54 protein-coding genes (1 of these 54 running past the window's edge) are annotated in these 57,671 nt (G+C 42.2%); 28 read left to right on the forward strand and 26 right to left on the reverse strand.

Annotated elements, in window-relative coordinates; all coding sequences use genetic code 11:
• A partial coding sequence (locus VB693_RS05580; RefSeq protein ID WP_323265393.1) for an aminopeptidase P N-terminal domain-containing protein occupies positions 1-1,315 on the reverse strand: 1,315 nt, incomplete at its 3' end.
• Between the two features lie 676 nt (positions 1,316-1,991).
• Here VB693_RS05580 and VB693_RS05585 point away from each other — a divergent pair.
• The 7 genes from VB693_RS05585 to VB693_RS05615 all read left to right on the forward strand — a co-directional run bounded on the left by VB693_RS05585 (position 1,992) and on the right by VB693_RS05615 (position 7,874).
• Complete coding sequence (locus tag VB693_RS05585) at positions 1,992-3,251, forward strand: VCBS repeat-containing protein (protein ID WP_323265394.1); 1,260 nt, start codon at positions 1,992-1,994, stop codon at positions 3,249-3,251.
• A gap of 150 nt (positions 3,252-3,401) precedes the next feature.
• Complete coding sequence (locus VB693_RS05590; protein ID WP_323265395.1) at positions 3,402-3,890, forward strand: hypothetical protein; 489 nt, start codon at positions 3,402-3,404, stop codon at positions 3,888-3,890.
• A 28-nt stretch (positions 3,891-3,918) separates the two neighbouring features.
• A complete protein-coding gene (locus VB693_RS05595) occupies positions 3,919-4,305 on the forward strand; it encodes a DUF423 domain-containing protein (protein ID WP_190699667.1) in 387 nt (128 codons plus the stop codon).
• A 1,181-nt stretch (positions 4,306-5,486) separates the two neighbouring features.
• A complete protein-coding gene (gene ndhL / locus VB693_RS05600) occupies positions 5,487-5,714 on the forward strand; it encodes an NAD(P)H-quinone oxidoreductase subunit L (RefSeq protein WP_323265488.1) in 228 nt (75 codons plus the stop codon).
• 24 nt (positions 5,715-5,738) lie between these two features.
• Entirely contained in the window at positions 5,739-6,044 is a 306-nt protein-coding gene (locus VB693_RS05605; RefSeq protein WP_323265396.1) for a DUF3007 family protein, read from the forward strand.
• Between the two features lie 134 nt (positions 6,045-6,178).
• On the forward strand, positions 6,179-6,979 hold the full coding sequence (gene trpA / locus VB693_RS05610; RefSeq protein WP_323265397.1) for a tryptophan synthase subunit alpha: 801 nt from the start codon (positions 6,179-6,181) through the stop codon (positions 6,977-6,979).
• A gap of 244 nt (positions 6,980-7,223) precedes the next feature.
• Positions 7,224-7,874 (forward strand): heterocyst differentiation related protein, encoded by a 651-nt coding sequence (locus VB693_RS05615; RefSeq protein WP_323265398.1) that lies wholly within the window; start codon positions 7,224-7,226, stop codon positions 7,872-7,874.
• Positions 7,875-8,024: 150 nt separating this feature from the next.
• Here VB693_RS05615 and VB693_RS05620 read toward each other — a convergent pair whose 3' ends face one another.
• Positions 8,025-9,947, reverse strand: coding sequence for a serine/threonine protein kinase (locus VB693_RS05620; RefSeq protein ID WP_323265399.1), 1,923 nt, complete (start codon positions 9,945-9,947; stop codon positions 8,025-8,027).
• A 167-nt stretch (positions 9,948-10,114) separates the two neighbouring features.
• Between VB693_RS05620 and VB693_RS05625 the strand changes: the two genes are divergently transcribed.
• Both VB693_RS05625 and VB693_RS05630 read left to right on the forward strand, forming a co-directional pair.
• Positions 10,115-10,600, forward strand: coding sequence for a hypothetical protein (locus VB693_RS05625; protein WP_323265400.1), 486 nt, complete (start codon positions 10,115-10,117; stop codon positions 10,598-10,600).
• 58 nt (positions 10,601-10,658) lie between these two features.
• Entirely contained in the window at positions 10,659-11,090 is a 432-nt protein-coding gene (locus tag VB693_RS05630; RefSeq protein WP_323265401.1) for a hypothetical protein, read from the forward strand.
• A 33-nt stretch (positions 11,091-11,123) separates the two neighbouring features.
• Here the strand turns inward: VB693_RS05630 and VB693_RS05635 are convergent, their stop codons facing one another.
• Entirely contained in the window at positions 11,124-11,345 is a 222-nt protein-coding gene (locus tag VB693_RS05635; RefSeq protein WP_323265402.1) for a type II toxin-antitoxin system HicA family toxin, read from the reverse strand.
• The gene (locus tag VB693_RS05640; protein ID WP_323265403.1) at positions 11,335-11,541 is read right to left on the reverse strand and encodes a type II toxin-antitoxin system HicB family antitoxin; all 207 of its coding nucleotides are present in this window, start codon (positions 11,539-11,541) and stop codon (positions 11,335-11,337) included. The genes VB693_RS05635 and VB693_RS05640 overlap by 11 nt, the downstream gene beginning before the upstream one ends.
• Before the next feature lie 131 nt (positions 11,542-11,672).
• Here VB693_RS05640 and VB693_RS05645 point away from each other — a divergent pair, with 131 nt between their 5' ends.
• On the forward strand, positions 11,673-12,656 hold the full coding sequence (locus VB693_RS05645) for a folate-binding protein (protein ID WP_323265404.1): 984 nt from the start codon (positions 11,673-11,675) through the stop codon (positions 12,654-12,656).
• 136 nt (positions 12,657-12,792) lie between these two features.
• A complete protein-coding gene (gene mutL, locus VB693_RS05650; protein ID WP_323265405.1) occupies positions 12,793-14,574 on the forward strand; it encodes a DNA mismatch repair endonuclease MutL in 1,782 nt (593 codons plus the stop codon).
• Between the two features lie 72 nt (positions 14,575-14,646).
• On the opposite strand, the gene VB693_RS05655 is transcribed toward mutL, so the two are convergent.
• The 4 genes from VB693_RS05655 to VB693_RS05670 form a co-directional block, all read right to left on the reverse strand.
• Positions 14,647-15,084 carry a DUF3592 domain-containing protein gene (locus VB693_RS05655; RefSeq protein ID WP_323265406.1) on the reverse strand — a complete coding sequence of 146 codons (438 nt, stop codon included), beginning with the start codon at positions 15,082-15,084 and terminating at the stop codon, positions 14,647-14,649.
• Between the two features lie 230 nt (positions 15,085-15,314).
• On the reverse strand, positions 15,315-16,010 hold the full coding sequence (locus VB693_RS05660; RefSeq protein WP_323265489.1) for a DevA family ABC transporter ATP-binding protein: 696 nt from the start codon (positions 16,008-16,010) through the stop codon (positions 15,315-15,317).
• Between the two features lie 100 nt (positions 16,011-16,110).
• Complete coding sequence (devC, locus tag VB693_RS05665) at positions 16,111-17,277, reverse strand: ABC transporter permease DevC (RefSeq protein ID WP_323265490.1); 1,167 nt, start codon at positions 17,275-17,277, stop codon at positions 16,111-16,113.
• 67 nt (positions 17,278-17,344) lie between these two features.
• Positions 17,345-18,541 (reverse strand): ABC exporter membrane fusion protein, encoded by a 1,197-nt coding sequence (locus VB693_RS05670; RefSeq protein ID WP_323265491.1) that lies wholly within the window; start codon positions 18,539-18,541, stop codon positions 17,345-17,347.
• Between the two features lie 432 nt (positions 18,542-18,973).
• Here VB693_RS05670 and VB693_RS05675 point away from each other — a divergent pair, with 432 nt between their 5' ends.
• Both VB693_RS05675 and VB693_RS05680 read left to right on the forward strand, forming a co-directional pair.
• Positions 18,974-19,591, forward strand: a complete 618-nt coding sequence (locus VB693_RS05675; protein WP_323265407.1) for a TetR/AcrR family transcriptional regulator — start codon at positions 18,974-18,976, stop codon at positions 19,589-19,591.
• Between the two features lie 281 nt (positions 19,592-19,872).
• Positions 19,873-20,487, forward strand: a complete 615-nt coding sequence (locus VB693_RS05680) for a DUF2996 domain-containing protein (protein WP_323265408.1) — start codon at positions 19,873-19,875, stop codon at positions 20,485-20,487.
• Here VB693_RS05680 and VB693_RS05685 read toward each other — a convergent pair.
• Positions 20,484-20,975: a TM2 domain-containing protein gene (locus tag VB693_RS05685; RefSeq protein WP_323265492.1), complete on the reverse strand. Its 492-nt coding sequence runs from the start codon at positions 20,973-20,975 to the stop codon at positions 20,484-20,486. The genes VB693_RS05680 and VB693_RS05685 overlap by 4 nt on opposite strands.
• 777 nt (positions 20,976-21,752) lie before the next feature.
• Here VB693_RS05685 and acsF point away from each other — a divergent pair.
• A complete protein-coding gene (gene acsF / locus VB693_RS05690; protein WP_323265409.1) occupies positions 21,753-22,829 on the forward strand; it encodes a magnesium-protoporphyrin IX monomethyl ester (oxidative) cyclase in 1,077 nt (358 codons plus the stop codon).
• A 134-nt stretch (positions 22,830-22,963) separates the two neighbouring features.
• Positions 22,964-24,364: a collagen-like protein gene (locus VB693_RS05695; RefSeq protein WP_323265410.1), complete on the forward strand. Its 1,401-nt coding sequence runs from the start codon at positions 22,964-22,966 to the stop codon at positions 24,362-24,364.
• Positions 24,365-24,404: 40 nt separating this feature from the next.
• Here VB693_RS05695 and VB693_RS05700 read toward each other — a convergent pair whose 3' ends face one another.
• Positions 24,405-25,715 carry a sodium:proton antiporter gene (locus tag VB693_RS05700; protein WP_323265411.1) on the reverse strand — a complete coding sequence of 437 codons (1,311 nt, stop codon included), beginning with the start codon at positions 25,713-25,715 and terminating at the stop codon, positions 24,405-24,407.
• A 153-nt stretch (positions 25,716-25,868) separates the two neighbouring features.
• Between VB693_RS05700 and VB693_RS05705 the strand changes: the two genes are divergently transcribed.
• Positions 25,869-27,236 (forward strand): cytochrome P450, encoded by a 1,368-nt coding sequence (locus VB693_RS05705; RefSeq protein WP_323265412.1) that lies wholly within the window; start codon positions 25,869-25,871, stop codon positions 27,234-27,236.
• An 84-nt stretch (positions 27,237-27,320) separates the two neighbouring features.
• On the opposite strand, the gene VB693_RS05710 is transcribed toward VB693_RS05705, so the two are convergent.
• From VB693_RS05710 to rimI, 4 genes are all read right to left on the reverse strand, one after another.
• On the reverse strand, positions 27,321-28,775 hold the full coding sequence (locus tag VB693_RS05710; protein ID WP_323265413.1) for an NAD(P)/FAD-dependent oxidoreductase: 1,455 nt from the start codon (positions 28,773-28,775) through the stop codon (positions 27,321-27,323).
• Between the two features lie 97 nt (positions 28,776-28,872).
• Positions 28,873-30,018, reverse strand: coding sequence for a threonine-phosphate decarboxylase CobD (cobD, locus tag VB693_RS05715; RefSeq protein WP_323265414.1), 1,146 nt, complete (start codon positions 30,016-30,018; stop codon positions 28,873-28,875).
• A gap of 20 nt (positions 30,019-30,038) precedes the next feature.
• Positions 30,039-30,329 carry an HU family DNA-binding protein gene (locus tag VB693_RS05720; protein ID WP_190699735.1) on the reverse strand — a complete coding sequence of 97 codons (291 nt, stop codon included), beginning with the start codon at positions 30,327-30,329 and terminating at the stop codon, positions 30,039-30,041.
• 408 nt (positions 30,330-30,737) lie between these two features.
• Positions 30,738-31,283, reverse strand: coding sequence for a ribosomal protein S18-alanine N-acetyltransferase (gene rimI, locus VB693_RS05725; protein WP_323265493.1), 546 nt, complete (start codon positions 31,281-31,283; stop codon positions 30,738-30,740).
• Between the two features lie 94 nt (positions 31,284-31,377).
• On the opposite strand from rimI, the gene lysA reads away from it, so the two are divergent.
• From lysA to VB693_RS05740, 3 genes are all read left to right on the forward strand, one after another.
• Complete coding sequence (gene lysA / locus VB693_RS05730; protein WP_323265415.1) at positions 31,378-32,781, forward strand: diaminopimelate decarboxylase; 1,404 nt, start codon at positions 31,378-31,380, stop codon at positions 32,779-32,781.
• Positions 32,782-33,021: 240 nt separating this feature from the next.
• Entirely contained in the window at positions 33,022-33,945 is a 924-nt protein-coding gene (gene cdaA, locus VB693_RS05735) for a diadenylate cyclase CdaA (protein ID WP_190699741.1), read from the forward strand.
• Entirely contained in the window at positions 33,942-34,691 is a 750-nt protein-coding gene (locus tag VB693_RS05740; protein ID WP_190699744.1) for an isoprenyl transferase, read from the forward strand. The genes cdaA and VB693_RS05740 overlap by 4 nt, the downstream gene beginning before the upstream one ends.
• Before the next feature lie 142 nt (positions 34,692-34,833).
• Here VB693_RS05740 and VB693_RS05745 read toward each other — a convergent pair whose 3' ends face one another.
• Together VB693_RS05745 and VB693_RS05750 are read right to left on the reverse strand one after the other, a co-directional pair.
• Entirely contained in the window at positions 34,834-35,106 is a 273-nt protein-coding gene (locus tag VB693_RS05745; RefSeq protein ID WP_323265416.1) for a DUF3143 domain-containing protein, read from the reverse strand.
• Between the two features lie 37 nt (positions 35,107-35,143).
• Entirely contained in the window at positions 35,144-35,686 is a 543-nt protein-coding gene (locus tag VB693_RS05750; RefSeq protein ID WP_323265494.1) for a J domain-containing protein, read from the reverse strand.
• 199 nt (positions 35,687-35,885) lie between these two features.
• On the opposite strand from VB693_RS05750, the gene VB693_RS05755 reads away from it, so the two are divergent.
• Complete coding sequence (locus tag VB693_RS05755; protein ID WP_323265417.1) at positions 35,886-36,755, forward strand: Rpn family recombination-promoting nuclease/putative transposase; 870 nt, start codon at positions 35,886-35,888, stop codon at positions 36,753-36,755.
• 35 nt (positions 36,756-36,790) lie between these two features.
• Here VB693_RS05755 and VB693_RS05760 read toward each other — a convergent pair whose 3' ends face one another.
• Together VB693_RS05760 and dnaK are read right to left on the reverse strand one after the other, a co-directional pair.
• A complete protein-coding gene (locus VB693_RS05760) occupies positions 36,791-37,783 on the reverse strand; it encodes a J domain-containing protein (RefSeq protein WP_323265495.1) in 993 nt (330 codons plus the stop codon).
• 196 nt (positions 37,784-37,979) lie between these two features.
• Positions 37,980-40,049: a molecular chaperone DnaK gene (dnaK, locus tag VB693_RS05765; protein ID WP_190699757.1), complete on the reverse strand. Its 2,070-nt coding sequence runs from the start codon at positions 40,047-40,049 to the stop codon at positions 37,980-37,982.
• Positions 40,050-40,367: 318 nt separating this feature from the next.
• Here dnaK and VB693_RS05770 point away from each other — a divergent pair, with 318 nt between their 5' ends.
• Entirely contained in the window at positions 40,368-41,216 is an 849-nt protein-coding gene (locus VB693_RS05770; protein WP_323265418.1) for a M28 family peptidase, read from the forward strand.
• Positions 41,217-41,235: 19 nt separating this feature from the next.
• On the opposite strand, the gene VB693_RS05775 is transcribed toward VB693_RS05770, so the two are convergent.
• From VB693_RS05775 to VB693_RS05800, 6 genes are all read right to left on the reverse strand, one after another.
• Positions 41,236-42,165 (reverse strand): bestrophin family protein, encoded by a 930-nt coding sequence (locus VB693_RS05775; protein ID WP_323265419.1) that lies wholly within the window; start codon positions 42,163-42,165, stop codon positions 41,236-41,238.
• Positions 42,166-42,458: 293 nt separating this feature from the next.
• Positions 42,459-43,721, reverse strand: coding sequence for a glutamate carboxypeptidase (locus tag VB693_RS05780; protein ID WP_323265420.1), 1,263 nt, complete (start codon positions 43,719-43,721; stop codon positions 42,459-42,461).
• A 148-nt stretch (positions 43,722-43,869) separates the two neighbouring features.
• Positions 43,870-44,697: a type I methionyl aminopeptidase gene (gene map, locus VB693_RS05785; protein WP_323265421.1), complete on the reverse strand. Its 828-nt coding sequence runs from the start codon at positions 44,695-44,697 to the stop codon at positions 43,870-43,872.
• Between the two features lie 132 nt (positions 44,698-44,829).
• Positions 44,830-45,312: a plastocyanin/azurin family copper-binding protein gene (locus VB693_RS05790; RefSeq protein WP_416233370.1), complete on the reverse strand. Its 483-nt coding sequence runs from the start codon at positions 45,310-45,312 to the stop codon at positions 44,830-44,832.
• A gap of 64 nt (positions 45,313-45,376) precedes the next feature.
• The gene (locus tag VB693_RS05795; protein WP_323265422.1) at positions 45,377-48,274 is read right to left on the reverse strand and encodes a pitrilysin family protein; all 2,898 of its coding nucleotides are present in this window, start codon (positions 48,272-48,274) and stop codon (positions 45,377-45,379) included.
• Between the two features lie 133 nt (positions 48,275-48,407).
• Positions 48,408-48,827: a VOC family protein gene (locus VB693_RS05800; RefSeq protein WP_323265423.1), complete on the reverse strand. Its 420-nt coding sequence runs from the start codon at positions 48,825-48,827 to the stop codon at positions 48,408-48,410.
• An 86-nt stretch (positions 48,828-48,913) separates the two neighbouring features.
• Here VB693_RS05800 and VB693_RS05805 point away from each other — a divergent pair, with 86 nt between their 5' ends.
• Positions 48,914-49,237 (forward strand): NIPSNAP family protein, encoded by a 324-nt coding sequence (locus tag VB693_RS05805; protein ID WP_323265424.1) that lies wholly within the window; start codon positions 48,914-48,916, stop codon positions 49,235-49,237.
• Between the two features lie 123 nt (positions 49,238-49,360).
• On the opposite strand, the gene VB693_RS05810 is transcribed toward VB693_RS05805, so the two are convergent.
• Positions 49,361-49,873: a TIGR02652 family protein gene (locus tag VB693_RS05810; RefSeq protein ID WP_190699780.1), complete on the reverse strand. Its 513-nt coding sequence runs from the start codon at positions 49,871-49,873 to the stop codon at positions 49,361-49,363.
• 238 nt (positions 49,874-50,111) lie between these two features.
• Between VB693_RS05810 and VB693_RS05815 the strand changes: the two genes are divergently transcribed.
• From VB693_RS05815 to VB693_RS05835, 5 genes are all read left to right on the forward strand, one after another.
• On the forward strand, positions 50,112-50,636 hold the full coding sequence (locus VB693_RS05815) for a gamma carbonic anhydrase family protein (protein ID WP_323265425.1): 525 nt from the start codon (positions 50,112-50,114) through the stop codon (positions 50,634-50,636).
• Between the two features lie 182 nt (positions 50,637-50,818).
• Positions 50,819-50,947, forward strand: a complete 129-nt coding sequence (locus tag VB693_RS05820) for a photosystem II protein Y (protein ID WP_190699786.1) — start codon at positions 50,819-50,821, stop codon at positions 50,945-50,947.
• Between the two features lie 181 nt (positions 50,948-51,128).
• Positions 51,129-52,376 carry a folylpolyglutamate synthase/dihydrofolate synthase family protein gene (locus VB693_RS05825; protein WP_323265426.1) on the forward strand — a complete coding sequence of 416 codons (1,248 nt, stop codon included), beginning with the start codon at positions 51,129-51,131 and terminating at the stop codon, positions 52,374-52,376.
• Between the two features lie 646 nt (positions 52,377-53,022).
• A complete protein-coding gene (locus VB693_RS05830) occupies positions 53,023-54,198 on the forward strand; it encodes an FIST signal transduction protein (protein ID WP_323265427.1) in 1,176 nt (391 codons plus the stop codon).
• A gap of 6 nt (positions 54,199-54,204) precedes the next feature.
• Positions 54,205-55,287: a sensor histidine kinase gene (locus VB693_RS05835; protein WP_323265428.1), complete on the forward strand. Its 1,083-nt coding sequence runs from the start codon at positions 54,205-54,207 to the stop codon at positions 55,285-55,287.
• 376 nt (positions 55,288-55,663) lie between these two features.
• Here VB693_RS05835 and VB693_RS05840 read toward each other — a convergent pair whose 3' ends face one another.
• Positions 55,664-56,962 carry a sugar ABC transporter substrate-binding protein gene (locus VB693_RS05840; protein ID WP_323265497.1) on the reverse strand — a complete coding sequence of 433 codons (1,299 nt, stop codon included), beginning with the start codon at positions 56,960-56,962 and terminating at the stop codon, positions 55,664-55,666.
• 224 nt (positions 56,963-57,186) lie between these two features.
• Here VB693_RS05840 and VB693_RS05845 point away from each other — a divergent pair, with 224 nt between their 5' ends.
• A protein-coding gene (locus VB693_RS05845; protein ID WP_323265429.1) for a type IV pilus biogenesis protein PilM crosses the window boundary here: on the forward strand, positions 57,187-57,671 show its 5' end (the start). 625 nt of this gene lie beyond the right edge of the window; only the first 485 of its 1,110 coding nucleotides appear in the window; it begins with the start codon at positions 57,187-57,189; the stop codon falls past the right edge of the window.

Consider the following 57,671-nt stretch of genomic DNA (forward strand, 5'->3'; position numbering starts at 1 on the left):
AACTAATTCTTTCTACTTCATCCACAGCTTTAGGAACACCAGCCGTTAACACCTCATGTCCTGTAGGTGTAACTAACACATCATCCTCAATGCGAATCCCAATACCCAGCCAACGCCGATCAGTTTCTGGTTGGTCTTCTGCAAGTTTCGTATCTGGGACAATATAAAGTCCAGGTTCAACCGTCAACACTTGGCCGGGTTGCAAAATCTGCGGTTTATCTTCACCATGTTGGTACACACCCACATCATGGACATCCAAACCTAACCAATGGCTGGTGCGGTGCATATAGTATGGCTTGTATTTCTCTTCCTCAATCAGTTTATCAACCTCGCCTTTGAGAATACCCAGTTCCACCAACCCTTCAGTCAAAACACGCACGGCGGTATCATGAACTAAGTTGAAAGCATTACCTGGTTTTACTTGAGAGATCGCTTGTTTTTGCGCTTCTAAGACCAGTTCATACAATATCTTCTGCTCTGATGTAAACTTACCACCTACCGGAAACGTCCGCGTAATATCCGAATTGTAATAACCATAAGCACAACCAGCATCAATCAGTAGCAAATCTTGCTCCTGCATCTGGCAATTATTTTCAATGTAGTGTAGTACGCAAGCATTCACACCAGAAGCCACAATAGAAGGATAAGCCGGCCCCATTCCTCCCCGCAAGCGAAAGATGCGTTCCATCTCCGCTTGGATTTCATACTCATAACGTCCGGGTTTAGCAATAGCGATCGCGTGATTGTGCGCTTCAACTGCAATTGCAGCTGCTTGACGCATCATTTCTAATTCAGCTTCGCTTTTAACTAACCTCATGCCGTGCAGGACTGTGCTAGTATCCTCGATGGCGATTGGCCCTGTACCCCGCTTGGGATAACTCCGCAGTAAACTTTGGTAATGTCCGAGGATTTTATCGTTAAAACTGCGATCGCGTCCTAAATGATAATAAATGCGATCGGCTTTTTCTAAATACTGGGGTAATTTTTCATCGAGTTCCGTGATGGGATAAGCCTCATCTGCTCCATAAATTTCTTTAGCTGCATCTACCCCACAGCGATAACCAGTCCAAACTTCCTTTTCTCTTTCCTTGGGTTGGACAAACAACACAAAGCGATGTTCTTGATGATGGGGTGCTAACACAGCTACCGCTTCCGGTTCGTTAAAGCCAGTCAGGTAGAAAAAATCACTGTCTTGACGATAGTTATATTCGACATCGTTGTGCATTACCGCCATTGGCGCACTGCGAAAAATAGCTGTACCACTACCAATTTTTGCCATTAACTGCTCACGACGCTGCCGATATTCTAATTGCATAGCTAAATCTATTGCTGAATTTATAGTATAGTTTTACACTTTTAGCAACTATAGGTTATGGTTGCTAGTCTAAGTTATTCTAGCCAATCTTGATTTCACCTTCAGCACTGAAATTAAGCCAAGGCGCAAAGAAATGTACATTTATACAAATGATTCAGTTTAGTTAAGGGTAGTTGGGATTTGTATAATTCCCATTTCTTGAAAAAGGCGGAGTTATAAATTATCAATAATTTTATTTTTTAGCTGTATTCATATTATACAAAATAATCTGGCTTTTTACCCAATTTATAGATTTTTGCATATCTGTTAGCGTAAAACATTTAATTCTAAAAAACATAGTATAAAACACTAATTAAAAACCTTGTTATGTAAGAATTTGATAATCAAACATCAAATATATTCGGCTTGGTTTTTCTGTTGTAATAACTTGCCAAATATTCACCATTGTTTTTAAATGATGACATGAAACAGTATTTTTTATCATCAAACCATGAAGAATAAAAATCAAAGCCAATTGCAAGTCATCTACCTATCAAGATGTGAGCAAAGGATGATTTTTATCAAAAACAAATGTTTATCAAAGAAAATGTTTTTTATAGAAAATGTTATTTGAAGACAGAATTGACTGCCAAGAAAGAGTTAAAACTTTGATAGCAACCAGTCATAAAAATATACTATGTCTAGCGCACCAGAATTCAACAACAAAGTGGCTAATGCGTTTGATATATCCTTGCAAAAATCACAGAGCTTGATAAATCCTTCGCAAGGTCTGTCAGATTTTAATATCACATTACCAACCAATAATAGTTCCTCTCCTGAACCATCACCATTAGACTTTCTTCCCCAATCTCCCTTTACTACTGTTAACCCAAACCCTAATCCTTACCTAACTAGTGCCGCCATCACTCCTGACTTCAATGGTGATGGTAAAGCAGATAAAGTTTGGGTGAACACTCAAACAGGTGAAATTGTCGTCCGTCTAATGGATGGTGCAACAACTGTACAAGAAGCTTCTCTAGGTCAATATGACCTAACCACCTGGAGTTATAAAATTGCTGACTTCAACAGTGATGGTAAGACAGACTTCTTGTTGCGTAATAACGCCACAGGTGAAAATGCTGTTGCACTGATGGATGGTACTAGAGTTGCTAACTTTGTTTATCTAGAGAAAGTTGATGCAGGCTGGGAAGCTAAAATTGGTGATTTCAACGGCGATCGCAAAACTGATATTTACTGGCATAATGCCACCACTGGCCAAAACGCTATTTGGACTATGGATGGTACAACAGTCACTAGTGCCAACGTTCTAGATACAACAGATGTGGGTTGGAATCCTACTATTGTTGATTTTGACGGTAACGGTAAGAGTGATATCTTCTGGCGCAATACTGCGACTGGAGAAAATAATGCTTGGTTCATGGATGGCGCACAATCCACCAAATATGATCTCCAAGCACAAGATTCATCCTGGTCTTACACCCTTGGCGATTTCAACGGAGACTTCAAAACTGACATTCTCTGGCGCAACACCAGCACCGGTGAGAATAAAGTTTGGACAATGAATGTTCTTCCTGGTGTCGGTCCTCTTGTCACTGAAGGCACTCTCAATACACTTGACTCATCATGGAAAGCCAGCATTGGTGATTTCAATGGTGATGGCAAGACAGACATCTTCTGGAACAATGAGACAACCGGCGAGAACACAGCTTGGTTGATGGATGGTACTAATAAGAGCAGTGAAGCTTTCTTGCCCAAAGTTTCCGAAACTGGTGCAGTATATCAGCCATTCCTCGGCGATCACAATGGCGATGGCAAGACAGACATCTACTGGCGTGATCAAGCATCCGGTCAAGACGTACTTTGGGTCATGGATGGCACTACAGCTACCGCAACACCTGTAGCCAATTCATTGACTCCAGAATGGTACACCGGCTGATACTCAATTAGGGAATAGGAAATAGGGAATAGTATCTATTCTATTCCCCCCTGTCACCTGTCACCTTTCACCTGTCCCCTACCCTCTATTCCCTATTTCCCCACTAGTGAGGTTAAAATCACAGACAAGGTTTAAATCTGAAGTGGAATTATGAAAACTGCGGAAAAGCTGGCTGCTGGTTGGCTATTAACACTCGGATTCACATTTTTGACTGCCTCTGTCTCTGCGGTAGTGGAAAGAAATACTATGCTTAAACCCATTTCCACAGGGGAAAATGAGGAGTTGGTGCGGGAATATATCAATAGAGATGCTCTGTCTCTATTAAATGCTACTGCTACCCAAGGAATAATTTTTGGCTTTCCCACCATGATTTTAGGTTCATGGCTGGGTTGGGGATTGTACCTGCAAAGCAAAAATCAAAAAAAAGCCCTTCAGCAGCAATTAAGCGATCGCTTACAATCTACTTTTTATCAGATGATTCAAAATAGTGATGGACGCATCACTGTTTTAGGCTTTGCTATGCAGTCACAACTACCTGCAACAGTAGCCAGACAATATTTAGATGAAAAAGCTAAAGAATTCAGCGCAAATTTTAAAGTTAGTGATGAAGGGTCAGTATCATATCATTTTGATGTCTAATCCCTAATTAACTTGACAAATAAGTCTAATGATGCAGATTTTTTTGAGCGTAGCTGCCATTTTAGGCGGTTTGTCAGTGGTGGCTGGTGCTTTCGCTTCCCATGCACTGCGGGAAAGAATTAGTGAGCGATCGCTGGAAATTTTTGATGTCGGCGCGCGTTACCAAATGTATCATGCTCTAGCCTTATTGCTAGTAGCCGTCTTAATTAGCCGTACACCATCGCCGCCAACCACTTTGATAGCTAGTGGCTGGCTTTTTATCGTCGGTATCGCCATTTTTTCTGGCAGTTTGTACGCCCTCAGCTTAACTGGGATAAAAATTTTAGGTGCAATTACACCCTTGGGTGGCGTAGCTTTTATTCTAGGTTGGGGTGCTTTAGCGATCGCCGCTTGGAATTTAAAAATTGGCGTGTGAACCACCAAAAATTCAGGGTGCGTTAGCCTACGGCATAACACACCCTACTGGTGAATTTTGTTTTATGGGGGTGGAGGGACTTGAACCCACACGACCGTTTAAGGTCAACGGATTTTCATTCTCCCGCAGCTTTCGCTACTGCCATTTGGCTTTGAGAATTGGACTCTCTCTTTACCCTCGTCTTAACGTTAGGGTAGCTCCCGTCGAGTCTCTGCACCTTCCGACTAGTTAAGAGTTGAAACTTAAGACATACGAGTAAATATTTACTCGTAACCCAGCACTCATTACTCACTACTGTTTCGGCTTGGCTCAGGATTGCCTTGTCTGTCACCAGATTTAGGTTTCCCTGAGTTTGAGAGCATCCACTTCAAGGATTTCTCCTTCAAGGCTCAATTTAATTTAAGTCCGTAGCGTCTACCATTCCGCCACACCCCCCCATTTAGTTGGGAGATAAATATGTTTCAGAGGTAGCAAATACCTCCTCATCTATTCCAGCATTAAATGTGTTTTTTGTCCAACCAGATAGAAATTTTTATCTTTTTAGAGCCATTTTATCTTTTTAGCTTCGAGTTGCTGATGCTACCTTGCGGCTAATTAGATTTAGCATTTCTAATCTTATTTAACAAGCTTACCACTGTTTTACTGCCTTTGCCATTGTAGCATTATTTCAGCATTTTGATCAGCAATAATCAGGAATTTTTTGAAGGTTCATTAAAAAGCCCAATAGTTATGGTTTCTTTCGGCTTAGTATTCAGCCTATGATGGAAATGCAGATGCACCAAACAAAGAGTTTGTCAGTAACCCAGCCCTAAAGGGACTGGGCTTGTAAGAGAAATCAAGCAAGCCGTACTGACCAGACCACCCTGAGCATATTCGTTCGCGAATAGCGTCTCTAAGAGAAGGGTAGCCGTTATTTGAGTCACGACACCTGGGAATGCGTAGCTAGTTCCCCGCTCTGTCGCTGTGAGTTAAACAGTTTTAAGGTCACTGGAACAGTGCTTTCAGCCTAACAAGCTCTTCTAACAGGTCTAAGCTAACATTACTGGAACAGCAAGGCGATTCTCGGCATACAGGGAAGGTGGTAAATACTGTTCCTCTATTTACTACACCCCCTAAGGGGACTGCGACTCTCAGTCGCTCGTACTCTTTCCCTCTCAGCTTTTAAAAGCTGAGTTTCCCACATCCCGCGAGGTCTTATGATTGTACCCCTGCTATATCTGGCTCTAGCCGGAGCTTATTTGTTAGTTGTCCCCGTTGCTTTGATGATCTACATGAAGCAACGCTGGTATGTGGTTAGCTCAATAGAGCGTACCTTTATGTATTTCCTGGTGTTCCTCTTCTTCCCAGGACTTTTGGTTTTGTCGCCGTTTGTGAATCTGCGCCCTAAACCCCGAAAAATTGAAGTTTAACAAGATTGGTAGGTCATAACTCTCATGCGACGGATTGATGCGATTGGAATTGGCTTTGGCATATTCACGGCTGGCGGATTGGTATATTTGGGTTTACAGCTAGTGGGTATTGATAATCAACTAGCGGGGATATGGAGTCAAGCCTTGCTAGTCGTTGGGTTGATTGGCTGGGTAGCCAGCTATGCCTTCCGCGCTGGGGGGAAAAAAATGACCTACCATCAACAACGAGAGCAGTATGAGGAAGCCTTTTTCCAGAAACGACTCGATGAACTCTCTCCCGAAGAATTAGCGAAAATTCAAGCGGAGATTGAACAAGAGAGTGCTGAGTAATGAGTAATAAGTTATGAGTTATGAAGTGGGGTAAGTCAATACTCAACACTCAACACTCAGCACTCACTACGTTTTCCGGTGGTCAGTTGTTTGTTACTATTGACTACTGACCACTGAGAACTGACGACTAATTAATGACCGTTATTGCCGATCGCTTTCAAACCCTCAAGCGGAATCAAGAGTGCGCTCTGATTCCGTTTATTACTGCCGGTGATCCAGATTTAGCCACCACCGCCGCAGCGTTAAAGATTTTAGATTCCAGTGGGGCTGATTTTATTGAATTGGGTGTTCCCTATTCTGATCCTCTCGCCGATGGGCCAGTGATTCAAGCTGCCGCTACCCGCGCTTTGCAAAAGGGGACAAAATTAGAAGCTGTCCTAGAAATGTTGCAAGCCACTACCCCTAGTTTGCAAGCACCGATTATTTTATTTACCTACTACAACCCCATCCTACACAGGGGAATTGACAAGTTTTTAGAGCAGATAGCGGCGGCTGGGGTGGCTGGGTTGGTAGTGCCTGATTTACCCCTAGAAGAAGCAGCAGGACTGTTGAAACCAGCGAGTGAACGGGGGATTGATTTAACCTTGTTAATCGCGCCTACTAGCTCTGTAGACCGAATAGAGGCAATTTCTCAAGCTTCCCAAGGGTTTATCTATTTGGTGAGTGTCACAGGGGTAACGGGGATGCGATCGCAAATGGAAATCCGCGCATCTGATTTATTACCAGAAATTCGGCGTTTTACCGATAAACCCATTGGTGTCGGCTTTGGTATTTCTCAACCCGAACAAGCAACCCAGGTCAAAGCCTGGGGAGCAGATGCAATCATTGTGGGTAGTGCTTTTGTCCAGCGTTTAGCCGAAGGTACACCAGAACAGGGACTAAGTGCGATCGCCCAATTTTGTCAAAATCTTAAAGCAGCCATCAAAACATCTTAATGAGCAAGATAAACTAGATTAAAAAGTATAACAAGGCAGTTTTTTTACCCTAATCTGGTGGACAATTCAACATTTATGGTTTTGAATATTAACATTGGCATACTAGGCTGTAAAAAAACCAAATGATACAGTAGCTTATGATTTGGGTATTATGTGAAATTAAGTAGGCTTATAAAGATTATGAGTGTGAGAGTGAGTCAGTCAAAAGTTTTTATAGTTACATCGCAGTTGAGGTTAAAAGGCGATGAGTGAGAGTATGGCATTTATTGGCGGTGTCGCTGTAGCTGGACTGGCCGCTCTTTTATTACTCAGGGGGACAAGTGCTTCACAGGCTAACTTTGCTCTTAGCCCCCAAATCCCAGGTACTATAGTAGCACCCCAACCACCTATTCAACCCCCAACCTATTACCCACCCTATGGGCAAGCACAATACCCCAATCAGCCACCTGTTGCTCCTAGTACAGAACAGCGAGTAGAACTTGAACGGCTAAAAATGGATTTTGAACGCCTAAAAAGCGACAACGAACGACTGAGAGCAGACCTGCAAAACCAACAGTCCCAATTCCAAAACTACAACAACCAACAACTACAACAAGCGCAGCAAAATAGCCAAAGGGTGGCAACAGCAGCGTTCCAAGCTGAATCCCCTTGGTGGTCTTCACCCATCGTTTGGGCGGCTGGGGGTGCGACTCTTACCATTGGTGGTGGTGTTGTAGTCGCTGGCGTATTATCTTTATTCACACCACGCGCACGTCCCACTAGGACAGTACAAGTAATTCACCCCTACCAAGGCAATACACAGCCTTTAGTCCCCGTGCGTCGTGCCGAATTTCTACCCCCAGGTGGGATGGATGCTAGGCGCGTAGAAGCCCATGAATATGATGAAATGATTTAGGACGACAGAGAGGCTGAAGGGACAAGGAGGAATTTCTATCTGTCTTCCACAAGTCCCCAGCTTTTCAATGAGTGGATTTTAGATTATTCAATCCAAAATCTAAAATCTAAAATCTAAAATCTAAAATCTAAAATTTCTAGTCCCCAGTCCCTAATACCCATTCTGAGGCAGCTCTTCAGGGCTGATAATCTCTGATGTAGCGGGTTCTTCAGTCTGTAACGATTCAGACTGAGACTGATTTTGACTATCTTGATTATTGCTTGGGGGAACTACTTGTTTCGCTACGTTTTCGGCTGCTTGTTTCAACAGTGGCTCTATTTTATTTCGCCAGTATTTAATATTAGGTAGTTTTTCAGGATGTTTTTGGTAGTCTAAAACTGTATCCCATTGACCATTATCTATTGCCTGATTGATATCTTTAAATAGTGCGTCCGCTTTTTCCCAATCTTGTTGCCATTGCTTAATCATGGCTGTTGTCTCTTTAATGCCAGCAGAGGCATTAGCAGGAATGGATCTGAGTGTAGCGATCGCCCCTATTAAATCACCTGATTCATACTTTTGTCTAGCCTTGGCAACAATCTTGGTGCTATCTTCTTGAGACGGTGCTGGAGTAGAACGGAGAAAACCTTCTGGTTTTGGTGATGGGGTAGTTACTATATTAGATTTTGGTTTGGCTTGGGGAACAGGTATAGCAGCAATTAATGTATTATCGTTGACTGTTTTAATGGCAATGCCTTTGTCACGTAGGCAAGAAGTCCATTCTTGATTATTAATAATTACATCTGAGTGCGCCCATGCTGAACGACCGGAATTAAGTTTTACTTCAACCCAACCCCGTTTGCTGCGTGTCCCAGTCACTTCAAATTTGCTATTTTCACCAATTGTTTTTAAAACATTATCAGAGTTAATTGAACTCGGTTCAGAACGAATATTAGAATTACCAGCCACCACCGCTAGACATTTATCCGTAGCAGCCAAATCATTACCCAAAAAATTACCTGCTAAATTTCTGACATTTGGATACACATTGGCTACCACAGCCGCCGCACCACCAGCCAATAACAAGCCAATTAATAAAGGCCAAGGGTCAGATTTGGGGGAGTCTTGGCGAGACGGTTTAGCCTTAACGGGGTTGGCTGGCGCAACAGCTACAGTTTGCTGTCGAGATAACCGAGATGCGGCTACATTCGGCTGATAATTAGAGCTATTGATGGATTTTTGGGCTGAAGAAGACACAGCTACAGCCACAGGATTAACTGCATTTTGACAAGCTTCTAGTGCTTCTGTTGCCGTCTGATAGCGGTCTTTGAAGTGATAACGCACCATCTTCGTTAACACTTCTGCTAGGCGGTAGTTAACGTTAACTAAATGCTGCCAGAGGATTTCCCCTGTATTGGGGTCATCTTGTAACTCGGCGGCTGGTAGTCCTGTTAAGGCTTGAAGGGCAATAATCCCCAGAGAATACATATCACTATTGGGACGGGGTTTACCTTGCCCTTGTTCTGTCGGCATATAACCAGGAGTACCAATAGCGACGGTAGCAGTGGGTTGTCCACCAACTGTTACCATCTGTGTACGTAATTGCTTAACTGCGCCGAAGTCTACTAAAACTAACTTATTATCTGAAGTGCGACGAATGATATTATCCGGCTTGATATCACGGTGAATCACTCCTTGGTGGTGAACAAACTCCAGAATCCTTAAAGCATCCTGCAACAGTTGAATAACTTGGCTTTCACTCCAACGCTTACCAGGGATGAGTTCTTCCGTGAGGGTATGTCCTTCGATATATTCTTGAACTAAATAAAATTCTTGATTTTCGTCAAAATAAGCCAATAAACGGGGTATCTGGTCATGATTACCCAGCCTTTCTAAAGTTTCAGCCTCACTGTTGAAGAGACGCTTGGCAGTTTCAAAAATTCTAGGGTCAGAACTGGAGGGTTTGAGGTGCTTAACAACGCATATCGGATTACCAGGCCTGCGGGTATCTTGGGCTATATAGGTTTGACCAAATCCCCCTATAGCTAAGACGCGAACGACTTGGTAACGATGGTCTAGTAACTTGCCTATCATAAAATCCCTCCCCACAGTTATCACCTAGAATTTCCCGATGGTAATTAATATCTCCAAATTTTTGGCAGTGAAATCCGCTATCTTGATAAAAGATTTGAACTTAATACGCAATCCTTTTAATAAACACAGACTGTAAATTTTTCTTTTAGTGCCTTTATTAATTACCGATGCCACCTAGAATAACAGACCAAGCCACATGGCAGCAGGCCGAACTCCTCATGCAACCGGCTTTTATTCGCGTTGTTGACAATCTTCGCAAGCAGTTGGATGAATCGACTTGGAAAGGAACTTACCAAGATGTGCTGATTTGGCCGGCTAACACCACTGATGAGACAAAAGCTTTGGTAACTCAGCTGCTGCAAGAAATGGAATCTGCAACTTTAGAACAGGCAGATGCCATTAGAGAAAGACTTGCAAGGTTGCCGATGCCCCATCCAGGATATCACTTGTGTTTGCAACGTCAAGACCAAAATGTCAGTATTGATTTGTGGGAATTATGTTATCAAGTGTGTTTTATTAATTACACTCCAGAGAGTGACAATGTTGATATTGATACTAGTTTAATTGATGAATTTGGTGAAGTTGATTGGCAAATTTTAGAAGTAAAAACTAAGGAGTTAGTTGAGCAGGCGTTTGCAAATTTACCTAGGTAATTAAGTGCTGATTGTATAATTTTTGCCTGTCTCGCCTAATCCAATGAAAGAAAACTATATGAACAAGCCTGATGAAGAATTGGAACTACATTTAAAACCCCGTGAAACGGAAACAGTATCAATAAAGATACCAAAGGAAACATTGGAATCTCTCAAAAAAGTTGCAGCTAATCGAGATATGTCAATTGAGGGATTACTCAAATTTTACATTGGGAAGAGTTTGCGGCAAGATTTATCTAAATTATTTTCTGAACGCGTGCTTGAATCAACGGCTCAATTTTTAACACGACATATTCACTCGGAAGATGAAATTAAGCTGAAAGAAATCCTAAAAAAAGCGATTGTTGAAGTTATTCAAGAACAGAAAGAAGTTATGTCTGATTTAATGGCAGAGATTATGGAAGATATAGCTTTAGCAACAGCTATTAAAGAAGGTGAAAATACAGAAATTGTTAGTCGTGAAGTTATTTTCAAAACTCTGTCAAGCTAGTAATTATTACAATCATCAAAAGAGCGATCGCATTTACAAATTTTCAAACTCTTCAACACTTATCCCAGCTTGACGTAAAATACTGCCCAATGTACCAATAGTGATTTCTCGATGACGAGGCACTATAGCAGTACGAGTTCCTTCATCGATAGATTTGATAAACTTGACGTGACTACCTTTTTGACTAACTTCCTCAAAGCCAGCAGCTTTTAATTTACGCTTCACTTCACGATAAGGTAATGGTTTAAGCGACACCTATTTCCACCTGAATAGTTTTAATTTGAGGAGTAATAGTAGCAACTGGTGGCTCAAAATGCAGCGATACAGCTTCCTCCAGATTAGACAAGGCCTCAGTTTCAGTTTCGCCCTGGCTAGCAATATCAATCTCTAAGCACTGTGCTACAAACCAGTCACCTTCTTGCCATATACTTGCAGTAAAAGTTTGTTTCATAAGTTTTGATCCTCTGCACTTTTTCTTTGATTATATGCCTTGAGAAATTCAAAGACGCATTGAACCTACAAACATGAATTTGCTAATATTACCAATGCGAAAACATTGAAACAGGGCAACTATTGACTACCATGCCAACATCTGCACTTGACGGTAAAGACGCAGCCGCTATCCAAGCCGCAACCGCAGGGGTTGCTGTATGCGATCGCTCTTTTTGGGGACGCATCCGTGTTTCTGATGATGACCGTCTGCGATTTTTACACAATCAAAGTACGAATGATTTCCAAAGTCTCAAGCCAGGACAAGGCTGTGAGACGGTGATGGTAACATCCACTGCCCGCACGATTGATTTAGTGAGTGCTTATGTTCTCGATGATGCCGTGTTACTTTTAGTGTCACCTAACAGGCGTGAGTTTTTAATTCAATGGTTAGATCGTTATATCTTCTTTGCCGATAAGGTGCAATTAACTGATGTAACGGCGGAAACTGCAACTTTTAGTCTCATCGGTGCAGGAAGTGACGCAGTAATAGAAAAACTTGGTGCTGGGGCAATTATCGGTCAACCCTACGGCAATCATATGACAGTGGATGATGGGATCATCATTGCAGTCGGTAGTGGTTTGGCTTCCCCTGGTTACACATTGATTTTGCCTGTGTCTGTAAAAGAAACGGTATGGCAGCAAATTTTAGACTTAGGGGCGGTAGAATTAAGCGATCGCGGTTGGGAACATTTACGTATATTACAAGGCAGACCAACCCCAGAAGCAGAACTCACAGATGATTTTAATCCTTTAGAAGTCGGCTTATGGCAGGCTATTTCTTTTAATAAAGGTTGCTATATCGGACAGGAAACCATTGCCCGATTAAATACATATAAAGGTGTTAAACAATATCTGTGGGGGATTAAACTTAACAGTCCAGCCACCATAGGAGATACTATTACTCTGGGAGAGGACAAAGTTGGTAAACTCACCAGTTATACCGAAACTGCTGATGGTTACTTTGGACTCGGTTACATTAAAAGCAAAGCTGGTGGTGTGGGTTTGAAAGTGCAAGTAGGAAACGCCGAGGGTGAAATAGTATCCATCCCATTTGTTTCTCACGAATATCCATAAAAGGGAACAGGTGACAGGTGACAGGGAACAGTAAAGACGCAATTCATACCTACCCTACTACTATCCCCAGTCCCTAATCCCCAGGAGTTATTTAATTAATTTTGACTTTTGACTTGATTTGTCCTCAGTTCCCCAAATGCCATCTACTATTCAAGCTTTACCTCAAGAAGTCGTATATCTAATTACAGCAGGTGAAGTCATCGACTGTTTCGCTGCTGTGGTGCGGGAATTGGTGGAAAATTCCTTAGATGCTGGTGCGACGAGAATTGTAGTTGCACTATGGCCGCAGCAGTGGCGTATCCGGGTGACAGATAATGGTTGCGGTATGGACTTGGATGATTTGCAACAAGCCGCAGCAACTCACAGCACTAGTAAAATTCATTCTAGTGACGACTTGTGGAAAATTCACAGTCTGGGATTTCGGGGTGAAGCGTTACACAGTTTAACAACGCTGGCAGATTTGGAGATTTTCAGCCGTTCTAGCAATGGGAATGTAGGATGGCGGGTTGTCTATGGTGATGGGGGAAAAGCTATTCAGGTTGAGGCGACAGCGATTGCTCCTGGTACAGTAGTGACAGTCTCCAATTTATTTGCCAATTGCGTGGCGCGTCGTCATGGTTTACCGCCAACAGCACAGCAAATGAAAGCTGTCCAAGCCACAATTTACAACATCGCCCTTTGTCATCCTCAAGTTACTTGGCAAGTGTCACAAAATGACCGAGCATGGTTCACCATCTCTCCAGCTTCTACAGTAGGGCAACTCATACCCCAACTATTATCACAAGTGCGACAAGGCGACTTACAAGAATTAACACTAGAAATCCCCAACCCAGAAAACTCACCACTCACCACTCCTCACTCAGCACTCCCCACTCCCCACTCAGCACTCAGCACTCAGCACTCCCCACTACCCACTCAGCACTCAGCACTCAACACTCAGCACTCAACACTCACCCTAGTAGTAGGCTTACCCGATAGATGTCATCGCCATCGTCCCGACTGGGTGAGGGTAGCGATTAACGGGAGGATAGTCAAATCACCGGAATTAGAACAGACAATATTAGGAGCATTTCACAGAACATTACCACGCGATCGCTATCCGATTTGTTTTCTCCATCTTGTCATTTCCCCCGACCAAATTAACTGGAATCGCAACCCAGCCAAAACCGAAATTTACCTCAACGAGTTAACTTATTGGCAAGAACAAATCACCCAAGCCATTAACCAAGCACTGCGTATTAGTGCTGCAAATATCAAAGAATCCGTCCACACAACCAGAGTCAGTCAACTACTCAAAACCGCAGAAGAAAAAGGCAATTACAACGTCAACCCTCAAAACTCAACACCCCCAACTCAGCACTCCCCACTCAGCACTCAGCACTCCTTAAAAGCTGTCGCCCAAGTCAGCAATACCTACATCGTCGCTGAACATCCTGGGGGAATGTGGTTAGTAGAACAACACATTGCCCATGAACGAGTTTTGTATGAACAATTGTGTGATAACTGGCAACTTCTTCCTGTCGAACCGTCAATCATTCTTTATCAATTATCACCAGCGCAACTTGCCCAATTGCAACGCATCGGTTTAGATATTGAACCCTTTGGTGAACAAATTTGGGCAGTGCGTAACCTTCCGGCCATCTTACAGCAACGAGAAGATTGCGCTGACGCAATTTTAGAACTGAGTTGGGGAGGAGACTTAGAAACAGCCCAAGTAGCCGTCGCCTGTCGTAGTGCCATCCGTAACGGTACACCGATGAGTTTACCAGAAATGCAGAAGTTACTAGATGATTGGCAACGCACTCGCAACCCCCGCACCTGTCCCCACGGTCGCCCGATTTATTTATCATTAGATGAGTCGGCTTTATCCCGATTTTTCCGTCGTCACTGGGTAATTGGCAAGAGTCACGGTATTTAAAAGCACTCACAACTCAGCACTGACTAAACGCCGCGCTACCGCTAACAGCACTCATTACTCAGCACTCACAACTCACTTATCACGCCATAGTCTCAATAATTGAGGAAACGAGTTGATTAATGCAATTCCTCCAATCAAGACAAAAAGTGACCCCATAGCAGTAAACATCACAGGTAAAAACCATAAATCTAGCCAGGAACTAATCCTGGCAGAATTTGGCTCTTGAGGATGATATAGCACTTCTACTTGCTGATCCTTTTTAAATGCTGGTGGGTTACTCCCTGAGTTAGCTTCAAATGTTGTAGGGTCGCCAGACGATGGGGTAAATTTTACTACTGGGTAATAGACTTTTGAACGTCGTATCAAATCAGTGACTGTTCCTGATGTTTTTACAGAGGTGGCGACAAAGGAACGAGTATTTAATCCAATTATTATGCCAATAACAGCAAATATACTGCCAATACCAGCGAAGATAGAACCGAATAACCGAAGGAAATTGGTATCATCCATAGGATTTTAATATGTCAGTAATTTATACCTCCTCTTCAGAAAATCCTATTTCGGAATTTGCCCATAAAAAAAGGCAGGAAGAACCTACCTTGTAACCCAAAAAAAGCATTTTGTAACCAAATACATTATCAAATATGGCAGAGAGTTATGGCAGGAATATTACAAAACTACGACGAGTATGTGAAGATGTGGGGGAATTTTAAACGCAGAGGGGCGGAAAATATGCAATATTAGCTAGTTTTGGCTAGAGTTCCATTGACTAATTTGCCGTCTTCCATGTGTACTGTGCGATCGGCGATATCGAGAATGCGGTTGTCATGAGTCACCATTAAGATGGTACAGCCTTGTTCTTTGGCGAGTTTTTGCATGAGGTTAACGACATCTCTACCTGACTGGCTATCTAAGGCGGCGGTGGGTTCATCTGCTAAGACAATTTGGGGATGGCTGACTAAAGCACGAGCGATCGCCACTCGTTGTTTTTGCCCTCCAGATAGTTGTCTGGGATAATAATGTAGGCGACTTCCTAACCCTACTTGCTCTAAAATCTGCACTGCACGAGTTTGTATATCTTCCAGTTCAATTTGCTGGTGCAACTCTAAACCAATTTTGACATTTTGGAGTGCTGTTAAACTGCCGTGTAAGTTATCGGATTGAAAAATATAGCCGTTATTGCGTCGCGCCTGCACTAATTTTTCCGCATCTGCACCACAGAGTTCTCTACCCAACACTCGTAAACTCCCAGACTGAGCAGAACGTAATCCACCAACTAAGGTCAGTAATGTAGTTTTACCAGAACCAGAAGGCCCAGTCAAAATCACAATTTCACCTTTGTTAATTTCTAAGTTGATATTCAATAAAACTTGCTTACGTAGTGAACCCTGACCAAAGTAGTGGTCAAGATTCCGAATAGAAATGACTGTGAACATGGTTAGGGAGTGCTGAGTGCTGTTAGCGGTAGCGGGGCGTTTAGCCCGTGCTGAGTGCTGAGTGCTGAGTGCTAAGAAAAATCTACCTTGGCTTCCTTGTCTAAAACATATCTGCGGGGTCGGCGGCTTGGAGTTTACGTGTGGCGATCGCACCGGAAATTGCACACATAATCATAGTTAGTATCAATACCTGCAATGCTCGGATCAGAGTCATGTAGATGGGTAAGTTAGTAGCACTACGGGTTAATTGGTAAAGTCCTAAAGATACAGCTAACCCTGGGACAAAGCCTAATAATGCTAAAATTACAGCCTCTTCAAATATCACACCTAGCAAGTAGTAATGGCGATATCCTATAGCTTTGAAGGTGGCGTATTCTCTCAGGTGAGTATTAACATCTGTAGATAAGACTTGATAGACAATAATCACACCAACTACAAAGCCCATTGATACCCCAATGCTAAAAATGAATCCTATTGGGGAGTTGGTGCGCCAAAAGTTATTTTCAAATTCAATAAATTCTTGATGGGTCAGCACCTTGACATCTCGTGATAAACGTGCTTGTAATGCGTCTTTTACTTGTTGGCTATTTACCCCTGGCTGTAACTGAATTAAACCCAAACTGACACTAGAAGCCTGTTGACGAGGAAAGAAGCGCAAGAAATTCTGATCGCTAGTAATTAGCGTACCATCAGCCCCAAAGGAAGCTCCTAATTTAAATAAACCAGTAATGGCAATTGTGCGCCGTTCTAATTCTGTCTTAACGGTTTGGCCTTGTTCTAATTTGGCGATAGTTTCTTGATAATCTCCTCTAGCTGCACGGTCGAATAAAACTGTATCTGGTAACTTAATTTCTGAGAGTTTGGCGTTAACTTCAGGGAAATTAACAGCAGGCTTATTAGGATTAATCCCAATAACTAAAATCTCTGTATCACGGCGGGTTTGGGGATTCTTCCACACCATGTTACTCACATACATAGCTTCGGCTGATTTTATCCCTGGTACATCCATTGCTTGATATAGTCGCCGTCGAGAAAAAGTAGAGATGCGTTGCAGGTTACGGGTTTGCGAACCGATGACAATAATATCTGCTTGCAAACTGCGATGTAGTTGAGTGTTACTGTCGTACAATGCCGCTTGAAATCCCAACTGCATAAACATCAGTAAGTCCGCAAAGGCAATACCTGACAATGCTACTAACAGCCGACTTTTTTCATGACTTAATTGCAGCCAGCCTAAAGGTGTCCGCCGTCGCAGTTGTTGAAACATCATTTTGTTGACTGTTGACTGTTGACTGGGAACTAGGTAAAAAATTCTCCTTCGTCTACCTTCTGCCTTACAACTCAATTACCGCTTTGACTTGCATATTCGTTAAATCGGCAGCTTTTTGACTAGAGGCAGAATTGAGGCGGATTTGGACTTCTACAACTCGGTTGTCAATATTGCTGGTAGGGTCTGTATTAACTACGTTTTGCCGCCGTATCTGTAAGCCCTTGCGTTCAACTATTCCCTGCATTTCTATGGGTAGATATTCACCAATGACTCGCACTTGCTGGCCTGGTTTGACTCTGCTGATGTCACTTTCGTAAACTTCGGCGATGACGTACATTTGGTTAGTCTGGCCAATTTCAGCAATGCCATTATTGGAGACTAATTCCCCAGGGCGACTATGAATTTCAAATACTTGTCCATCTTGGGGCGATCGCACGTAAGCTTGGGTAAGATTAACTTGGGCTTGATTTACTGCTGCTAAGGCACGATTGACTTCAGCTTGGGCTGCTACCACATCGACACCCCGCACTTCGGTAATTTGCTCTAAGGTTGCTTTGGCTTCTTGAAGTTTTTGCTGGCTGCTAATTTGCAGACGCTGTAACTGTGCTTGGCCTTCTTGTAGGTTTTTCTGGGCGGTTTCTAAGTGCAATCGCTGGCTATCACTCTGGGAAGCAGAAATTGCCCCTTGCTGATACAGTGTTTGATAACGTTGATTTTCTATCTCGGCATTTTGTACTTCAGCTTGTAATCGCGCTACAGTAGCGGTCTGAGCAGCTATGTCCCCTTTCCCTTCGGCTCGCAGACGGTCTATGATAGCTTGTTGAGCAACAACTTCTCCCCTTTTTGCTCCAGCTTTGGTGCGGTTGAGGTTGGCTTGCGCGACTTTTACCTGTTCCTGGGTTTCTTTTAATGCAGCTTCTAATTTATCTCGGCTATCTAAAATTGCAATTACCTGTCCGGCTTTTACTCTATCCCCCTCTCTTACTAAAAGTTGCTCTACTCGACTTCCTTCACTAGATGTAGTCGCGGAGAGTTGAATAACTTTCCCCTTGGGTTCAATTCGTCCTAAAGCAGTTACTGTTTTTAGCTCTGGTAATAATGTGGTTGATGCTTGTACCTTTTGATTAGATGCTTCCCTTATTTTTAATGTTGTATAAACACTGATTCCTATAACTGCAAAAGACACAAAAATTGCTAAAAAAATGGCTGGACGTAAAATCGATTGAGGAGAAATTGAACGGTCTAGCTTTGAATTTTGCACAATCGCATACCTTTGTAGCAATTCCCAATTTGCTGTCTCAAATCGAATTTTTATGAAGAGTGGTGAGTAGTGAGTGCTGAGTAGTGAGTGCTGAGTAGTGAGTAGTGAGTAGTGAGTGCTGTTAGCGGTAGCGCGGCGTTTAGCCGGTGCTGAGTGCAGTAGCGGGACTTTGAGCAGCGTACTGAGTGGAGAGTAGAGAGTAAAAATATGAATCCCCACTTAGTCACCTGTAACCTGTAACCTATCACCTATCACCTTTCCCTGATAACTAATACAGCTACTCTTATATGTTCAACGCCTGTTCAATATCTGAACTGAGATATACAAAACTAAACTGTGTAGTCTTATAATGTGATTATACTAAACTGACTAGTTTAGTCAAGCGATTCCCTCTAAGAGCCGCTACCACCACCAAAAAGGAATTATTCAAACATGGTACGCCCAAAAACTGGGGACGCAGAACGCTCAAATTCTACCGATAAAGTCGAGAAAATTCTGCAAGGAGCGATGCAGCAATTTTTAGCAAATGGTTATGCTGCTACGAGTATGGATAAAGTAGCAGAGGCGGCGGGAGTTTCCAAAGCCACGGTTTACAGCCACTTTCAAGATAAGGAAGGACTCTTTAAAGCCTTAATCGAGAAATTAGCCAGAAAGCGGTTTCAGTCGATTTTGGGAACACAACCTTTGCTGGGAGAACCTTATATAGTGCTGCGACGGTTAGCAAAAACCGCCTTAGATCAGATGGTAAATGACCCAGAATATCAATCATTTGAGCGTCTGTTGATGGGGGAGTCGGCGCGGTTTCCAGAGTTAGCGCAGGTTTTTATTGGGAGCATTGCCAAACCAGCGATAGAAACAATTAGTAAATACCTAGCATCTCGTGCAGAACTCAAAATCCCAGATCCAGAAGCCACTGCGAGGATTTTGATTGGTTCATTAGTGCATTTTGTCATCACCCAAGAGATTATGCACGGTAAAGATATTATGCCAATGGAAAGCGATCGCCTGATTGATGCCTTAACTCATTTGATTGTCAACTGTGCTGAATAAAGTCACGATTGAGGTAGATTGAACAAATCGAGGTAAAATAAAACATTAAAAATAATAAATCACTCAATAAATAGTACCAATCAATTCAAAATTATCTATCCAAAACAGCAAAAATTTGGACAATTAAGTATTATTCATTAATAACTAAACGTACTGAGATTAAAATTACGAATTACAAATTACGAATTAGTCTGACTATCTCTACTATGCCAAAATGAAGATAACTTACTACTTAAAGGTGAGCGACGCTCGAAAAGCTAGATAAAGGATTGACCTGAGTAATGGCAGACGAAACCAATCAAAATCAAGCGGGAGAGGTAGTTCCCAGCACTGTTGACCAAAAGTCCCCCACTGTCGCAGAAGCAAACGCTCCCAGCACCAGCGAACCAGTAGCGACAGATATTCCTACTGCCAATGCGCCAGACCCCAAAGCAGCTAATCCAAAAACTAACCCCAATGCTGCTACCCTGGAAGAAAAACCCGCAGCCGCTAAACCCGCCGCCGCCAAGAAAGAAAAAGCCCCAGCCGTAGAAGACAAGCCTTTTGTCGAGTTTATGGAGCAAGATTACTTACCGGCGTTGCAAAAAGCGATCGCAGCAGAAGGAGTAGAAGATATACAATTATCTTTTGCCAAACAAAAGCTCCCCATTGCTGGCTTTCAATCAGCCGAAGAATGCTGGCAAGTTATTGGTAGTTGGCAAAACGGCCAGCGTCAGTTTAACGTCTACTTCCCCGATGAAAATATCCAAGGGAAAAAAGGCTTTTCTTGCAACGAAGGCAGAAAGCCCAGCACCCTGGAATCATTCTTAATCGATGAGCGTAAAATTACACTGGAATTGTTGGTAACTCGTTTAGTGTATCGCTTAAACGGTCAGAAGTGGCTAGGGAGAAATTAGTTAAGTTCGTGGAAATAGTAGGTGACGGCCCCAGAAACGGGGTCGTTGTCTATCTTTACATAACCTGATTTAAACATTTCTTTCAGAGCAGTTTCGACTGCCGCAAAGCTAGCACCCGTAGCTTTCACACCTTGAGTTACAGTCAAACTACCACCTCTACTTTCCGCCACCTCAATGAGTCTAATCATCAATTCATTCCCTTTGGGGGGATGAACTTGGGAAGCAACTACTGGTTGATTTAGTGGTACACCAAAGGAAGAGACACCAGCTTGAGCGCGTAAATTTTGTTTATATTCTTCCACCATTCCAGGTAGGAGAAACAAATCGACAAACTGCCCGACATAAAATAATCCAAAAGTACACAACCACAACAAGCCTGTACCAACTTTGCCATTATATAAACGGTGTAAGCCTCCTATCGGGAAGACAAAACCTAACCCACACAAGATATAAGAAATAGGCAACCGATTATTACCTGTAGGATTAATCTGACGATCTAAACGATTAACCTCAGTTGTCAATGTATCAAATACTTGAGATATTTCTGAACCACTCTGGTGTGTATTGGGTCGTGCGTAACCATCAGACGCAGGAGCAGAAATCAGTTGTTGTACAAATTGTCCATAGACTTCCACATCAGCGCGTGTACCTTGAAAGCGATTACCGTGAGCAACTTCTTGACGTAGCCTGTTAGCGTTGAGGATGCGACGACAGTCATCTGCGCTCAAACCGCGATACTGTTGCATCAGGTCAAGCAACTCCTTCCATTGGACTTGTTGCAGGTTTTGCACCCTTTCTCGTTGCGCTAAATCAAGGGAATTGTTATTAGCCAACCAGTAACGAAAATAATCTTCCAACGCGCCATGAAAACTGACCAGCGCGTAACCCAATAATTCTGGGTCATGATCTGCTTTTTGCAATCGCTCCCAGCCTAGTTGCAGCTTATTCAAATGATTACTCATTGATTGGCCTGTTGCTTTTATAGCTTTTCTAAAAATTTTAACAATTAAATAATAGTCAGTAGTCGATAGTGTTTCTTTTCCTGGTCTCCCTTAGTCTCTATGCCCCATACTGACTACTTAATTCGGTAAATCTTGAACTATTGTTGCAACTCTTAACGTTTTCCCTACCAGTTTACCTCTACACCTTGGTAGACTGAAATTTATACAAATTAATTATTGTCGGCTGCTGCGCCTTGTGAGAGCATAAATTTTGCTTTTGTTGGGTGTACTCAAAGATAATCAAGACAAAAGAGCAATTTGGACATGGTAGATTCCCTAAAAAAGCCAGGCTTTGAAGAAATCCGTCCGGGGATTAAAGTCCCGGCAAAAGAAACTCTATTAACACCCCGGTTTTACACCACTGACTTTGATGAGATGGCGCGGATGGATATCTCCGTCAACGAAGACGAGTTACTAGCCATTCTGGAAGAATTCCGCACAGACTATAACCGCCATCACTTCGTTCGGGATGCCGAGTTTGAACAATCCTGGGATCACATTGACGGGGATACTCGCCGCTTGTTCGTGGAATTTCTCGAACGGTCTTGTACGGCAGAATTCTCCGGCTTTTTGCTTTACAAAGAACTCGGTCGCCGTTTGAAGGATAAAAGCCCTGTTTTGGCAGAGTGTTTTAACCTGATGTCACGGGATGAAGCACGTCATGCAGGCTTTTTGAACAAAGCGATGTCTGACTTTAACCTGTCTCTGGACTTAGGGTTTTTAACAAAGAGCCGCAATTACACCTTCTTTAAACCAAAATTTATTTTCTACGCTACCTATCTTTCAGAAAAGATTGGTTACTGGCGTTATATCACCATTTATCGCCACTTAGAAGCACATCCTGAAGACAGAATTTATCCGATTTTCCGGTTCTTTGAAAACTGGTGTCAGGATGAAAACCGTCATGGTGATTTCTTTGATGCGATCATGAAATCTCAGCCCCAAATGCTGAATGATTGGAAGGCGAAACTGTGGAGTCGCTTCTTCCTGTTGTCAGTGTTTGCCACGATGTATCTCAACGATATTCAACGTAAAGATTTCTACGCCACCCTTGGTTTAGATGCACGGGAATACGACATCCATGTCATTAAGCAGACCAACGAAACAGCAGGTAGAGTCTTCCCAGTGATTCTAGATGTAGATAACCCAGAGTTTTACGAACGTTTGGATATTTGTATCCAGAATAGCGAAAAATTGAGTGCGATCGCTAACTCTAACTCTCCTAAATTCCTGCAATTCTTCCAGAAGCTACCACTATTCATCTCCAGTGGTTGGCATTTACTCAAACTGTACTTGATGAAACCCATTGACGCTGTTACTGCCCAAGGCGCAGCGCGTTAAGTTATCAAAGTATAGCTACAAAACCAGAACCCCGATTTCTTCAAGAAGTCGGGGTTCTTCTAGTAAAGTATAAATTGGGAGCAAATTCGTAAATATCAACGTCTTTTTCATTAAAACCCCTGAGATTTCCCCCAATGCAAAAAGGTTTGAGGAGTAAGCTACTACTATTAACATTCTGCCTATTTAGCAGCTTGTTACCTGCTTCCGGCTCAATTTTCTGCCCAGCCGTAGCTGATGAGCGATACGAGGATTATGGTAAAAGTAGTTACAACGGTATTAGTGGGCAACAGGGTAGAAAGGGACGTGACGGTGAAAACCAAACTGTTTTAGCTAATGGTTCAGCCGTCAATCTTGACCTATCAGGCCAAGATGGGGAAGATGGGGAAGATGGAAGAAGCGGTTCTCGGTCGCGCTGTCCTCACCAAGAACGCAATCCCAACCGAGATATTACAGCACCTCATGGTGTTAATGGTGGGAATGGTGGGAGAGGAGGAGACGGCGGAAACGGCGGTAATCTCACCGTTTATTATACAAATTTGGTAGATTTACAAAAAATCCTCGTGCGTGCAAACCCTGGTGACAGTGGACGTGGGGGACGGGGTGGGCGTGGCGTAGCTGGTTGTCGGTGTCGGCGGCGCAGTTGGGAAATAGAAACCTGTACAGGAACTCCTGGTACGGATAATTATAAATGTACAAAGAAACGCTATAGATGTTACAACGGCAGAGACGGAAGTGCTGGTAGTGCTGGTAGCGACGGGAAAAAAGGCAAGTTAGGTATTTTGAGTATTGTTAACAGTCAGCAAACCTTGCCAGAAGAATCACCCAGTATCAGCCTACCAATATCTGAACTTGCAAGTAAACAGCTAAACCTCTCAAAACATAAGTGGAATCTCCGCCAGGGTGCGGCATCTCTACTAGCTCCTGGTTCTATAATTGCTGATGAGTATCGAGAATTTGAGCAACGTTTAGAAACCGCTTTTCAATTAATTTGGCGAGAAAGACAACCCATTACTAGCTTTGGCAATCAAGCGGTGACAGTAAGTTTAAATGATAGCAAGCAAGTAGAAGTGAATTTTCCTGAAGATGTTTGGGTTGAGGGTAGCAGTAGTAGCGAGGCTGACTTGACGAAGTTTACCGTTAATCATGCCATTTTGAAAAAAGATGTCACCAGGTTAGCAGTATCAGAATTTGCCGATGCAGGTGAAAACCTCAATTTAAAAATAGTGGATTTAGCAGCTAAGTCTGATGTAATTGAGACGCAATTTCGCGTTAAATTCCGGGTAAAGGATAATAATTCTGGGTTCTTTGACTACCAAACTCAATACGAAGGAGACATCCCCGCCGAGCTTATCACCCGCGATTACAACCGTTTTATCTTAGCTTTGGGTAAATTGAAAATCAACAGAGAAAATTTACGTCCTGGTGTCAACGTGGATATTGAAGTTGTCGCAACTCGTTCCTTGGGAGAACGTTCTGCCAAGCAAACTATTAAATGGCAGAGTGCTATCCGTAAGCCGATAAAAATTCAAAAGTAAATAAATCATGACTGTACAGATTCTGTATTAAGGGGAATATCTAATTTTGAGAATTATCTTCTAATTCGCTCATGGTAGTGTGAGAAACTGATATTTTTGTCGCTACCTGATGTTCATACCAATTCATTAAGGGCGTAGCAGAAATACCATGTAGAACTACAGACGCTACAATGGTAGTGTAAGTTATCCAAGAAATCTGTTCAATAACTTCTCCTTTTAGTCCATGACTAAACGCATAGGCAAGATAATATAAAGAGCCTACGCCACGAATACCAAACCAACCAAATAGCAACCGGGTTGCAGGGTGAAAACTACGGCGATGGGAGCGTAAAGGACGTTGACCAATTGTACTAATCCAAGAACCTACAGGTCGAATAACTAAAAATAAGAAGACTATAACTATTACAGATTGAGAGGCATAATTAAGCATTGGTTGCCATAATAATATTGACCCCAATAGTAAAATTGTCCCTACTTCCAATAATCGTTCTAGTCGTTCAATAAATTCTAATTGTGCCATTGGCTTGTCAGGATTTCTATAACTATCTTGGATAATCAAGCCAGCTACAAATACCGCCAAAAATCCATAGCCATTGATGATTTCCGTTAAAGAATAGGTGATCAAAATTGCACTAATAGCAATAAAATCTTCCATCAGGGCATCAGCAGAACGCTTTTTTTGAATTTTTTGGTCAACCAAAACTATAACTTTAGCTACTAGAAAACCCATCACAATAGCGGCGGTAATAGCCCAAATTAAATCAATCACTAACCAATCTTTCAACCAGTTATGCCAATTATTATCTTGAATGGCATAAATCCCAAAATAAACAAAGGGAAAAGCCAAAGCATCATTCAAGCCTCCTTCAGAGGTTAAACCAAAGCGTAACTCATCTCTATCGTTAGTATCTGTTAGTTGTACTTCTGAAGCTAATACGGGGTCAGTGGGTGCAAGAATTGCTCCTAATAATATCCCTTCTCCCCAATTCATCCCTAAAAATAATCGCCCAACAATTGCCAATCCCAAGATAGAAATCGGCATTAAGAAACCAATCAGCCGCGCTGTGATATTCCATACTCGTAAGCGCATAGGATGAATGATTTTTAAGCCGCAGCTAAATACAGAGATGATGACGACAAATTCTGTTAATCTTTCCAAAACTTTGGCATTAAATACATTATTTTCTCTCAGTGGGATCATTCCTAAGCCTTCAGAACCTAAAAACATACCCATCAATAGATATATCAATGCGAAAGAAAGTGGTAAGCGTGTAATCCAACCTGAACCTAGTGTTACTACTAGTAACAGTAGACCAATAATCAGTAGGTCAAGAATGTAAATATCTACCATGTAAATATGTATAAAAAATTAAAGTTTGCTTCGACAGTTTAGTTGCGATCGCCTGTTTGTATAAAATATCTATAGATAGATTTTATGAAAAATTTTCCAATTTCTTCTACTTTTGCTAGCCTAGGATGAATAGTGTGAAGAGGAGCATTGGTCATGCAACTTCCCGATAGTCCCAAAATGCCAAAATTTATGCAGCTGTTGCAGTGGATTTACAACCCATTGCAGCTAATGGAAGCAGCTACCAAAGCTCATGGTGATTTTTTTACACTATGGCTAACTAACAAACAGCCAATAGTATTTTTAAGCCATCCCCAAGCAGTCCAGGAGATTTTTACCACTCATTTAGAGAAGTTAGATTCTAGAGCTACAGCCCAACTTTTACAACCATTATTAGGGGATAATTCTTTATTACTACTATCGGGTGCAACTCATCAACGCCAGCGAAAATTATTAACGCCTCCTTTTCATGGCGATCGCATGAAAGTCTACGGTGATATAATTACTAAAATTACCAAAGATGTGATCAGTAATTGGCAAATTGACACACCTTTTTCTGTGCGTGATTCCATGCAGGAAATTACACTACGGGTAATTTTGCAAGCAGTGTTTGGTTTACATGAAGGCGAACGTTATACACAGTTGCAAAAAGGCTTGTGTTCTATCTTGGAGTTAACATCTTCTTCCTTACGTTCTTCATTATCGTTTTTCCCTGCATTACGGATAGATTTAGGTCGCTGGAGTCCTTGGGGTAATTTCCTGCGTCAAAGACAAGAAATTGACCAACTACTTTATGCGGAAATCAAAGAGCGCAGAGATAATCCAGACTCATCCCGTAGCGATATCCTCTCCTTAATGATGTCAGCTAGTGATGAAAATGGTGAAGCCATGACCAACGCAGAGTTACGTGATGAATTAATGACTCTACTCGTCGCCGGTCATGAAACTACAGCCTCAGCCTTAACATGGGCATTATATTGGATTCATCATCTACCGCCAGTGCGAGCAAAACTTCTAGCTGAGTTAGATAGTTTTAACAATGCAGATTTGAATGAAATCACTCGCCTTCCTTATTTGACGGCTGTATGTCAAGAGACACTCCGCATTTATCCCATCGGTATGATTACCATCCCGCGCATTGTCAAGTCACCTATAGAAATTATGGGTCATCAATTTGAGCCGGGAACAATGTTAGTCGGCTGTATTTATGCAATTCATCGCCGTCCAGATTTATATCCCCAACCTGAACAATTCCAGCCAGAGAGGTTTTTAGAAAAGCAATATTCACTGTATGAATATCTACCTTTTGGTGGTAGTAATCGGCGTTGTTTAGGTATGGCTTTTGCGCTGTTTGAAATGAAGTTATTGTTGGCGACGGTATTATCTCAAGTCGATTTAAAATTAGTAGAGAATTATCCAGTTAAACCTGTTCGTCGAGGGGTAACTTTAGCACCTTCTGGCGGTAAGTGGTTAATTGCAACTAGACAAAGACAAAAGGTGGAAAGGTCTGCTGTTGAGGTGTAGTTAGTTAAGCTGGAGTGATTCTCAGTATAGATAGTTCAGGGCTAATAAAAGCCCACACTGACCTGACGGTAAAGTGTGGGTAGTTTACAGATTCCAATTGCGCCGAAAATAAAAGAACCCTTCTAACCACTCTTGCCACGCTATATTACTATGTAATTTCTGGTTACTCCATTCAGTGGCTGTTTGCTCTAAAATTTCTGCAAAGCTGGGATAAATAGGAGATAAATCTGCTAAATGCTTGACGCGGATTTTTTGAGCCATTGCTAAAGCAATTAGATTAATTAATTCTCTAGCAGATGTTCCTAATATCGTAGCTCCTAAAATTTCGCCGTTGCGTAACACAATTAATTTACAAACACCTGTGATTTGATTTTCTATTTGGGCTGCTGTTACTGATTTATAATAGTGTCGCAAAACTAAAATTTCTTTGCGTTCAAATCGGCGTTGTGCTTGCGCTTGTGTTAAACCTACTCGTGTCAGCGTTGGCTGAGAAAATATTGCCCAGGGTATGTTACAGTAATTAACTTTCAATCTAGGTAAAAATAGAGCATTTTTTATAGCAATTCTCGCTTCATATTGAGAGATATTAGCAAAATCATAGCCACCAATTACGTCCCCACAAGCATAAATTCGGTGGTTAGTAGTTTGCAATTTTTCATTAATTAATAAACGCTGCTGATGCAATTTCACACCTGCATCTGCTAAATTTAATGATTCAATATTTGGTTGTTGTTCTGTCGCGACTAAAATTTCATCAACCTCAATGGCTTTATCTCCAACTTGAATCCATTTTTTACCATCAATTCGCCTGACTTGAGTCACTCCTTTCTCTGTGAAAATACGTACACCATCAGCTTCTAACTGCGCCTGTAGCAGCTGGGAAATTTCTGGGTCAACAGACGATAACAGGTAAGGATACTTAACCACCAAATTCACACTACAACCCAGTTTGACAAGAGTTTGAGCAACTTCAATACTTTGGGGAACACCACCCAAAATTACCCAATCCTGGGGCGGTGTAGCTGCTTTAAAAGCCTGCCAAATATTAGCTAGGGTTAAATAGCCAGTGGCTTGTAACCCCTCAATCTCTGGAATGGCAGGGCGAGAACCACTAGCCAGTAAATAAGTGCGTCCCCGCAGTAAGCGTTGATTCACAGCAAATGCCAAATCAGGAGACGTTGAAAATTGACCACTACCAAAAATCACATCAACCCCCGCCGCAGCTAATACAGCCGGAGAGGTCTGTTCTTGGATATTAGACACAACACCATGAGCGTACAGCATTGCGTCTGTCCAATTCACAGAAATTGGGTATTTTTTGGCATTAGCAGTATTTGTGGCGTGAATACCAAAACCAGCAAAATCATCTCCAGACTGAGCAAGGTTAGCAATTTTGCCCATAGCCTGATGATAAATTAATCCGTGGTCTACTCTAGATTCTAATAAAGCAACTTTAGCTTTGAGTTTCGTAGCAAATAAAGCTGCATAGCGTCCAGCCAGACTACCGCCAATAATTACAATATCGTAGTCATTACTCAAGTCGCTTTGCTCCAATTAAAAATTAAAAATTCAATAATTACTTACTCAGCACGAACTAAACGCCCCGCTACCGCTAACACAACTCACAACTCAGCACTCACAACTCAGGACTCAGCACTCCCTCACTCAGCACTAAGTGTAACGCCGTTAACAGATGTTCGTTGTCAGACTTAGAACGGACGGCTACGCGGAAAAAGTGATCGCCTAATTCTTTAAAACTGAGACAATCGCGGATTAAAATCTGGTGATGCTGGAGTAATTGTTGCTGTAACTGCATACTCGATTGTTGTGTCTCCACCAGTAAAAAGTTAGCAGCACTGGGTTGGGGTTGTAATCCAGGGATGGCGGCTAAACCTTCAAACAGTTGCTGACGTGTCGGCGGTAGCCATTGCCAAGTTTGTGCTTGAAATTCCGTATCCTGGAGACACGCAACGGCCGCTGCTGCTGCCAAGGTGTTCACAGGCCAGGGGTCACGCCATAACTGCCATTTGCGGAGGCGGTCAGGGTGAGCGATCGCATATCCCATTCTCAGGCCAGGAAGACTGTAAAATTTCGTTAGCGATCGCAACACTACCAAGTTGGGATACTCCTGCACCAGCGAAATCAGGCTTTGTTCCTCATCAGGAGGCACAAAATCCATAAAAGCCTCATCCACCAACACCAAAGCAAACTCTTCCAAGTAAGGTAAAATCGCCTCCCTTGAGAATAGTTTACCTGTCGGGTTGTGGGGATTATTCAGTAAGAGAGCGCAGTCAGTGAAGGGTGCTGTTAGCGGTAGCCGGTGCTGAGTGCTGAGTAATTGCTTTAACTCATAACCGGCTAAACGCCGCGCTACAGCTAACAGCACTCGTTCCTCAGCACTAAGAAGGGAAAACTCCAGAACTTTAGCGTTGTACGCCGCCAGAGTGCGGTAGTAGTCGCCAAAAGCTGGAGTGATTAACAAGGTTGCGGCCAATTCTGCTAATTCTCTACCTGCCAAAGTCAGTAATTCTGCTGAACCGTTGCCCGGCAGAATCCACTCTGGTGGCAGTTGATGGAAGTCACCCAGGGCTAATCTCAGGTCACTGTAATCTGGGTCTGGATAGTGCCTGAGATTACCCATTTGCGATTGAATAGCAGCGATCGCACTTTTGGGTGGGCCTAAGGGGCTGATACTCGCAGAAAAATCTACAATAGCATCAGCTGGACAGCCAGCCAGTGCTGCTGCCCAAGCTAAATTTCCCCCATGAGCCGGTTGCCGCATCAAATCAAAATTCCTAACAGTTACGCCTGCGCTTTTGGGGGCGCAACTCTTTCTCTAAATAGCTTACCAGCAGAGAAAGCAGGAACTCTAGTCGCGGGAATTTCCATCTTTTCGTTAGTTTTGGGGTTACGACCTTCACGAGCCTTGCGTTCCCGTGATTCAAAAGAGCCAAAACCTACCAGTGTCACCTTATCGCCAGAGGAAACAGCTTCAATAATTGTTTCCAAAGCAGCAGTTAAGACAGCATCAGCTTGCTTCTTAGTCACACTAGCCTTTTCAGATACGGCATCAACCAATTCACCCTTGTTCATTTGGAACTCCTTAATTTTTAGTTGAGATTTTTTCTAGATGCACTGTGTAGCATCTTTACTTAAATCTCTGTTTTACAGAACACAAAAATCGTCCTTAGGGAGTATTTCTACTCAAAATGTCTGTAAATCCCATCGGCTCGACTTTTCAATGAATCATTCTAAGGTGTTCCAGCCAGAAGTGGATAGATGAAACCATTAATTTATATAGATTTCGGCATTTTTTTTATTTTTTGGGTGATTGTTGCACTCAAAACCACCCCAAAAGTAGGAATAAATACTTAGTGAAAGCCCTGGTTAGAATTAAGTCACAAGTTAAAAGTAAAGAAATAAAAAGTCAGTAGAGCGTTTTAATTAATTTTTCTGGGGCGCGCCACCATAGTTGATTTCTCCCCAGGATATTGGCTGATATCAAATTAACTGCCAAGCCGATTTTTCCAACTGAGTCTCAATCATATTGTGCCAGTGCAGCAATTTTTCTGTAAATGAGGGGTATTGCAAATCCGAAAGCCAAAGAATCAAGGCATCTTCACCGTTGTCTTGGTAATAACGCCGTCTCCGGCCTGCTGTTTTGAACCCAAATTTTTGGTATAAAGAGATTGCTGCTTCATTAGAAGCGCGGACTTCCAGGGTAGCTCGTTCTAAATTGCGATCGCTAGCTGTTTTCAGCAAAGCATAAATTAAAGCCTGTCCCAAGCCCTGACGTTGATATTGGGGATGAACTGCCACAATTGTAATGTGAGCTTCCTCTAAAATCGACCAGAAGCACCCCATACCCAGCAAGGTTTTGCTGGAGTGCGGGGCAAATATTCCCAGTAAATCACTGTTAGGACTATCCAGTTCTCTTTGGTAGCCCTCCAGCGTCCAAAGTCCACCAAAACAGGCTTGATCTAGTTCTAAAATTGCACTTAGATCCTCTGAGGTCAATGATTTGAGTTTTAAGTTAGAAGATAAGATCACTTTTATTGGGATAAGAAGACAAACCCTTTGTAAACTGGGATCGGGAGACTTACTCACGCCCATAATTTAAACAAGGACAATCTATATAAATATGGTATCGACTCACCCTGCTGAGGTTCAATATGCTGGAACGCAGTATTTACCTCAAAGCCAGAGCATAAATACAAATACTTCCCCCAACCAAGAACTTTTACCCCTAACAGCCACAGTTAATAGTGATGGTTGCTTGGAAATCGGTGGGTGTGATGTCACAACCCTAGTTCAGCAGTTTGGCTCACCTTTGTATATTTTAGATGAGGAAACCCTCAGAACAGCCTGCCAACAATATCGAGATAGCTTTCAAAAATACTATCAAGGCGAATCTCAGGTAATCTATGCTTCTAAAGCCTGGAATTGTCTGGCTGTCGGTGCGATTATCGCCTCGGAAGGGTTAGGAATTGATGTTGTCTCTGGCGGTGAACTTTATACAGCTCTAGCTGCTGGGATTAGTCCTGAAAAAATTTACCTCCACGGTAATAATAAATCCCGTGAAGAACTAAATTTCGCCATTGAGTCTGGGATCACGATTGTTGTAGATAACTGGTATGAATTACATACTTTGGTGGAGATGTTGCAGGCAATGTCTATACCACCAGTGCGGATCATGTTGCGACTGACACCAGGGATTGAATGTCATACTCACGAATATATCCGCACAGGACACCTAGACAGTAAGTTTGGCTTTGATCCCAACGATTTAAATGAGGTGTTTGAGTTCGTCAGCCAACAACCAAATTTAAATTGTGTAGGCTTACACGCTCATATTGGTTCGCAAATTTTTGAGCGTCAACCCCATCAGGATTTAGCGGCTGTGATGGTGCAGTGGTTAAGAGATGCGGTTAAATACGGTTTAAATATCACCGAATTAAATGTTGGTGGCGGTTTGGGCATTAAATATGTAGAATCAGATGATCCACCAAGCATTGATGAGTGGGTAAAGGCGATTTGTGAAGTTGTGCAGGCAGCTTGTGCAGTCGAAAATCTACCTCTACCAAAGTTACTCTCAGAACCAGGGCGATCGCTCATTGCTCCAGCCTGTGTTACTGCTTACACTATCGGTTCATCTAAAACAATACCGGAAATTCGTACCTACGTCGCCATAGATGGGGGTATGTCTGATAATCCCCGTCCCATTACCTACCAGTCAGTTTATCGCGCCGTCGTTGCCAACAAATTGTCTGCGCCTATGACAGAAACCGTCACAATTGCGGGTAAACATTGCGAATCAGGGGATATTTTAATCAAAAATGCCCAACTGCCAAAAACTGAACCTGGGGATATTCTCGTAGTTATGGGAACTGGTGCGTACAATTACAGTATGGCCTCCAACTATAACCGTTTACCCAGACCGGCAGCAGTTGTAGTGGCCAATGGCGAAGCAAACTTAATTTTGCAACGCGAAACTTATCAAGATTTAATTCGACAAGATTGCTTACCCGAAAGATTGAAGAGTTAGTCATTAGTTATTAGTTATTAGTCGTTATTTAAGTCCAGGGTTTCTGGGATTTTTTCCTGAATCACTGGCTTTAAACTAGAATTTCTTTGATTATTCTGGAGAAGCAAGCAAAACAAAATGTCCCAACCAGAAGAAAACAAAGGGGAAACAGTGCATGAAAGTTCATGCGTTAATAACTAATAACTAATAACTATTAATTACTGACTATTAACTAAAAGTATTAAGAGTAATCCAGATGTCATGAGAGATTGGTGGAAGCAATGGCTGGCAAACCTAGGATGGTCTCAGTCTTTGCTGCTGGGGACTCTGGATATTGTATTGGTGCTGGCGTTGACTTACATGATACTAGTTATTATTAGTGAGCGTCGCACACTGTGGATGGTGCGGGGTTTCATTGTCTTAATGCTAGCCTCAGCACTAAGCGGTAGGTTTGGTCTACCACTCTTAAATTTTGTCCTAGAAAAGTTAGTAATTGGCTGTGCTGTAGCAATGGCAGTTGCTCTCCAGTCAGAGTTCCGCCGATTTTTAGAACAATTGGGACGAGGTGAATTCCGGCAATTGTTTCAACCATCTAATCTGACTATTCCTAAGTCTGATAGTGTAATAGATGAAATTGTGGAAGCGGTTAAAGAACTCTCTAAAAACCGAATTGGAGCTTTACTAATTTTGGAAACAACTGGCCCCATTGACGAACGGGATTTTTCTGTACCTGGTGTCAAACTCAATGCGGATGTTTCCAAAGAACTGATACACACGATTTTTCAACCGAAGACCCTGCTGCACGATGGCGCAACATTAATCCGTGGTTCACGGATTGTATCTTCGGGTATAATCTTACCGCTTTCGGGACGCACAGCCTCGCGCCAATTGGGTACACGCCACAGGGCGGCGATGGGAATTACTGAGCGCGTCGAAAATTGTATTTGTGTCGTTGTATCAGAAGAAACTGGTTCTATTTCCCTCGCAGAACGGGGAACTCTAAATAGGCCATTGACGATTAGGAAGCTCAAAGAGTCTTTAGAGGCTCGATTGTCCCCAACTGTAGATCGGGAAGCGGTAGCTCCTGGTTTGTTAAGCTTGGGTCTTCAGATTGGTAGTAAGGCACTAAAACTAGCTTCACGTTTACTTGGATTACCCTCGACCGCTTCTCAAGACAAAAAATGACAATACAACAAACTGAACTGCAAGAATTGCCCCTGGATTTGAAACGAGAACTACTGCCCAAACACGTTGCAGTAATTATGGATGGCAATGGTCGATGGGCTAAACGTCAAGGTCTACCGCGAATTATGGGTCATAAGCGCGGAGTTGATGCCCTCAAGGATTTGCTGCGTTGTTGTAAAGATTGGGGGATTCAAGCATTAACGGCTTATGCCTTTTCCACAGAAAACTGGAAAAGACCCCAAGAAGAAGTAGATTTCTTAATGACGCTGTTTCAGAGAGTGTTACGTCAAGAGTTGAGGGAAATGGTCGAGGAAAATGTCCAAATTCAGTTTGTGGGAAATTTAGCAGCTTTGCCGCGATCGCTACAAGCGGAAATTTCCCGTTCAATGGAAGAAACCAAGCATAATCGCGCTATCCGGTTTTCTGTGGCGACTAACTACGGCGGACGACAGGAGATTTTACAAGCTTGCCGGGCGATCGCCCAAAAAGTCCAGCAAGGTCTCCTCCAACCTGATGAAATCTCTGAAGAAGTATTTGAACGCCACCTATACACAGCCGGAATTTCCGACCCAGATTTGCTCATCCGCACTAGTGGAGAAATGCGCCTCTCCAATTTCCTCCTCTGGCAAATGGCCTATGGAGAAATTTACATTACTGATACCCTCTGGCCAGATTTTGACCGCACTGAATTTCACCGCGCCTTGTGTGCTTATCAGCAAAGGGAGCGACGATTTGGCAAGGTTTAGAGACGGGTGACAGGTGACAGGTGACAGGTGACAGGTGACAGGTGACAGGTGACAGGGTAGTTTGTTGACCTATATTCCCACTCAGCACTCAGCACTCAGCACGGGCTAAACGCCCCGCTACCGCTAACAGCACTCAGCACTGCTAAGGGCCAGAAAACACGGCTTGTTCGACATCTTCTCGACTCAGGGAATATTTGAAGGCGCGTTGGATATCTTGTCCATTTTCCCCACCTTGGATATATCGCACGATAATTTGCTCGATATCCAGCCAGAGTTCAGCTTGCCAACTAGGTCGTTGTATGCGCCAGCAATGTAGTTGTGTATCATCTTGTTGACAGCCTTGCTCTTTTAACCACTGCTCAATTTGTGGCAGAGGATGACTGTATAAGGGCGTATCTGAGGGAAGTATAGACATAAAAATTCAAAATTGTTTATTAGTTATTAGTCATTAGTTACTTTACCTGTAACCTGTCACCTCTCCCCACAGAAGAAATCGGTTGTTGTAGTGTAACTGTTGGTTGTGGTACCTGGGTTTGTAAAGCTTGATCACCACGAGTTAGGCCGATGGCGATCGCTAGCAGTAAACAACCTACCAAAGTCACAGCTAAAATAAATAAAGCAAAAATTTCGCCAGATGAGAGGGGGCGATCACCTCCGGTGGGGCGTAGCCCATCACTGGCATCCAAGTAAGCTGATTTTGAGTAATCATAAGCAGAAGAGACAGGATGGTGCAAATCAGGCGGTGCTTGAATCACCCCAAACCGAGAATAACCTATCTTGATGTCATAATTTAAACGCCTTTCGGGATTACTCAGGGTGGCGTAGGCTTCGTTAATTTGCTGAAATTTTGGGGTGGCGACAGCAGCAGGTAATTCTGTGCTATCGGGATGATAGCGTTTACTCAGTTCCCGATAAGCGCGACGAATATCGATGACTGATGCTGAGGGATGCAGCCCTAGCGTAGAGTAATAGCTGGGTTCATTGCTTTGCGGCATTGCCCTATGTTGATTCACATCTGTTTGATTCACCTTGCAATCAAGTTTTTTTAATATTGTAAACCTGCCACTCTCACTAAGTTACGATAAATTTCATAGGACTTAGGCAGAAGAAGGGTATAAGCAATTAATTTTGGATTTTGTACTTTTGCAGAGAACCCGTAGGTTATTTTGAATTTTAAATTCGGAGCGCAGCGACTTGACTAAATCCGCAGATGTCAGCACCAAAAAATTAATCAGCCTTGCACCCGACAATTGGGTAAGATGGGTAACTCAAATGCCTGATATCGTTGCGGGAGAAATTCTTAATTCTGAATTTCAGTGGATTAGCCGAGAAAGTGATGTTTTAGTCCGTGTCACCAGTTCTGAACACGGTGAATTTCTGGTTCTCAACGAATTGCAATTACGCTACCAACGCCAAATGCCTCGCCGAATGCGTGCTTATGCAGCACTGGCGGAAGAAAAATATAATTTACCTACGTACCCTGTTTTAATTAATATTCTCAAAACGAGTAACGAAGAAATACCTACAAGCTTTACATCAAATCTGGCAGGGTTACGAGCAATCCAAGATTATCGGGTGATTAACCTTTGGGAAGTTGATGTGAATATTGCCTTGAAACAACCCTTACCATGCTTATTGCCATTTGTTCCGATTCTCAAGGGTGGTGAAGATGAGTCTCTCATTCGAGAAGCATTGCAAATTCTCCGTGCTGATGAACAGCTAAACCAATTAGAAACAGTATTAGCTTTTTTTGCTACGTTTGTTTTAGAGAGTAACTTAGTTCAAGAGATTATGAGGTGGGATATGACTGTATTACGTGAATCACCCTGGTATCAAGAAATTTTGCGTGAAGGTGAAGCACGAGGCGAAGCACGCGGTGAAGCACGCGGTGAACGGCGTGGAGTAATATCTAGTATCGAAATTAATTTAGAAGCAAAATTTGGCGAGGATGGCTTGCAATTGCTGCCACAAATCAATCAAATTAGTGACATAGCACAATTAAAAGAGCTTTTACGCCATGTTATTACAGCAATCACAATTGAGGAATTACGTCAACTGCTGTAGTACAATTCAACAGGTGAATTTTTTAAAGCACAATCCTAACCCAATAAATCAGCGCGGGGTTTAAAGGTTTCAATTTGCCGTAACTTTTCGTATAGTTCTCGTTCTTCCTGGCTAATGTTTTTCGGGGTAACTATTTGGATTTCGACCAATTGATCACCACGTTTAGCATCTTCGGCGGGATAACCTTTATTAGCCAAGCGGAATCTTTGACCAGACCTAACTCCTGGGGGAATGGTCATTTTAACAGGGCCATCTAGAGTGGGTGCTTCTACCTGTCCACCTAAGACTGCTTCAGTGGGAGTTACTGGCACTTGGCAAGATATATTAGATCCTTCCAGTTTAAATAATGGATGAGGCTCGACGGTAATTTTTAAGTAGAGGTCGCCGCCACCGATGCCTTGATTTCGCAGGCGGATACTTTGCCCTGTCACCATACCGGGGGGCATATTAACTTCTAGCGATCGCCCGTCTTCTAGTCTAATGCGTTCTGTTCCACCTTGATACGCTTTTTCTAATGGTAGGGTTAACCTAGCTTCGATATCCCGACGAGTGGGACGCGGTGGGTTTTTCGGAACTGTGTATTGGACTTTACTTTTTGGGGAACGAAAAGGGTCAGTAGTAGTGCCGCTACTTGCCCCATTCCTAGTGTCTTGGCGAACACCAACACCCACAACTTGATTAATAAAGTCCTCAAAATTGGCAAACTGGCTAGGATCTACATTTTGATTGGGATTGCGTTCTGCTGTACGTTCCCAAGCTTTAGGTTTTGGTGTTTGTTTACTAAAGCCTTTTTGTTTCCAGTAACGGCTAAATTGGTCATACTGCGCTCGTTTAGCGGTGTCGGAAAGGACTTCGTAAGCTTCCCCAATATCTTTAAATTTGTCTTCTGCTGCTTTGTTGCCTGGGTTGAGATCAGGGTGATATTGTCTAGCTAACCGCCGATAATTCTTTTTAATGTCCTCATTGGTAGCATCTTTATCTACCCCTAAAATTTCGTAGTAATCTCGAAAATTCTGCAAATTCTGCATATTCATTTAATTAGCTTTTAAATTTTAGATTTTAGTAATCGTTAACTAGTAATGGATAATATCAATTACTAATTACCAATTACCAATTACTAAATCCGAATTCAGGAAGAAGGGGTTTAAGGGTGTAGGGGACAAATTAGACAATGTAAATTATATTTCCCATGCCTAATGCCCAATGCCCAATGCCTCATTCCCTCTATAACCAATCATCATCTTCATCCCAATTATCCTGGTAACTCGGCCGGGCAGAACGACGAGGAGGCGGACTGCTATCGTAGGTAGAACGGCGATCGCGTTCATAATCTCTGTTATAGTCTCGCTTGTAAGAGTCGCGTTCAGAGTAGCTGTCTCGATAATTATCTCTAGAAAAGTCGCGATCGCGTTCTTTGTCTTTATCGCCTGTAAAGATGTCCCGAATTGTGCCGAATAAATCGTCGTCTTCGTCCTCAGCATAATACTCGCGGACTTCCCGATTCAGTTCATACAAAGCATCTTGCAAGTCAACATAGGCTTGATCGATGCCGCGATCGTCATCTTCTTTGAGACTGTCCCGCAGTTCTCGGCTAATATTATCAATGCGTTGGCGACGGTTACGGGCAAACTGCATTCCAAATTCTAAGGCGACTTCTCTTAGCTGTCGTTCGGCTTGCAAAATCAAAGCTTCCGAACGGGTGCGTTTTTCTACCCTTTCTTTGCGTTCCCGATCAACATCAGCATATTTTTGAGCATCCTGAATCATCCGGTTAACTTCAGATTCACTCAAGGTAGAAGCACCTTGAATGGTGATACTCTGTTCTCTGCCCGTGGTTCTATCTAAGGCTGTCACCTGTAAAATCCCGTTAGCATCAATATCTAACGACACTTGAATTTGTGGGATTCCCCGTGGTGCGGGTGGAATGCCATAGAGTTTGAACCTGCCCAAAGATTTATTATCATCTGCCATTTCCCTCTCACCTTGGGCAACGTGGATTTCCACGCTGTTTTGGTTATTTTCTGAGGTGGAGAAAATATCAGAACGGCGGACTGGGATAGTAGTATTGCGAGGAATCAGTTTTTTCATTACGCCGCCGATGGTTTCTAAGCCCAAAGATAAAGGCGTAACATCCAATAGCAGCACATCTTTAAATTCCCCGGCGAGGATACCTGCTTGAATGGCTGCACCCATCGCCACGACTTCATCAGGATTGACATTTTCGCTAGGTTCAATGCCAATCATATCTCGCACCAGTTGTTTCACCATTGGCATTCGTGTAGAACCACCAACTAGCACGACTTCTTCAATGTCGTCTGGGCGCAAGCCTGCATCTTTTAAAGCCCGTTTGACTGGGGTGCGGATACGTCCTAATAAGTCAGCACATAAACCCTCAAACTGGGAGCGCGTGAGGCGAGTTTCTAGATGTTTGGGGCCGTCTTCCGTAGCGGTGATAAAGGGTAAGTTAATGTCGGTGACGCTGACGGCAGAAAGTTCTATTTTGGCTTTTTCTGCGGCTTCCATCAAACGTTGCAAAGCTTGGCGATCGCGTCTTAAGTCTACACCTTCTGCTTCTAAAAATTGCTCTGCTAACCAATCAACTACTTTTTTATCAAAGTCATTACCACCTAGTTGAGTATCACCACTGGTAGATTTAACTTCAAACACCCCATCGCCTACTTCCAGAATTGATACGTCAAATGTTCCACCACCCAAGTCAAATACTAAGATGGTTTCCGTATAACCCCGATCTAACCCATAAGCTAGGGATGCGGCTGTCGGTTCGTTGAGAATCCGCAACACTTCCAACCCAGCAATCCTACCTGCATCGCGGGTTGCTTGCCTTTGGGAATCATTAAAATAAGCCGGAACTGTAATTACTGCCCCGGTGACTTGTGCGCCTAAGTAGGTGCTGGCATCGTCTGCCAATTTTTTCAGCACCATTGCCGAGATTTCTTCGGAGGCAAAGTCTTTATTGAGACGGGGACAGGCAATCTTGATATTACCTACGTCGTCTTTACGGATAGTGTAGGGTACACGCTTCGATTCTGAGTTCAGTTCGCCGTACTTGCGCCCGATAAAGCGTTTAACTGCAAAATAAGTATTTTGCGGGTTGAGGACTGTTTGCCGTCTTGCCATTTGCCCAACCACCCGTTCGCCTTCTTTGCTGAAGCCAACTACGGAGGGGGTTGTTCGCATTCCTTCTGCATTGGCAATCACCACCGGCTTGCCACCCTCCATTACGGCGACTACTGAGTTGGTTGTACCCAAGTCGATGCCGACTACCTTGCCCATGCGTTACTCTTCTCCTAGTGTGACTTATACATATATTATGATTGGGCGGAACTACCTCTAGCTTAGTGCTACAGGGTAAAATTGCCTCAATGGTATAATAGAGATCATCGAAGCAAAAATTGAAGGAATTAAAGCTTGAGGAGTTAGTTGCAAGACTAGGATAGCATTCACCATGCTGAGTATGTCCTAGAACCCTGAAATCTTGTACTCCATTGACTTAAGTTCATTGCTGCTTTAAGTTGGGAAATCCCCCTATAAATCTTTGTTTTTTGCTTTATCCCTACATGATAAATTTGAGATTAAAAATCTTCTAAACACTTGAATTTACAAGAAAGATTACATAATCACCTCCAACAGATAGCGCGAGAACGCGATCCTTACATGGCGACTGCGGGACATTTCTTTGTCCAAGAATACATCCGCCAAGAATTTTCTCAATGGGGAAGTGTGGAAATCCACACCTTTGCTGTTAACAATAGAAATTTTCATAATCTCATCCTCAATTTACCTGCCCAATCTACACCCAAAAAACAGGATTTACCTCCAATTCTAATTGGCGCACACTATGATGCTGTACCAGGAACGTCAGGGGCTGATGATAATGCTACAGGTGTGACGGTTCTGCTGGAATTAGCGAGGAAGTTTGCCGCACAACCAGCTAAATATCCCTTGCGGCTGGTGGCTTTTGATATGGAGGAATATGGTTTGTTGGGTAGTGCTGACTATGCAGCCTTACTGCGACAACAAAAGCAACCTTTACGCTTGATGATGTCTCTAGAAATGTTGGGATATCGTGATTTTACCCCTGGTAGCCAAAGTTATCCCCCTCCTTTAGAACGCTTTTACCCAGATACGGGTGATTTTATTGCTTTAATTGGCAATTTAAGGACAATTCCTGATTTAATCGGTATGAGTCGCAGCATTCGCCAAGTTGGGATCTCAAGTCAGTGGCTACCAGTACCAAATAGAGGCTTGATAGTCCGTCAAACCAGATTAAGCGATCATGCACCGTTTTGGGATGCAGGTTATCCGGCCATGATGGTGACAGACACAGCTTTTTTACGAAATCCTCACTATCATCAACGTAGCGATACAATTGCTACGTTAGATTTTGATTTTCTCTCCGGTGTCTGCAAAGGGTTGGAACTTGCTATTCGGGCTGTGTAGCCGACTCGCTACTCCCTACTCAGCACTCAGGAGGCAGAAGGGGAAATTCAGTATCTTCGGGCGATCGCACATTGAATGATAAGCTAATTAAATCATCAATATTGCGTTTCATGGTGTGACAAATTGCATCTAGGGGTAAATCATTGGCATCATAACCAAAGGGGTTTTCTATCTCTAAGCCAATGGCTTCAATCCCGAATAAAGTAAAACTTACCAACGCTACAACTACACCTGTCCACCATTCTAAACTCTGTACCATTTGAAATGGTAAAAGCAAGCAATACAGTAATAATAATTGCTTCAAATGAATAGAATAAGCTAGAGGCATGGGTGTTTTTAAAATGCGTTCACAAGAACCCAAATTATCTACTAGATTGTTTAATAATTCATGTATGGATGTTAATTGATATGAATTGAGACAATTTCTGCTATACTGTCGTTGTAAATAATCCCCAATCCAAAAGGCGATTTCCAACGGTGGATTATTCATATTTTTGAGTTTAAAATATTTAGAAGATGACATTAACTCTTCTAACTCATTATTTACTGTTTCTCCTCGTAAATGTAATTTTGTAGCTACAGCAAAAGCTACTAATAAATATAAAACTCCAATTTTATCATCTTTATCTTTGGGTGAAACTTCAGCAACCGATACTAAAATTTGTCGTGCTATATTACGGACATTATTCACTATTGAACCCCAAGCTTTTCGTCCTTCCCAGAAGCGATCATAAGCTGTATTAGTACGAAAAACTAATAATAAGCCTAAAACAATACTAGGAATAACAGTGCCTAAAATTGGTTGAGATACAGGTATTTTTAAGTAATAAAGTATAGATACTAAAACTCCAAATAAGCCACAACCAATAACCAGTTTATATATTGATGAAATAACTGAACCTTTATACTGAAAAGCTATTTGCAACCATTGCATTCTTTCAACCTTCATGGTGTGTATAGTAGTCCTATTTAATTTGTAGAAATTACGATACTTCAAAACTTCGGTTTCTTTGCAAAACTGAGGTTCTCGAATTTTAGAAATAACTTAAAAATCATCACTCTGGATATAGCATAACGGGCATTGAGGAATTTACATATAGTAAGGATGTACAGAGGTATGCAGCTAAAGCTACGCTAATCTGTTCAAATTGGATGTCAAATTTACGGCTTGAGTGCAATAAGTATATTCTGCCCCATAGCGATCGCAATTTTAGCAAAAGCAGCAATGGTGATAAAAGCCTCTCAATCATTACGACAGCTTGAAGTTCCTAAATCGATGAGGAGCTTGGTTAATAAGTAAATTCGCGGAGCAATCCGGTCTAAGTCAATATATTCATCTAGGCTATGTGCGCCACCACCTACAGGTCCAAGTGCATCAAGTGTCGTTGTGCCAACGGAGGCGGCGTAATTACCATCAGTCCCACCGCCACTGCCCTCAACTCCCAGTTTGAAACCAATTGTTCGATAGATAGCTTGAGCTTTTTTCACTAAAGCATCGGTTTGGGGATTGGGTGGAAAGGGTGGACGACCTCGGTCTGAGATTATCTTGATTTCCGTGCAAGGCAACAGTTTATGTTTTGATAAGCGTGAGAAATCATGTTCGAGGCGAATATACTCTTGCGCTTCTAGTACCCGCACATCTGCCTGAACCTTGGCAACATCTGGAATTGCATTTCGGCGATCGCCTGCCTGAAAAACAGTAAAATTAACAGAGGTTTGTTTACTAGGATTCCCCAGTTTTCTAAGTTGCAGGGTTTGGTGGGCTGCCTCTAGCAACGCGTTACATCCTTTCTCTGGTTCAGCCCCCGCATGGGCGGCTCGACCTTTGACTTCAAATCCGTAGTAACCGATTCCCTTACGCCATGAGGTGACTTTATCTTCTGGCGACCCAAATTCTAAAACCAAAGCTACATCATGTTTTTTAGCAGTTTCTTTAATTAATTCCCGTGAACCAAATGATCCTTTCTCTTCATCAGGATTAATCAAAAAGGTGATGGTTTCAAAGTTCTGAAAATTCAGTTCTTGTAAAATTTTGAGTGCTTCGACACCTAAGACAATTCCTCCTTTGTCATCCATAACTCCTGGCCCGTAGGCTTTGCCATCCAAAATTTTGAATGGACGTTGCGCTGCTGTTCCTTCCTCAAATACAGTGTCGGTGTGGGCAAGAAGCAAAATCTTGCCTTTACCTGTTCCTGAAATCGTGGCTAGAATATTTCGTCCCGCACTAGGAGTTGCATTGATGGTTTTAACGTCTGCACCTACAGATTTAAGTTGCTCAATTACAATATCTTCAACCTTCGTCAACCCCTTTTGATTACCTGTTCCAGAATCAATGTTGACTAAGGCTTCCAGGGTCGCCAGAAAGCCGCGTTGTGCTTTCTGGACTTTGTCATAAACTGCTGAATTGGGGGCTGCCATAACAACATTGAAATTTCCTAGCAACAGAACTACCGCCAAGATGAAGGCAAACAAACCTGCTGTCACACCAAGAATCCGTCTTTTCATGATCATTCTATTGATGAGAAAGGTAGCAATGTAATAGATAATCTGGAAATTCCAGCCTTCCTCAATGTGGTGTTACAAAAGTTTTTGCTAGCCTGTCAGCAAAGAGCGATCGCCTGGCTATGCGATCGCTCTTTGCTATAATTTTTAATTAAACTTTAGTACGATCGGTCAAAATTTCATACCCAGTTTCAGTTACCAAAACTGTATGCTCAAACTGTGCTGACAAGGAATTATCCACAGTTACAGCAGTCCATCTGTCTGATAAGGTGCGGGTGTGTTTAGAACCAGCATTCAAAATTGGCTCAATTGCCAACGTCATACCGGCACGCAGTTTCACGTTGGGCATTTCCCGTGTCCGGTAGTTAAATACTGAGGGTTCTTCGTGTAAGTTGCGTCCTACACCATGTCCAGTAAATTCTTCAACGACGCTAAAGCCGTTAACTTTGACATGATCTTCAATTGCGCCGGCTAAATCAAGCAGATATGCACCAGCTTTGACTTGTTCTATACCTTTATAAAGGGCTTCTTCGGCGACGCGAATTAGTTTAGCAGCATCTGGGGTAACTTCACCCACGGCAATTGTAATGCAGGAATCACCATGAAACCCTTGATAATAAGCACCTGTATCTACTTTTAATACGTCCCCAGTACGAATCACTTTTTTGGGATTGGGGATACCATGCACCACTTCATTATTAATGCTGGAACAGATAGAACCAGTAAAACCGTGATATCCCTTAAAGCTTGGTGTTGCGTCCATTTCTCGGATGCGTTTTTCTGCATAAGCATCCAAGTCGGCTGTAGTCATTCCAGGCTTGACTAATTCCGAAATTTCTTTGAGAACAGTAGCGACGATTTTTGCTGATTGCCGCATAATATCAATTTCTCGCGGCGATTTAATTTCAATCCCCCGGCGTTGTTTGCTGGATTGTGTAGGCTTAGGTGCTTGAGAAAGCAAGTTGGTGAAAATGTTCATGGGAAACTAATAATTACTTGCGCTTTGCCGCTAAATTTGCAGTGTTTATCTAAAGTTTAATTGAGAAATAATATCTATATTTACGTTAGCTGATTTTTTGTTGCCAATTAGTCAAAAGTTAACCTCCCTTGTCTATTTACCAGCAATCATAATCTCCCCTGTCATCCCTGCTTCTGTGTGTCCAGGGATAGAACAACGCAAGCTATATTTTCCTGGTTTCATTGGTACAAACACCCATTCCGCTATCGCACCAGGCTTGAGTTCCAGTTCATGAATTGCGCCTTTAATCTCTACTTTGCCAGCTTCGACTTTTTGCGTCCAGATAACATCAGCAAAATCTTTAGCTGTAAAGTAGTGTTTCATTTGACTGGGATTAGTTAGCTTGAGTTGATAACGTTTCCCGGCTACAAAGTCCAAGTGATTTGGCTCAAATTTGAGTTCGTTAGCAGAGTTACCTAAACTAACTGTAATTTCTGTAGCTGGTTGCTTGAGTAAATCACCAGTAAAATTTGCCGCGATCGCCAGACGGGGATGGCTGAGAACCAAACCTAGCAGCAATGTCAAAATTACACAGCTACGCCGAATTAATATCAACCCAGTATAAAAAATCTCCATCAACATTATGAACAAGATAATATGGGGACGAGGCAGAAGTTCTTTAATTACGAATTGACTTCCATTATCTAACACTTTGGCTAGCCAACATAGCAGGGCCGGCGGTAACTACAACAATTTGGTCAGGGTGCAGTAACTCACGGGCGGCTTGATTAACGTCATCAAGAGTAACTTGCTGAATTTTTTGTGTATAAGTATGTAACTCTGTTTTGTCCAAACCATACACCTGATTCATCAAGATGTTACTGGTTAACTCTTCGGGATCTGCCAGGGAAACATTATAACCACCAATGAGAGTACGTTTAGCCATCTCTAATTCTGTGGCTGTAACACCGTGCTGATGGATTTGTTGGAGTAATTGACGGGTACTAGCGATCGCTTGATTTGCATCTTCTGGACTGGTTTGCATTTCAATCCAAAATGTCCCAAAGTCTTTTTCGGCTTGGAAATGGCTATAAATTCCGTAGGTTAAGCCTTGGCGATCGCGCACTTCTGCCCCTAGGCGACTGGATAGGGTGTCTCCTCCTAAAATTTGATTTAAAACCAAAGCTTGGTAAAATCTGGGGTCTTGGCGTTTGATACCTGTATAACCCATGTAAGTAATAGCTTGTGTTTTACCGGGGACAACTGGGTTCACCTGGACAAGACTGCTGGGGTTTGAGACTTGGGGATATTCTATGCTGGGTGCTTGTCCACTCACGCGCCAATTACCAAACTCTGTTTGTACAAGCGATCGCACTTTGTCTGGGTCAAAATCTCCCACGACTACCAATACCATCGTATCTGGACGATAGTATTTACTTTGGAAAGCCACAATATCTTGACGTTTAATGCGTCGCAGAGTCTCCTGTGTCGGAAACTGGTGTAGGGGATGTTTTTTCGGGTAAATCGACTGTAAAAATATTCTTTTGGCTACTTCCGCCGGATTATCTAAGTCCAATTTGAGGTCTGTTAAAGCTTGTTGGCGGTTTAATTCCAATTCTTTTTGCGGAAATGTACTATTTTTCAGAGCATCTGCTAAGGTTTTGATTAAAACAGGTAAGTCTTCAGCCAGACTATTGCCCTCAATCTGCACACCATTGCGGTAGGCTGCAAAGTCCAAAGTCGCGCCTCTATCTTCCAAAGCTTTGGCTAAGGTGGAAGCATTTTTGGTTTTAGTCCCACTCATCAAGCCATCGGTTACCAGCATGGCTAATCCGGCTTGTTCACCTGGGTCAAATTCTGTACCTGCTTTGATATGACCACTTAAGGTAATGGTGGGTGTACTGCGATCGCTTAACAATAATACCTGTAGGCCGTTAGCTAAGGTAAATTGCTGTGGTAGTTTGAAGGCAGTGTTTTGAGCATCACTGTGATCAGTATCGATGGCTGGTAGATACTGCATCATCTCGGAGGGTGGAACAGGTGAATTACCAGATAAATTCTCTCTTATGTGTGGCGGTGACTGTTTTGTGCCAATTTCCTTAGCTTGATTAACAATTGGTTGAAAAATACCTACTGTTCGGGCAGATTTTGCGAGATATTTGTTTAATACACCCACAACATTTGCGGCGGTGACTTGACGAACGGCGGCTAAATAGTGATCTGTAAAGCGATAATCACCCGTAGTTGTCTCATCATTGCCTAACTGCATGGCTTGATCAGTGATATTACGGTTACTCAAGATTATGGCAGCTTCTAACTGTCTTTTGGCTCTAGCTAATTCTGTGGCTGTTATACCTTTTTGGGTTAACTTGGCGATCGCATTATTCAGCACTGAGTCAATTTTGGTCAAATCTTGGTCAGGATCTGCTGTGACTAACAACTCGTACCAACCTGCTTTGTGTAAGCTAACCACCGAACCCGAAATATCATTTGCTAATCCCGATTCCACCAAGGCTTGATACAGTCGGGAATTTCTCCCTTCTGTCAAAATGTAGTCAGCAATCTCTAAAGCTGGTATATCTTGATGATTTGCCTGTGGTAGTGGATATACGGCTTGTAATAATGTGGCTGATCCTGGTTCTCGCAGGACGATTGGCGATTGGGGACTTTTAACTGCATCTGAAACAGTCATTTCTTGACCTAACCCCCTAACCCCCTTCCCTACTAGGGAAGGGGGAAAAGTCAAAGCCTCTCTCCTGTTAGGGGAGGGGTTTGAGATATTCTGACTTTTAGGAATATTGCCGAAGATTTCTTTGACTGTGGCTAGGGTTTTTTCGGCTTGGCAATCGCCGACAATGACTAAGACTGCATTGTCAGGATGATAAAACTGGCGATAATACTGCTGTACTTGCTCAGGCTGGAATTTTTCCACATCCGCCTTAGTCCCACCCACGGGTAAACCATACGCATAATTGGGAAATACTGACCGCAGGATAGCACGATTGAGGCGATATTCTGGGCTATTTTCATACCCTTGCAATTCGGAAATGACCACCCGCTTTTCTTTAGCTAGGTGTTCGCCATCCATCAGCGCATTTTGCATTCTATCTGCTTCTAAAACTAGCAGTGCTTTCAGCTTGTTCCGTTCTACAGTTCCGTAATAAGCTGTTTGGTCATAACTCGTGAAAGCGTTTGAGTCACTACCTAAAGCACTGAACAACCAACCAAATTGAGTCGGACGGCTGGTTGTGCCTTTAAACATCATATGTTCTAGTTGGTGAGCTATGCCGTTAACTCCCAATGCTTCATAGCGTGAACCGAACTTGTACCACACCTGCACACTTACCACTGGTGCTGTATGTACTTCTTTGATGAAGACAGTTAGACCATTGTCTAATACTGTCTTATGAACATTTTCTGTTAATTTTAAATCTTGGGGATTTTTGGTCACTAATGTTAATTGGTGATTCACTCGATTAGAAGTAGTTATATGTTGACTCTCAGCAGGTACATTGCCAAGAAATAATACCGCAACTAATGAAATACCCAACAGCAAAAAATAAGAACGGTATTTATAGCACGCAGATAAGACAGACATTTATTTCGGTAGATGTACGGAAATTAATTTATTTTGAGTGCCGAGAATTATCTAATTCTCCTGAGAATATGTTACCTCGGCAATATGAATAATGTATATAAACAGACAAAATAAGCAACAATGACTAATTAAGTTAGCTGAAAAATCGGATGAATTCTAAGGGTAAGCTATCCGTATCAGCAACAAATGCTACTTCTAAGATGCGATCGCCTATTTGCTGCTGAGTCGGTTCTAAAAGGATTTTTAACGGTGGTAATTCTGGTGTCAATGCTACACGTTCTTGTAAACTTTTCAACCATCCCGGTAAATCTGGGGTAATTTCCGTTAAATCAAATGACAGGTGATAGTATCCCACATAATGTTCATCACCAAAGGCATCCGGGGCTGGTTTTGGCTGGGGAATTTGCATCAGTTCAATTCTGCCGCCTAAGCCTTCCATCCAGCAAGCTAGGGTGTAGCCGGTAGTGAAGCGTTCACAGACACTAAAGCCTAGTATTTCATAAAAGGCGATCGCTTGATGGATATTCGCAGTGCGGATAGAAGCGTGGTGCATGGTTTAGTCTACAGTCAATGCTACAGATGCGCCGTTATGTGTTTGTACAACTTCAGAATATCACTTCAGAATAAAAGCAGATTGATATGATTACTTGCTATTTGCGTTACGTTATCGACCCCGATAAAATTTCGGATTTTGAAGCATACGGACTTATGTGGATTCCGTTGGTGGAAAAATTCGGTGGAAAGCATCACGGCTATTTTCTTCCACATGAAGGAGCTAATAATATTGCCCTAGCTCTGTTCAGTTTTCCTAGCCTTGCGGCATACGAACGATACCGGATAGATTCCCAGCATGATCCAGCTTGTCACGAAGCGTATGAATTTGCGCGCCAAACAAAGTGCATTATTAGTTATGAGCGATCATTTATGCGTCCCGTTTTAGGCGATGTTAATAATCTTAAATAAAAAAGCAGAATATCATCCTTGATTTACAGGCGTTTCAGCGATTCAAACAGGTAACTTATTATTGCGGAATGCCTTAGTCATTGGTCATTAGTTAATTGACGGATGACTAATGACCAATAACCATTACTCAAACAATCTGAAATAAGGGTAGCGCACGGGAACACCCGGTTCTTTATCTAAATCGAAATTAATCACTTCCCAGCAATCATCTTCGGCTGTTTCGGGACTAAATTCGACAGGTAAGCCGTATAATCTTGCAGATGATGTTTCCTGCTGTCCAGAACGCCAAGGTGTGCTGCGTTCTAGATAGCCACTCATCAACTCCTGATAACGTCTGGCGATGATCACTCGTGTTGCTCGATAGCCTTGGGTGTATAACTTATCTAAGGCTTCATGGATTTCAAAGCGAATGCCATCAGGATGAGTGTGCTGTCTATACCACTCATTGTTCCACCTCCGCCAATGTCGCCCAGACTGTAGATGAACTAACTCTCCAGTTTTGGGATTAGCTTCAAATGCGCCATGACGGGGGCATAAATAGGTATCAGTTAGTGTCAGTGCCGGGATTGTTTGGCGACAATGGGGACACTGTATGTCAGCCCCAAACATAGGGTACTGCAAGCCTGGATTCATCATGAAGTGCGTACAAACATAGTTTCGTCTTCACCAGCACCAGAGGGTTGGATTTTACACTTCGGCTCTACCAATCCGAGAGTTTTATTCACTGCCGCACATGAACAATGTGAAGCAAGAACAATTTTCACTTTTGTCTTCCGCCACTTGGAGGATTGACGCTGTGATATTCTGGTTTTGCAACCAGGCTCTCAGGATGGAGTTTCTCCAGTGTTCCTGGGTACCATATTCTTATTCTATCGTGTCTATCTCTTCTTACTGGCCTTCTCCCGATTTTTCTCAAGCCGCCTTCATTGCATCCAATGCTGTTGTTATGGGTTCGGTCAACATAGCAGCCGGAGTCAGCATCTGGTATGGAGCAGTAGTGAGGGCAGATGTAGAACGCATTGATATTGGCGAATGCACAAATATTCAAGACGGGGCTATTTTACACGGTGATCCTGGGTTGCCCACAATTTTAGAAGATCATGTAACTATAGGACATCGTGCTGTAGTCCATTCTGCCCACATTGAACGCGGCAGTTTAATTGGCATCGGCGCAGTGGTTTTAGATGGAGTCAGAGTAGGATCTGGTAGCATCATTGGTGCTGGTGCAGTAGTAACCAAGAATATACCCCCCTTATCTCTAGTTGTGGGCATTCCCGGCAAAGTTTTACGTCCAGTTACACCAGCCGAAGCCGCAGAACTTATCGAACACGCCGAACGTTACAAAAAGTTAGCCTTAGTACACGCTGGTAAGGGAACGGATATTGGGTTTAATTCGTAAGGGTTTAGAGGTGTCGAGGTTAAGACAAATCCCATTCCCAATGTCCAATTCCCATTGACTTTTGACTAACTACTTAAACTTTCTTTACAAAAGTAGCTAGCAAAATTGCCCACTTCAGCTAAAAATAAAAATGAGAGTAGTTGACAAAACTTTAATTTCTACTTGATAGAGGGGTACTAAAAATGGATAATCTTGATTTTCGTGTAGTAGTTGTTTTAGCACCAATCGCTGTTGCTGGTGGCTGGGCTGCATTTAATATTGGTGCTGCGGCTATCAGACAAGTTCAAAACTTTTTGAATAGAGAAGCCTAAACTCTAGTTTAAGATAACTAATTTAACCGGCTGTTATCTTCGCGGAAACAGTCGGTTTTGTTGATTTTGGGGACTGGGAAGCAGGGGAGAAATTTCATGCCCAATTCCCAATGCCCAATTCCCAATTCCCAATTCCCAATGCCCAATTCCCAATGCCCAATTCCCAATTTCCAATTCCCAAGTGAATATAGATTCTTTACTCCAATCATTTCAACATTTTGGCGTTAACCTGGGACTTTCGCGCATTAACAGACTCTTAGCTAATTTGGGCAACCCTCATCACCATGTTCCAGTGATTCATGTTGCTGGGACAAATGGCAAGGGTTCTGTCTGCGCTTATTTGTCCTCTGTTTTGACTCAAGCAGGTTATCGTACAGGACGCTACACTTCTCCCCATCTAGTGAATTGGACAGAACGCATCTGTCTGAATGAAGAGCAAATTGCTGCTGAGGAGTTTTACCAATTATTATTACAAGTTAAGGCCGCTATTAACGCGGATGATTCCCCGACGCAATTTGAAATCATTACCGCCGCAGCTTGGTTGTATTTTGCCCAGCAGCAAGTTGATATAGCCGTGATAGAGGTGGGGCTGGGGGGACGCTTGGATGCAACTAATGTGATATCTGAGCCGCTTGTGACGGTGATTACTTCCATTAGCCGGGAACATTGGCAGCAACTAGGTTCTACTGTCGCTGAGATTGCAGGGGAAAAAGCGGGTATTCTTAAGCCTGGATGTCCTGCTGTGGTTGGAAAATTGCCACCGGATGCTCAACAAGTTGTGCGATCGCTCGCTCAAGAATTACAATGTCCATTAATTACGCCACAACCTGCCCAACAGATAACTCCAGAATGGGCAGAATATCAATCAATTCAAAATTCCAAATTAATTAAATATCCTTTACCTTTAGAGGGGCAAATTCAGTTAAATAATTCTGCTTTGGCTTTAGCTACTTTAGAAATACTGCAACAAAAAGGTTGGCAGATTTCTGAGAAAGCAATTATCAACGGTATGGCTAAAACTAAATGGCCAGGGCGGATGCAATGGGTTAATTGGCATCAACACAAGTTATTAATTGATGGCGCACATAATCCAGCCGCCGCTCAGGTTTTACGTAATTATGTAGATACTCTCAATACTCAAAATATAACTTGGGTGATGGGGATGCTATCTACTAAAGACCATGCCGATATTTTTAAAGTTTTATTAAAACCGAATGACAGATTATATTTAGTACCAGTACCAGATAATAATTCAGCCAATCCCATAGAATTAGCAAAAATAGCTTGTGATATTTGCCCAGATTTACAACTTTGTCAAGCTTATCCAGATTTAATATCATCACTAACAGCAGCCATTTCTACATCAGATAGTTTAGTGGTTTTGTGCGGTTCTCTTTATTTAATAGGAAATTTTTTAGGTAAAATATAACTTCTCTAGTCAGAACCTTCAGAACCTCGATTTCTTAAGGAAGGTAGGGTTCTTGACTCTAATGAATAATTAATAAATATCTCCCCCTCCTAGCTCTCCACTCACCACTTCCTACTCCCAAGCTTTATTAAAAATTTGTATCAGCCCTGTTCATCTCTCCTGATTTTTGGGAAATCTGAATTTAGTAGTAGAAATCCCAAAGTTAGGTTTGGCTTATAAGTATGTTGATTGATCAACCTGTTTACCTACATATAGAAATCCTAAATCATATGTATAAACTTTTAAGTAATGTAGTAATTTAGGGTGGTTTTTAATGGGCAGAAACTACCCTAATAAGTATCTTTAAAAAAGAAAATCGGACTACTATAGCAAGCCGTACAACAGAATGTGTAAATCATAAGTCAGAAGTAAAATAGGCTTTGAATCTGCATAAACACTGAATAAGAAATATCTAGACAACTACAGCATTTATCTAATAATTCGATAAAGATAATGATGCAAATAAGTATAAAAACGGAGAAGTGAATACTTTTGCCGAGTAAGTTTTTGAAGAAATTAGATGAAATTGGTTTGATGTAACCATAAATTCCACCTTGACGGTAGGAGACAAATAAATTAATTCTTGGTTAATTAAGGGGATAAAGAAATGCTAAAAGTTATTCTTGGACATAGTGATGATCCTGATGCTCAAGGAGCAATTGAAGAAGTTTTAGAACAATGTGTTAGTGATTTAAGTAATCTAGTAGACATTCCACCCAAGGCGGGTATTTTATTTGCAGCTATTGATTTTGATCATACTTTGATTCTGAAAGAAATCAATCAAGTATTTCCAGGAATTGACTTAATTGGTTGTACTACAGATGGTGAAATCTCTTCAATGTTAGGGTTTCAGCAAGATTCTTTGACACTAATGCTTTTTTGCTCTGACACTGTAGAAATCCGTGCTGGTGTGGGGTATGGAGTCAAAGAAAACCCCTTAACTGCGGCTCATCAAGCTGTGCATCAAGCAACTGAGAACTGCAAAACTGCTGCTAAATTATGTATACCTTTACCAGCTAGCTATCTAGCAGATGGTTCAACTACCAATGGTGGATTAATTCTCGAAGGATTGAAGTTGGCTTTGGGTTATCAGATACCAATTGTAGGTGGAACAGCCGGAGATCAATTTAGGTTTCAAACTACTTATCAATTTTTCCGCAACGAAGTTTTGACAGATGCTTTACCCATTCTGATTTTTTCTGGAGATATTCTCCTGTCCTATGGTACTGGGTGCGGCTGGAAACCAATTGGACGTAGGAGTATTGTTACGAAAGCTCAGGGAACAGTCCTTTATGAAATTGATGGTGTATCAGCACTAGAATTTTATCAACGATATTTAGGCGATCGCCAACCAACGGCGGAAAATCCTTTAGCGGTGTATGAAGGTGATAGCGATCGCTATTATATGCGAGTCCCTAATACTTGTGATCTGCAAACTGGCAGCATCAATTTTTTGGGGGATGTACCAGAACAAGCCATAGTTCAGATGACAGACTTCAATCGCGATGAAATTCTTCATAGCGTTAAGACTTCACTTCAGACTGCCTTGGAACGGTATCCTGGAACTGAACCAGATGCCATCTTACTATTCTCCTGTTGTTGTCGTCGTTGGCTATTAGGCACAAAAGCTAAAGAAGAATATCAATTTGTCAAAACCGAACTCGCCAAAGCAATACCCATATGTGGATTCTATACCTACGGTGAATTTGCACCCCTAGAAGCACAGGGTTCAACTTACTATCACCAAGAGACGTTTGTTACCCTGCTGCTAGGAACAAAATAAAGGGTTATGCAAGATATAGACTACGAGAGCAGACTCAAGGAATTAGAAAAAACTGTGCGGATTCTCAAAAAAAAACTAGAGCGTTCTGAAGTTGATCGCGAACAATTGGAGAATGCTAGTGAATTGAGAGAAGCAGTCCTCAAAAATGTCATTCGAGAGCTGGAAGAATCACAAACTGCTTTAGAAAATCGGGGTAAAGAGCTAGAAACTACTCTTGGTAATCTCAAAGCTTTACAACTCAAACTAGTGGCATCTGAGAAAATGTCTGCTCTTGGAGTTTTAGTTGCAGGGATTGCTCACGAAATTAATAACCCAGTCAGTTTTATTTACGGTAATTTGAATTATGCTAATGGTTATTTTCAAGATTTGCTTAGTTTAGTAGAACTTTATCAGCAGTATTACCCTAAACCAGTAGCTGCAATTAAACAAAAAATCCGAGAAATTGAACTGGACTTTCTCAAGGAAGATTCGGAAAAACTTTTCCAATCTATGACAGGAGGTGCAGAACGCATCTGTGATATTGTTAAATCACTGCGGACATTTTCTCGCCTAGATGAAGCCGAATTTAAAGCAGTCAATATTCATGATGGTATTGATAGCACGTTAGTAATTTTAAATAACCGTCTCAAACCATCACCTGATAATTTATATGGTATTAAAATTATTCGTAACTATGAAAAATTACCATTAGTAGAATGTTATGCTGGACAACTTAATCAAGTGTTTATGAATATCCTGGTTAATGCAACTGATGCTTTAGACGAGACAGTGATCAAGCATAAACAAAAGCAGAATCAAGATTTACTAAATCCTAAAATTGATATTTGTACTAAAGTAATTAATAATGATTGGGTAGAAATTAGTATTGCTGATAATGGTCTAGGAATTGACGAGCAAGTACAGACAAAATTATTTGACCCATTTTTTACAACGAAAGATGTTGGTAAAGGCACAGGCTTGGGTTTATCTATTAGCTACCGAATTATTATTGAATTGCATGGTGGTAAATTGAAATGCCATTCAACACCAGGAGGAGGCGCAACATTTGTCATTCAAATTCCTATTCGACAATCTAAAATTAATTCGTAATTCGTAATTCGTAATTCGTAATGGGCTAACGCCCCGCTCCGCTCTAAGAGGGTGTTTGAAAAGTCCCCTTTTATGTCATGCTGACGAAGGAAGCATCCCAGTATAACGGTGAAAACGCGGATTCTTCCTTCCGCAAAGCTCCACTCAGAATGACAAAGGATACCTGATAAAACTTTTCAAACAGCCTCTAAGCGCAGCTATGCCGCAGGCTTTACGTAATTCGTAATTGATCAACAGTGAACAGTCATCAGTTGCTTAATGACTGTTCACTGTTGTAACTCCCCAGTTCCCAGCTTTTCAATGAGTGGATTTGCAATTGTGGATTTTAAATTATTCAATCTAAAATCCACAATCTAAAATTCTTAGTCCTTAGTCCCTAACGATTATTCCATTCTTGTGCCGCATCTTCTACTGCTTTATCTACAGTTTTTTCTCCTAACATTGATGCTTGCAAGTTTTCGTAAATCGCTTTTTGCAGCTTTTTAATATCTTTCAATCCTGGAGTTAAGATTTCTGCTTGTTGCAGTTGTTGTGCGCTGACAACTCTGGCTTTTTCTACTGTGGAAGCATTAGCTGGAATATCTTTAAAGTAACTATCAGCTAGTGCTTTAGTTGTCGATGGTAGAACATTCGCCGCTTTGGCAAAGGCTAATTGATTCTCATCATTGGTGACAAATAAACCAAATTTCACTGCCGCATCTGGTTGTTTTGTATCGCGGGGAATCACAATATTCATCACAGCGACATTTTTTTTACCTGTGTCACCAGTAAGTTGGGGAGAAATTGCTGAAGCTTGAGCAATTTTAGGTGCATTGTTAGCAATAGTTTTGAGAAATTCTGGCCCGGAAGCCAAGAATGCTGTCTCACCAGATTGGTATAAATCAATAGCGTGGCGATGGCCTTGCGTTAGTGCTTCTTTTGGTAATAACCCTTTTTTATAAAGCTCTACCCAATACTGAAACGCTGCTTTACCTTGAGGCGTGTTAAAAGCGGCTTTTCCCTCAGCGTCTACTAGGGCGACTCCCATCTGCACCAATGATTGCAGCACTTCACCAGAATCCTGCGGGACAAAAGTCACAAAAAAGGCGTATTTCCCCGTCTTATCTTTAATTTGTTGCGCTTCTTGTGCTAATTCTGCGTAAGTAGTGGGTGGTTTATTAATACCTGCCTGTTTTAATAAATCGGTGTTATAAATGGTTAACCTCGTGGTGAGATACCAGGGAATTCCAAAACTTTTACCATTGAGTGTGCTGGCTTTCCAAATATTCGGAAGATAGGAGGAACGGGCTTCCTGTGGGATTTTTGCATCCAAATCTAACCAGGCATTTCGACCTGCTAATTGAGAAGCAAAGTCTGGATTGAGGTTAACAACATCAGGTGGCGTTTTTGCGGATACAGCTGTTAAGATTTTGTTCTCCATCGCCGCCCAAGGCACATCAACCCACTTTACCTTTATGCCTGGATTTTGTGACTCGAAGTTGCTAATTAGGCTTTGGAAGTAGTTTGTAAATTGAGGTTGGAGTTGCATTGTCCAAAACTCAATATTTGCTGTTCCAGAAGCAGCTTGTTGGGTATTTGAATTAATTTTTCCGGTGCTGCAACTGACGACCCAACTAGTCAGTAAACCTAACATTACCAAAGCGACCAGTTGTTTAAATTTTTGTAATTGAATCATTTTACCAGTATTTTTACGCTTGATCACGGTCAAAAGCTTATGCAGAATTGTCGAAATTATAGGCTAAAACAAACAGTTATGAGTGCTAAGTGCTGAGTAATGTAGGGTGGGCAAAGCTACGTGTATTTCTCAATTTGGTCAATAACTATTGGACATTGACCATTAGCTAATGACTACTTAAGTGTCATTTAAAGTTTCAATTTTACAGTTTGGCGGGCATTACTGTGGTGAAAAGTTTTAGTAGTCTGTTTGGCAAATCTCATAGAGGGGTGGGTGTTGAAATAGCACCAGAACGAGTGAATGTAGTCCAACTACGCAAGCAACGCCAAGGTTTGAAGATCGAATCTTTAACATCAGTACCAGTTCCAGAAGGAATTGTTAGTGATGGTCAAATTACTGACCCCCCAGCAATGGCGCAATTGATTCAACAGGCCTTAGCTGAAAGTAAAATCAAGACTTCTCGTGTGGCGACTGGTGTACCAGGACGTGATTCGATTGTACGGATTATTCCTGTACCAGCAGAGTTGGACGATCGGGAACTCCGGGATATGGTGTTGAACCACGAAGCAGGGTTGTATTTACCCTATCCCCGTGAGGAGGCTGACGTAGATTATCAAAAACTTGGGTACTTTGTAGATGAGGACGGTATTGAAAAGGTACAGGTGTTATTAGTTGCTACCCGCAAGGAGGTGACAGATACATATATTCG

The organism is Anabaena sp. UHCC 0399 (assembly GCF_034931465.1).
In the GTDB taxonomy this organism is placed as follows: domain Bacteria; phylum Cyanobacteriota; class Cyanobacteriia; order Cyanobacteriales; family Nostocaceae; genus Trichormus; species Trichormus minutissimus.

Coding starts and splice junctions, on each gene's coding strand:
- VB693_RS05585 (WP_323265394.1), top strand. CDS start 1,992: ATGTCTAGCGCACCAGAATTCAACAACAAAGTGGCTAATGCGTTTGAT.
- VB693_RS05590 (WP_323265395.1), top strand. CDS start 3,402: ATGAAAACTGCGGAAAAGCTGGCTGCTGGTTGGCTATTAACACTCGGA.
- VB693_RS05595 (WP_190699667.1), top strand. CDS start 3,919: ATGATGCAGATTTTTTTGAGCGTAGCTGCCATTTTAGGCGGTTTGTCA.
- VB693_RS05605 (WP_323265396.1), top strand. CDS start 5,739: ATGCGACGGATTGATGCGATTGGAATTGGCTTTGGCATATTCACGGCT.
- trpA (WP_323265397.1), top strand. CDS start 6,179: ATGACCGTTATTGCCGATCGCTTTCAAACCCTCAAGCGGAATCAAGAG.
- VB693_RS05615 (WP_323265398.1), top strand. CDS start 7,224: ATGAGTGAGAGTATGGCATTTATTGGCGGTGTCGCTGTAGCTGGACTG.
- VB693_RS05620 (WP_323265399.1), bottom strand. CDS start 9,947: ATGATAGGCAAGTTACTAGACCATCGTTACCAAGTCGTTCGCGTCTTA.
- VB693_RS05625 (WP_323265400.1), top strand. CDS start 10,115: ATGCCACCTAGAATAACAGACCAAGCCACATGGCAGCAGGCCGAACTC.
- VB693_RS05630 (WP_323265401.1), top strand. CDS start 10,659: ATGAACAAGCCTGATGAAGAATTGGAACTACATTTAAAACCCCGTGAA.
- VB693_RS05640 (WP_323265403.1), bottom strand. CDS start 11,541: ATGAAACAAACTTTTACTGCAAGTATATGGCAAGAAGGTGACTGGTTT.
- VB693_RS05645 (WP_323265404.1), top strand. CDS start 11,673: ATGCCAACATCTGCACTTGACGGTAAAGACGCAGCCGCTATCCAAGCC.
- mutL (WP_323265405.1), top strand. CDS start 12,793: ATGCCATCTACTATTCAAGCTTTACCTCAAGAAGTCGTATATCTAATT.
- VB693_RS05655 (WP_323265406.1), bottom strand. CDS start 15,084: ATGGATGATACCAATTTCCTTCGGTTATTCGGTTCTATCTTCGCTGGT.
- VB693_RS05660 (WP_323265489.1), bottom strand. CDS start 16,010: ATGTTCACAGTCATTTCTATTCGGAATCTTGACCACTACTTTGGTCAG.
- devC (WP_323265490.1), bottom strand. CDS start 17,277: ATGTTTCAACAACTGCGACGGCGGACACCTTTAGGCTGGCTGCAATTA.
- VB693_RS05675 (WP_323265407.1), top strand. CDS start 18,974: ATGGTACGCCCAAAAACTGGGGACGCAGAACGCTCAAATTCTACCGAT.
- VB693_RS05680 (WP_323265408.1), top strand. CDS start 19,873: ATGGCAGACGAAACCAATCAAAATCAAGCGGGAGAGGTAGTTCCCAGC.
- acsF (WP_323265409.1), top strand. CDS start 21,753: ATGGTAGATTCCCTAAAAAAGCCAGGCTTTGAAGAAATCCGTCCGGGG.
- VB693_RS05695 (WP_323265410.1), top strand. CDS start 22,964: ATGCAAAAAGGTTTGAGGAGTAAGCTACTACTATTAACATTCTGCCTA.
- VB693_RS05700 (WP_323265411.1), bottom strand. CDS start 25,715: ATGGTAGATATTTACATTCTTGACCTACTGATTATTGGTCTACTGTTA.
- VB693_RS05705 (WP_323265412.1), top strand. CDS start 25,869: ATGCAACTTCCCGATAGTCCCAAAATGCCAAAATTTATGCAGCTGTTG.
- cobD (WP_323265414.1), bottom strand. CDS start 30,018: ATGCGGCAACCGGCTCATGGGGGAAATTTAGCTTGGGCAGCAGCACTG.
- VB693_RS05720 (WP_190699735.1), bottom strand. CDS start 30,329: ATGAACAAGGGTGAATTGGTTGATGCCGTATCTGAAAAGGCTAGTGTG.
- lysA (WP_323265415.1), top strand. CDS start 31,378: ATGGTATCGACTCACCCTGCTGAGGTTCAATATGCTGGAACGCAGTAT.
- cdaA (WP_190699741.1), top strand. CDS start 33,022: ATGAGAGATTGGTGGAAGCAATGGCTGGCAAACCTAGGATGGTCTCAG.
- VB693_RS05740 (WP_190699744.1), top strand. CDS start 33,942: ATGACAATACAACAAACTGAACTGCAAGAATTGCCCCTGGATTTGAAA.
- VB693_RS05745 (WP_323265416.1), bottom strand. CDS start 35,106: ATGTCTATACTTCCCTCAGATACGCCCTTATACAGTCATCCTCTGCCA.
- VB693_RS05750 (WP_323265494.1), bottom strand. CDS start 35,686: ATGCCGCAAAGCAATGAACCCAGCTATTACTCTACGCTAGGGCTGCAT.
- VB693_RS05760 (WP_323265495.1), bottom strand. CDS start 37,783: ATGCAGAATTTGCAGAATTTTCGAGATTACTACGAAATTTTAGGGGTA.
- dnaK (WP_190699757.1), bottom strand. CDS start 40,049: ATGGGCAAGGTAGTCGGCATCGACTTGGGTACAACCAACTCAGTAGTC.
- VB693_RS05775 (WP_323265419.1), bottom strand. CDS start 42,165: ATGAAGGTTGAAAGAATGCAATGGTTGCAAATAGCTTTTCAGTATAAA.
- VB693_RS05780 (WP_323265420.1), bottom strand. CDS start 43,721: ATGAAAAGACGGATTCTTGGTGTGACAGCAGGTTTGTTTGCCTTCATC.
- map (WP_323265421.1), bottom strand. CDS start 44,697: ATGAACATTTTCACCAACTTGCTTTCTCAAGCACCTAAGCCTACACAA.
- VB693_RS05790 (WP_416233370.1), bottom strand. CDS start 45,312: ATGGAGATTTTTTATACTGGGTTGATATTAATTCGGCGTAGCTGTGTA.
- VB693_RS05795 (WP_323265422.1), bottom strand. CDS start 48,274: ATGTCTGTCTTATCTGCGTGCTATAAATACCGTTCTTATTTTTTGCTG.
- VB693_RS05800 (WP_323265423.1), bottom strand. CDS start 48,827: ATGCACCACGCTTCTATCCGCACTGCGAATATCCATCAAGCGATCGCC.
- VB693_RS05805 (WP_323265424.1), top strand. CDS start 48,914: ATGATTACTTGCTATTTGCGTTACGTTATCGACCCCGATAAAATTTCG.
- VB693_RS05810 (WP_190699780.1), bottom strand. CDS start 49,873: ATGATGAATCCAGGCTTGCAGTACCCTATGTTTGGGGCTGACATACAG.
- VB693_RS05820 (WP_190699786.1), top strand. CDS start 50,819: ATGGATAATCTTGATTTTCGTGTAGTAGTTGTTTTAGCACCAATCGCT.
- VB693_RS05830 (WP_323265427.1), top strand. CDS start 53,023: ATGCTAAAAGTTATTCTTGGACATAGTGATGATCCTGATGCTCAAGGA.
- VB693_RS05835 (WP_323265428.1), top strand. CDS start 54,205: ATGCAAGATATAGACTACGAGAGCAGACTCAAGGAATTAGAAAAAACT.
- VB693_RS05840 (WP_323265497.1), bottom strand. CDS start 56,962: ATGATTCAATTACAAAAATTTAAACAACTGGTCGCTTTGGTAATGTTA.